A 46,112-nucleotide genomic window follows, 5' to 3' on the forward strand; every position below is an offset into this window, starting at 1 on the left:
GGTCATCCGCCGAGCCGAGACCATCAAGCGGGCGAAGGTTGCCTGACTCGGCACTAGGTTGCCCGGCATGGCCGCCACCGGGTTCCACACCGCCGACGAGCTCAACGACCTGCTGCCAGGCACCTTCCCGGGGTTGCTCGGCATCGTCGTCGACACCCACGAACCGGGCCGGCTGACCTCCCACCTGGACGTCCGGCCCGAGCTGCTGGCGCCCAACGGCTACCTGCACGCGGGCACCGTGGTGACCCTCGCCGACACCAGCTGCGGCCTGCCCACCCGGGCGCTGCTGCCGGAGGGGTCCAGCGGCTTCACCACCATCGAGCTGAAGAGCAACCACCTGAGCACCGCCCGGGAGGGCCGCATCTCCGCGGTCGCCACCAACGTCCACGCCGGCCGGACGACGCAGGTCTGGGACGCCGTGGTCACCGCCGAGGCCACCGGGAAGACGCTGGCGCTGTTCCGCTGCACCCAGTCGGTGCTCTGGCCCCGCTGACCCCGCGGAGCTACCGGCGGGTAGCCCGGGTGTGGCGCGCGACACGCCGAGTGTGAGACTGGCGTCACCGCACCTGAGTCGAGGAGGACCCCGTGGCGTTCGCCAGTCGCTATCCCGATGTCGAGATCCCCGAGCTGTCGGTACCGCAGTTCGTGCTGGCCGGAGTCGCAGAGCGGGCGGACCGCCCGGCGCTGATCGACGGCCTCTCCGGCGAGACGATCACCCACGGTGAGCTCGCCTTCTACGTCGAGCGGGTCGCCGCCGCGCTGCACGCAAAGGGCCTGCGCAAGGGCGACGTCGTCGCCGTCTTCAGCCCGAACACCATCTGGTACCCGGTGGTCTTCCACGGCATCGCCGCGGCCGGCTGCGTGATCAGCCCGGTCAACGCGCTGTACACGCCGGAGGAGATCGCCTTCCAGCTGAAGGACTCCGGCGCCAAGGTGCTCGTCACCGTCTCGCCGTTCCTGGACCGTGCGCTGGCCGCGGTGGAGAAGTCGCCCGTCGACGAGGTCATCGTGATGGACGGCGCCGAGGGCCACACCTCGCTGCGCGACCTGATCACCGCAGACGCCCCCGCCGTCCAGGTCGACATCGACCCGGCGAACGACCTGATCACGCTCCCGTACTCCAGCGGCACCACCGGGCTGCCCAAGGGCGTCATGCTCACCCACCGCAACCTGGTGGCCAACGTCAGCCAGTCCCGCCCGCTGGCCGGCGTCGACGAGGGCAACGAGCGGATCATCGCCGTCCTGCCGTTCTTCCACATCTACGGCCTGACCGTGCTGATGAACCAGGGCCTGCAGTGGGGCGGCGCCGTCGTCACCCTGCCGCGGTTCGACCTGGAGCAGTTCCTCCGCACCATCCAGGACCAGAAGATCACCCGGGCCTTCGTGGCCCCGCCGATCGTGCTCGCGCTGGCCAAGCACCCGATGGTCGACCAGTTCGACCTGTCCTCGCTGCGCAGCGTCACCTCCGGCGCCGCCCCGCTGGACGAGTCGCTGGCCCAGGCCGCCCAGGACCGGCTCCGCAAGGGCGCCGCCGAGGGCACCGCGGTGGGCCAGGGGTACGGCATGACCGAGCTCTCCCCCGTCTCGCACACCACCCCCGAGGCCGGGCTCGAGCCGGCGGGTGCCGGCGAGACCCCCAAGGGCACGGTCGGCTACGCGCTGCCCAACACCGAGTGCCGGCTCATCGACCCGGCCACCGGTTCCGACGCCGCCCCCGGCGAGCGCGGTGAGCTGTGGGTGCGCGGGCCGCAGGTGATGAAGGGCTACCTGAACAACCCGCAGGCCACCGCCGAGACGCTGGACGACGAGGGCTGGCTGCACACCGGTGACGTGGCGATCGTCGACGACGAGGGCCGCTACACCGTGGTCGACCGGGTCAAGGAGCTGATCAAGTACAAGGGCTACCAGGTGGCGCCGGCCGAGCTGGAGGCCGTGCTGCTGAACAACCCGCAGATCGCCGACGCCGCGGTGATCGGGGTGCTGGACAAGGAGAGCGGCGACGAGCTGCCCAAGGCCTTCGTCGTCCGCGCCCCCGGCTCGGAGATCAGCGAGGACGACGTCAAGGCCTACATGGCCGAGCACGTCGCCCCGCACAAGAAGATCCGCTTGGTCGAGTTCATCGAGCAGGTGCCCAAGTCGATGGCCGGCAAGATCCTCCGCAAAGACCTCAAGAACCGCTGAGGCTCGCGCCCCGCGACGATCATGGAGCCAGCGGGGCGACACGCCGCTGGGCGCGGCGTGTCGCCACCGACACCCCATGATCGTCGCGGCGGCGGGTGGTCCTACCGGCCCCCGTGCAGGGGCCCGCTGCGAACTTGCGAGGAGCGGGGAGCACGGGGGTCCTTCTAGGGTCGGGGCATGCGTGCGGTGACGATCTCCTCCCCCGGCGGCCCTGAGGTGCTCGGTTGGGGTGAGGTCCCCGACCCGGTCTGCGGGCCGGGCGAGGTGCTGGTCGACGTGGCCGCCACCGCGGTGAACCGCGCCGACACGCTGCAGCGCCAGGGGCACTACCCGCCGCCACCGGGCGCCAGCGAGGTGCTCGGCCTGGAGTGCAGCGGCGTCATCAGCGAGGTCGGCGCCGACGTCACCGGCTGGTCGGTGGGCGACGAGGTGTGCGCGCTGCTGTCCGGCGGCGGCTACGCCGAGCGGGTCGCCGTCCCGGCCGGGCAGCTGCTCCCCCGGCCGGCCGGCGTCGAGCTGGCCACCGCCGCGGCGCTGCCCGAGGTCGTGTGCACGGTCTGGTCGAACGTCTTCATGCTCGCCGGGCTGCGGGCCGGCGAGGTGTTCCTGGTGCACGGCGGCTCCAGCGGCATCGGCACGATGGCGATCCAGCTGGCCAAGCGCGCCGGCGCCCGGGTGGCGACGACGGCCGGCAGCGCCGAGAAGCTGGCCTTCTGCCGCGAGCTGGGCGCCGAGATCGGCGTGGACCACCGCGAGCAGGACTTCGTCGAGGTGGTGCGGGAGGCCACCGACGGGCACGGGGCGGACGTCGTCCTGGACATCATCGGGGCCAAGTACCTGGCCCGGAACCTCGACGTGCTGGCCATCGGCGGCCGGCTGATGGGCATCGGCATGCAGGGCGGCACCAAGGCCGAGATCGACCTCGGCAAGCTGATGCGCAAGCGCGGGTCGGTGCACGCGACCACGCTGCGCTCGCGGCCGGCGACCGGGCCCGGCGGCAAGGCCGAGATCGTGGCGGCGGTGCGACACGACGTGTGGCCCGACGTCGAGCGGGGCGTCGTCCGGCCGATCGTGGACCGGCGGCTGCCGATGTCCCGGGCCGGCGAGGCGCACGCCCTGCTGGAGTCCAGCACCCACATCGGCAAGGTCCTGCTCGTCCCCGACGCCTGACGGCTACCGCAGGCCGGCGACGGCGTCGACGAGGCGGTCGACCTCCTCGACGGTGTTGTAGTGCATCAGGCCCAGCCGCACGGCGCCGCCGGTCTCGTTGACCCCGATCGCGTCGAACAGCTCGCGGGAGTAGAAGTCGCCGTCCCAGGCGCAGACGCCGCTCCGGGCCAGCTCGGTGGCCGCCTGCCGGGGCCGCAGCCGGTCGACGGTGAAGGACAGCGTCGGCGTGGTCCACGCCGGGTCGCCCAGCACCTGCACGTGCACCATCGACCGCAGCGCCCCGTCCAGCCGGGTGAACAGCTGCTCCTCGTAGCGGCTCACCGCGGCCATCGAGGTGCGCAGCCGCTCCCGCCGGGTGCCGGTGGCCTCGAGGCAGAGGGCCGCCAGGTGGTCCACCGAGGCGGCCACGCCGGCGTAGAGCTCGAACGGCGGCGCGCCCGTCTCGAACCGGTCGGGCACCCGCTCCGACGCGGGCAGCAGCTTGTCCGGCCACAGCTCCTCGAGCAGGCCGGGGTGGGCGACCAGCGCGCCGACGTGCGGACCGCACCACTTGTAGGCCGACAGCAGGAGGAAGTCCGCCCCCAGCTCCTCGACGTCCAGCGGGGCGTGCGGTGCGGCGTGCGCGGCGTCGACGACGACCAGCGCCCCGACCCGGTGCGCGCGCTCGGCGATGGAGGCGACGTCGGGGCGGGTGCCGATGGCGCTGCTGGCCGCGGTGACGGCGACCAGCCGGGTGCGGTCGGTGACCAGCTCGTCGTACTGCCAGTCCGGCAGCTCCCCGGTCTCGATGTCCACCTCGGCCCACCGCACGACCAGGCCGAGCTCGTCGGCGACCTGCAGCCACGGGCGGATGTTGGCGTCGTGGTCCAGCCGGCTGACCACGATCTCATCGCCGCGGCGCCAGTGCTTGGCCAGCGCCCGGGCGACGGCATAGGTGAGCGTGGTCATGTTCGGCCCGAGGACGACCCCGCCGGGCGCGCCGCCCACCAGGTCGGCGACCGCGGACCGCGCGCCGGCGACCAGCTGCTCCGCCCGGGCGGAGGAGGCGAAGACACCACCCCGGCCGGCGATCGGCACCCGCATGGCCTGGGAGACGGCGCGCACGACGCTCTCCGGCACCAGCGCGCCCCCCGGCCCGTCGGCGTGCACCAGGCCGTCGGACAGCCCCGGGAACAGGCCCCGGACACGGGCCACGTCCAGCTGGCCCTCCCCCGACGACATGCGGGGAGCGTAGTCAGTCGGCCGGCCGCGCCGGACCGGTGCGGCCCCTCGACGGGCAGGCCGGCAGCGCCGGGGGAGGATGGGGGCATGACAGCACCAGGCACCGGTGAGCCAGGCCGCCAGCAGGTCCTCGTCGTGGGGCCGGACGGGCAGCCGGTCGGCGGCATGCACCTGCCGGAGGGCGACGAGGGCGGCATGACCGGGGTCGGCGACCTCGTCGAGCAGCCGGCGAAGGTCATGCGGATCGGCACGATGATCAAGCAGCTGCTCGAGGAGGTCCGGGCGGCGCCCCTGGACGACGCCAGCCGCAACCGGCTGCGCGACATCCACGCCTCCTCCATCCGCGAGCTGGAGCAGGGGCTGGCTCCCGAGCTGCGCGAGGAGCTGGAGCGGATCACGCTGCCGTTCACCGAGGGCGAGACCCCCTCGGACGCCGAGCTGCGGATCGCCCAGGCGCAGCTGGTCGGCTGGCTGGAGGGCGTCTTCCACGGCATCCAGACCGCGCTCTTCGCCCAGCAGATGGCCGCCCGGGCCCAGCTGGAGGAGATGCGCCGCAAGGCCCTCCCCCCGGGTGCGCCGGCCCAGGAGCACCGGCCCGGCGGAGGCCAGTACCTCTGACCGCGGTCAGCCCAGCGGCAGGCCCTTGACGATGCGGGCCGCGGTCCGGCCGGTCCGGCGCCAGTCCCGGGGTCCGGCGTCCGGGCCGGTCGTCGTCGCCGGGCGGTGGGCGGGCAGCTTGCCGTGGTGCACCGCGACCGCACCTGCGGCGTCGACGCCGACGCCGACCTCCAGCGGGGAGTCGAGGGCGGCCGCGTGCGCCAGCCCGACGGCGTCCTCCGGCTGATCCGGGACGTCGACGAGCTCGGTGGGCACCCCCTCCTCCTCCGCACCGGCGCAGACCTCGCGCAGCACCGCAGCCGGTGCGCCGGGGGAACGGTGGACCACCACGGCCGGCCGCTGCCGGGCGTCGGTCACCCGGCCGGGCACGGCGAAGACGCAGCGGCGTGCGCCCGGACCAGCCCGGACGCGACCGCGTTGCGCGGGCCCTGGGTGCCCAGCACGTTGCCCGTCCCGCAGACGATGCCGTAGGGCGCGAGCTCGTCGGCGATCAGCTCGGGGATCTCGAAGTCCAGCGCCGAGCCGCCCAGCAGCACCACGAAGTCCAGGGCCCGGAGGTCGCCACCCGGCGCGACCTGCCGCAGCGCCCGGACGGCGTTGACCACGAACACCCGGCTCTTCGCCGCCCGGCGGACCCGGCGGACGTGGTCGAGGCCGTGCCGGGTCTCGACGGGCACCGGGCCGTCCGGGGTGAGCACCACGACCCGGGCGAACACGTGCGGCGGGAACGGCTGGTCGAAGAACTGGACGGTGCCGTCCTCGTGCCGCAGGTGGAAGAAGCTCTCCACCTTGGCCAGCGGGTGCCACTTCACGCCCTCGGCGACCTCCCGGTCACCCAGCGCCAGCTCGGAGTCGATCAGCTTGGTGACCAGCTCCCCGGCGCCGGCCACGTGGACGGCGGTGCACACGCCGTCCACGGTCATCAGCGCGGCGTCGGTCGACCCGCCACCCAGGTCCAGGACGGCGACCGGCCGGTCGACGCCGGGGGTGGTCAGCGCCCCACCCACGGCCATCTCCCCCTCGACGCCGCCGATCTCCGCCCGCGCCCCGAGCTCCGCGGATACCTGGTCGGCGACCAGCTGCATGCGGCTGCGGCTTGTCCGCACCATCGCCGCGAGCGCGACGGCGTTCTCCAGCGCGATCTCACCGGCCAGTCCCCCGCGCACCTCGGCCGGGACGAACGTGTCGACCGCCAGGACGTCGCGGATGGCGATCTCGGACGCCGGCTGCGCCGCCCCGTCCGCGCCGCGCAGCACGTCGGACATGGTGTCGCGGACCTGGGCGAGCATCCCGCCGACGTGGGTGCCGGGTTCCCCGTGCACGTCGTCGAGCGGCTGCAGCCGGGCGACGGTGGCCATGATCGCCTCGGCCCCGGCGTCGACGTCGATGCGAAGCTCCCTCCCCGCCCCGCGCAGCACCAGCTCGCCCACCGGGATCCGCCGGTCGGTGACGTCCCCGGACGGGGTCCGCACCACCACCGCCGAGCGGTTCCCGGTGAGCGCACGTGCGACCGGCGAGACCGCCCGGGTCTGGTCGGGGTCGAGGTCGAACACCGAGGCCAGGCCGTAGGAGTCCGACAGGGTGCGGATGGTCCGGCCCGGTGCGGCCACCTCGACCGCCGCCAGCATGCCCAGGGGCACCTTCTCGACCGCGCGCACCTCGTCGACGACGGGCACCGCCCGGTCCAGCCGGTTGGTGACCAGCACGGCGTCGTCCCCGGCGAGGACGGCGGCCACCACCGCCACCCCACCGGCGACGGCGGCGTTGACCACCCGCGCCACGTCGTCGAAGTCCCAGCCGGCCGGGACCACGCAGACCACCGGCTCGCCCGGCGGCTGTGCGGTGAGGTCGGCGATCGAGACGGTGGTGCCGACGGCGAGCCCCTCGCCGCCCGGGGTCGTCGGGTTGTGCCCGATCATCGTGGACTCGGTGATGATCGTCTCGGTGATGGTCTCCATCGCCAGGCCGCTGATCACCGGGGTCGCCTCGTTGAGCAGCACGGTGTGCACCTCGTCGGGGCGCCGACCGGCCCGGGCCAGCACGTCGCGGACCACCCGGAGCGCGCCGACGGTGTTGTCCGGCGTGCCCTTGACCCCGGTGGTCCGGGTCAGGTCGGCGCCCAGGTACGTCAGCGACCCGTCCGGTGCGAGTTCGGCCAGGCACGCCTCGGTCGTCGAGTTGCCGATGTCGACGCCGACCACCAGCCGGGCCGACGACGGGTCGTGGCCGGGCGCACCCACCTCAGCCCGCGTCGGTCAGCTCGAACACGGCCTCGACCTCCACCGGGCCCTGACCTGCCGCGATGCACTCGAACTCCTTGAGGTGCAGGAGCGCGGCCTTCGCCTGCCAGCGCGGTCGCGCCATCTGGTCGTTGCGCGTGGGCACCGGCTGGGGCGACTCCCCCTTGGCGTACTGCGCGGCGTTCGAGCCGATCATGCGGAAGACCGCCGGGTCCAGCAGCGGCGACTGCGGGAACAGCTCCAGGTTGCTCAGCCGGGCGAGGTCCTTCTGGTGGATCATCGTCGTCCCGCGGGACAGGATGCCGACGGAAATGCCGGAGCCGGAGAGCTTGGCCCCGATGTGCGCGATGGCCGCCAGGTCCGCGGTGTCCCGGACCCGCACCAGCCGGACGCCCACGCCCTGCTCCTCGATGCCGGCCATCAGCTGGCGCAGCACCTCGGCGTGCGGGACGTCGACGATCGTCTTGGTGAAGTGCCCGGCGAAGGCCGGGGACACGGCGATCACCACCTCGTCGGGCCGGGTCCCGCGGGTCGCCGGGGACAGCTCGCGGAGGCTGACGGTGCGGGTGGACGTGGACAGCGTCATGGTCAGCCGACCTCGGTCTCGGGGTCCGTCGCCGACGTGACGTGCCGGAGCTTCTTCAGCTCCGCCCAGCGTTCTCCCTGCAGGCGGTAGCCGGTGCCGGGGCCGGCGTAGTCGTTCGGGTCGTTGATGGCCGACAGCGGGGTGAAGTCGGCGGTGAGGACGGCGGAGGTCTGCAGCAGGTCACCGGACACCCGCTGGCGCAGCACGGTCAGCAGGTTCTCGGCGACGTCGTGGAACCCGCTCGCCTCCAGCCCCTTGACGATGTCGAGGCCGGTGATGCCGCGGTCCATCACCGCCTGGGCGCCCTTGAGGTCGGCCAGCACGTCCCGGAAGGGGTAGTCGGCGGAGGAGTTGGCGTAGGTTCCCGCCTCCACCTCCTCGTCGGTGACGGCCGGCAGGTCGAGGTACGCGAACAGTGCCTGGAGGGCGCGGGCCGCCTTGCTCCGAGCCAGCAGGATCTCGTCCTCGCGCACGTGCCGTAGCCCGCCGTCGACCTGGAAGTCGCGCTGGATGGTGTTCCAGTCGTCGTAGTCCTCGGTGTCGAAGTTCGACCCGGCGAACATGTTGTCCGCGTTCGGCACCGCGGAGAAGCCCGAGCAGACGAAGTCGGTGCCGGGCAGCAGTTGCGGCATCATCCGGGCGGTCCGGCGCATCGCCGAGTGCGAGAAGGACTGGTCGTTCCCGGAGGCGCACTCCAGGTCCATCATGCTGGCGACCAGGTTCTCCGCGGCCACCGCGCGCAGCCCCCCGGCACGGCACCGGGCACCCCGATGCAGCTGATCGAGCCGTTCTGCAGCCCCTGCACCCCCGCGCCCTTGGCCATCAGGATGCAGCGGATCTCCAGGTAGAGCATCGACTTGCCCTCGGCGTTGCCCATCTGCACCTCCGACCCGGTGCCGGAGGTGAAGCGCATCTTGATCCCGCGGGAGGCGTAGGCGGAGGCGAGGAACGCCTTGGACCAGGGGGTGTCGTCCCCGTCGATGAACACCGACTCGGTGCCGTAGATGGAGATCGTCTCGGCGTAGGCGGTGATGCCGCGCATGCCGAGCTCGAGCTCGGTGGCCTCCTCCAGCGCGCACTGGGTCAGCACGCCCCCGCGCCCGACCTGGGCACCGACCTGCAGCGCGATGGCCACCAGCGGTGCGTAGCGCAGCACGCCCAGCGTCGTCTCCAGCTCGGCGAAGCCGCGCAGCGCGCCCTCCGCCGCGTCGGCGGCGACCTGGACGGGGTTGTCCCGGGCGCTGGTGGAGTGCGCCTGGTTGGCCGGCGTGCGCCGGGCCCGCATCTTCTGCATCCCCTGCATGATCTCGACGACGTTCATCAGCTTGAGGACGTCGAGCACCTTCGCCGGGGTCAGGCCCCGGGTGACCGCGAGGACGTCGTCCCGGGAGGCCCGGGGGTCGATCAGCATCCGGGCGATCTCGGCGGAGGGGAGGGCGTTGGACTCCTCGGCCGAGGACACGTCGATGGCGTGGTCGGCGATGAAGGTGTCCATGAAGTCGAAGTCGGCGCGCTGCCTGCCGTCCAGCTCGACGATGAGCCCGTCCTCGACCCGCACGCTGGGCGCCGGGTCGTACGCGCTCTCCATGGCGACGAGGCCCTTCTCGGGCCACTCCTCGACGAACCCGTCGAGGTTGACCGGCCGCGCCTCGAGGACGTCGGTGCGCAGCGAGTGCCGTGGCTCGGGCGAGCGCCGCGGCTGGGTGGTGGTCATGGGCGTGTCCTCTCAGTCCTCGGACCCGGCGGCGGGCCGGGCGAGCAGGTCGCGGCGGGCGTAGACCTCGGCCGCCTCCCGGACGAGGGCTGCGCAGACGGGCGCCGACCAGGTCCCCTCCAGCCGATCGGCCATGGAGGCCAGCTGATCGGCGGTGGAGGCGCGCGGGCGCAGCGCGTTGTACATCCCGAGCACCTCGGCGTCGGGGATCGCGCACATCTCCGCCGCCCGCCGGAAGTTCATCGCCAGCTGCGGGCGGTTGCTCGCGTCGGCCAGCTGGGCCTGCAGCTCCAGCGTCTCCGGGGCGATCCGCAGGTCCTCGGCCGACAGCTCCCCCGACAGCACCGCGTCCATCGTCAGCGCGGTGATCGGCTTGCCGGTCGGGGTCCGGAGCAGCTCCGGTCGGTTGACCGACAGCGGGTAGTCCCCCGCGGCCAGCCTGGTGTCCTGCGAGGTGCTCATCGGGGCATCCCTCCTCGTCCGTCAGTTCACCGGGACTGTGACACAGGACACGTTGCCTGTTCGTTGCCTCCGCCAGCCCGGGGACAGGGGTGTACCGGGGGCCACCCGGACTGCTTGGCTGTGACGATGACCACATCGCTCTCGCACGCCGACGCCCGCCGGGTCCTGGACGCCGGCATCGCCCGGGCCGAGGAGATCGGCCAGCCGATGAACGTCGCCGTCGTCGACGACGGCGGCCACCTGCTCGCGTTCGGGCGGATGGACGGCGCCATCAAGGCGAGCATCGACATCTCCACCCGCAAGGCCGTCACCTCGGTGCTGATGGCCCTGCCCACGGCCGCCCTGACCGACCTGGTGCAGCCGGGCGCCGAGCTCTACGGCCTGGAGCAGACCGCCGGTGGGATGGTCGCCTTCGGCGGCGGGATCCCCCTGGAGCGGGACGGCGTGATCGTGGGTGCCGTCGGGGTGAGCGCGGGATCGGTGGCCCAGGACGTCGACGTCGCCACCGCCGCGGCAGCGGCCCTCGGCTGAGCCGCGGCCCTCGGCTGAGCCGCGGCAGCGGCCTGCGACTCAGCCGCCCGGGACCGCGGGGCGACCTCCCGCGGCTGGTTGCCCGGGGTCCGGGCGTGAGCGATGATCCGCACCGACGCCAGTGCCGGCGTCTGCGCTGCGAGGCCGCTCGGGGGTGCGATGTCGTGCGATGCAGAGCACCTGGCCGACGAGGACGAGCACCTCGCCCCCCGCGAGCGCGCCCGCGCGCTGGCTGAGACGTTCGACGCGGTGCTCGGTCAGGGCACCGTCCGCCGCGCCCCCCGTCCGGTGGTCTCCGCGTCCTGGGAGCGGAGCCTCGCCGCCCACGTCGACCCGGAGCGCCGGACCCCTCCGGTGGTCCACGCACCCGACGAGCTGGACGACCTCCGCGCTGCCCATCCGCTGAACGCGGTCATGCCCCTGCTGCGCAGCGCGCTGGCGGGCGTGGCCGACGAGGTGGCGCACCTGGTCCTGGTGACCGACGGCGCCGGCCACGTCCTGTGGCGCGACGGCGACCGGGAGCTCCTCGGGCGGGCGGACCGGGTCGGCCTCTTCCCCGGCACCGACTGGAGCGAGGGGGCCATCGGGACGAACGCGATGTGCACGGCGCTCGCCGTCGGGGCGCCCGTGCAGATCCACTCGGCGGAGCACCTGGTCCGCACGTACCACTCCTGGACGTGCGTCGCGGCGCCGGTGCACGACCCGGACACCGGGTCGGTCATCGGCGTCCTCGACGTGAGCGGTCCGCTGCAGACGGTGCACCCGGCCCTGGCGCAGCTGGTCGCGGCCACCGCACGGCTCGCCGAGGACCAGCTGCGGGTCCGGGTCGCCATCGCCGACCACAACCTGCGGCTCCGGCTGCCGCTGTCCCGCCGGGACGGCGAGGCAGCGGCCTTCGTGACCCCGAGCGGCCGGGTGCTGGCCGCCGAGCACGACGGGCGGTGGCCGGCGCGGGTCCAGCTGGACGACACCGACCAGGTGACGCTGCCCGACGGGCGGGAGGCGCAGGTCGAGCGGCTCCCGGACGGCTGTCTGCTCCGGACTGCGGTCCGCCGCGCCCGGCCGGCACCCCGCCCGGCTGCCCACGCGCTGTCGTTGCGGTGCACCGGGGAGGGGACGCCCACGGTGGTCGTCGACGGCCGCTGGATCCCGCTGCCCCTGCGCCTGGCGGAGGTCCTCCTCCTCCTCGCCCGACACCCCGACGGCCTCACCGGGGAACAGCTCGCCCGGCTGCTGTACGGCGACCGCGGGAACCAGACGACGGTGCGCGGCGAGATCCGCCGGCTCCGTGCGGTCGTCGGCGCGGACCTGCTGCAGACCCGGCCGTACCGGTTGGTGGCCGAGGTCGCCAGTGACGTCGAGACCGCGGGTCGGGCGCTGGCGGCCCGGCGCGTGGACGCCGCCCTCAGCGCCTGCCGCGGCCCGGTCCTGCCCCGGTCGGAGGCGCCGACGATCCGGCAGTTGAGCGACGAGCTCACCGCGGGCCTGCGCCGCGCCGTGCTCGCCGCCGACGACCCCGAGCTGCTGCACACGTTCAGCACGCACCCCCTGGGCGAGCACGACGGCGCGGTCCACGACCGGCTGGCCGAGCTCCTGCCCCCGGGCGACCCGCGGTCGGCGTCGGTGGCCGTCCGTCGCGCGCGACTGCTGGCTGACTGAACGGCCGCGAGCCGGGCAGGACCGGAGGGTCCTGCCCGGCTCCCGGGATCGGATCGGCCTGAGGCCGGGACGGCACGTGGCCGCGGTGTGGTCCGAGAGACCACAGGTCAGACGGTGAACCGCCGGACGGCGTCCTGCAGCTCGTCGCTCATCCGGGCCAGGTCCGCGGCCGAGCGCTGCGCCTCCGCGACGCCCTCGTTGGTCTGCTGGGTGCCCGCGGCGAGACCGGAGATCGCGGTGGCGATGCTGCGCGAGCTGCCCGCCGCCTCGGCCACGTTGCGGTTCATCTCGTTGGTGGTGGCGGTCTGCTCCTCCACCGCCGCGGCGATGGTGGCCTGGAAGTCGTTGATCTGACCGATGACGGTGCTGATCTCCCCGATCGCGTCGACCGCACCCGCCGTGTCGGCCTGGATCGCCTCCACCCGGCGGGAGATGTCCTCCGTCGCCCGGGCGGTCTCCTGCGCCAGCTCCTTCACCTCACTGGCCACCACCGCGAAGCCCTTGCCCGCCTCACCGGCCCGCGCGGCCTCGATCGTGGCGTTCAGCGCCAGCAGGTTCGTCTGCTCGGCGATCCCGTTGATCAGCTTCACCACCGTGGCGATCTCCTGCGAGGAGTCACCCAGCTTGCCGACCGTGCGAGTGGTGTTCTCCGCGACGTTCACCGCCTGCCCGGCCACCCGCGACGCCTCGCTGGCGTTCCGACTGATCTCCCGGATCGCGGCCTCCATCTGCTGGGATCCGGTGGCGACGGTGTCGACGCTGGCGGCGACCTCCCCGGCGGAGCTGACGACGACGTCGGCCTGGCCGGTCGCCGCCTGCGCGCTCCGGGCCATGCCGGCAGCGCCGGTGTTCAGCGCCTGCGAGGCCACCGCCAGCCGGCCGGCGGAGTCGTTGACCAGCCGCAGCACGCCGCTGAGCGACTCCAGGGTCGAGTCGAGCGAGCGGGCGACCTCACCGATCTCGGCACCACCGGTGGCGCCGGCCCGGACGCTGAGGTCACCGTCGGCCACCTGGTCGAGGACCTCCCGCAGGCGCTGCACGGGACCCATCACCGAGCGGACGACGAGCAGGGCCAGCACCACGGAGACGAACAGCCCGATGACGATGATCGCCACCGTGAGGGTGCGGGCACTGGTGTAGGCGTCCTCCGCCTCCTGCGCCTTGCCCACAGCCGCCTCCTGGGCAGCGCTGGTGGCGGTGACCAGCGCCTCGGAGATGGTGGCCTGGGCGGCGGTCATCGCCTGGATGATCGGGCCCGCCGCCGCGAGGTCCCCCCCGGGGGCCTGCTGGAGCTGGGTGAGCAGGGACAGGTACTCCTCGGTCCCTGCGGAGAAGGTCTCGAAGGCCGCCCGGGTCTGCGGGGTCAGCGGCATCTCCGCGACGGCTGCGGTCTGCGCGGCCAGGGCCTCCAGCCCGTCGGTGAAGCCCTGGGCGGACGCGGCCAGCGTCTGAGGGGGCAGCGTGGGGATGCTCGTCCGAGCGGAGTAGGCCTGCAGCTCCCACCACTGGGCCTGCAGCTGACGCAGCCCGTCCAGCGGCATGCCGCCCTCCTCGTGGACCTCGGCGGCGGTCTCGCTGAGCGCCGACATCCGCTGGATGCCGACCAGGCCGACGGTCAGCGTGGTCAGCGCCACCAGCAGGATCGCCAGCAGCAGGCGGCCACGCAGCCCCACCCGGCCGGCCAGCGACGAGCGCCCGGCCCTCCTCGACTCGGTGTCGGCTGCCGGTCCCTGCGCCATGACGTCCATCTGTCCCTCTTCTGCCCACGGGCGCGCCCGTGCGGCCCACCCCTGATCTCATCGGCAGCGCCGTCGCGTCCTTGACCCCGTGTGTCGCGCGCGACCGTTCCCGGGCAGGACCCCCGCCGGCACCGGGGACGAGGACGGCGCCGGCCACCGCGAGCTGCGGTGACCGGCGCCGCCGGGTCGGGTCCTGCGTCAGACGGTGAACCGGCTGACCGCGTCCTGCAGCTCGTCGCTCATCCGGGCCAGCTCGACCGCGGACCGCTGGGCGTCGTCGACCCGCTGGTTGGTCTCCGCCGTACCAGCAGCCAGCCCGGTGATCGCGGTGGCGATGCTGCGCGAGCTGCCCGCCGCCTCGGCCACGTTGCGGTTCATCTCGTTGGTGGTGGCGGTCTGCTCCTCCACCGCCGCGGCGATGGTGGCCTGGAAGTCGTTGATCTGACCGATGACGGTGCTGATCTCCCCGATCGCGTCGACCGCACCCGCCGTGTCGGCCTGGATCGCCTCCACCCGGCGGGAGATGTCCTCCGTCGCCCGGGCGGTCTCCTGCGCCAGCTCCTTCACCTCACTGGCCACCACCGCGAAGCCCTTGCCCGCCTCACCGGCCCGCGCGGCCTCGATCGTGGCGTTCAGCGCCAGCAGGTTCGTCTGCTCGGCGATCCCGTTGATCAGCTTCACCACCGTGGCGATCTCCTGCGAGGAGTCACCCAGCTTGCCGACCGTGCGAGTGGTGTTCTCCGCGACGTTCACCGCCTGCCCGGCCACCCGCGACGCCTCGCTGGCGTTCTGCGAGATCTCCCGGATCGCGGCCTCCATCTGCTGGGACCCGGTCGACACCGTGTCCACGCTGGCGGCGACCTCACCTGCCGAGGCCACCACGACGTCGGCCTGCCCCGCCGCGTTCCGCGCGTTGCTGGCCATCGCCTCCGCACCCGCGTTCAACTGCAGCGACGCCGTGGCCAGCCGCCCGGCCGAGTCGTTGACCAGGCTGAGCACGCCCCCCAGCGCATCCAGCGTGTCGTCGAGGGACTCCGCGACCTGGCCCAGCTCGGCACCACCGGTCCGGCCGGCGCGCACCCGCAGGTCACCGCCGGCCACCTGCTCCAGGGTCTCCCGGATCCGCTGGACCGGGCGGGTGACGCTGCGGGCCATCAGGACGGCCAGCGCGACGGAGACCGCGAGGCCGATCGCCACACCGAGCAGCGTCAGCGTGCGCCCCGAGGTGTACGCGTCGCGGGCCTCCTGGACGGTGGCCTCGGTGGCGGCGATCTGCGCGTCGGTGCCCGCGTTCAGCGCGGCGACGGCGTCCTCCTCGGCCTGGATCAGCGTCGGCAGGACCGAGTAGATGTCCCCACCGGCCGCGCCGATCTCCGCCATCTGGGCACTGGTCTCGTCGTACAGCTCGATCGCGGTCTGGAAGTCCTGGAACGCGGCCTCCGTGTCGGCCCCGAGGGAGGCCTCCGCCAGGCCGGCCCGGAGCTCGTCCAGCGTCCCGCGGATCTCGACCGACTGCTCCTGCAGGGCCTGCACCAGATCCGGCGTGAGGCCGGGGGTCATGGCCCGGGAGCCGGCCGCCTGCAGCTCCCAGTAGACCGACCGCAGCAGCAGGATGTCGCGGAGCGGGACGGCCCCCTCCTCGTAGACCGCCTCGGCCTGGTGGCTGAGCGCAGCCATCCGCGAGATGCCGAGGCCACCGACGACGAGGGTCATCAGGGCGACGGTGAGGAAGGCGGCGAGCAGCCTGCCGCGCAACCCGAGCCGGGCCAGCGCGCTGCGCCCGGGCTCGTCCGCCGGTCCAGGAGCATGCGTTGCGGGCTCGTGGTCGTTCGTCGCGTCCATGGCGTGCCTCTCGTCGCTCGGGCGCACCAGCGCGCCCCTCGCCCATGGGATCGGCACCACGGAGGAACGACTCCACCTGAGACCCGGTTACGGAACCGATGGGTCCGCGTGGGTGGACCGGTCAGGCGCGCAGGGAGGCCAGCAGCCTCGCGACGCCCTCGGCGTCGTTCGAGTCGGTCACGTCGGTGGCCGCCGCGAGCACGTCCGGGTGCGCGTGCGCCATCGCCACGGCGCGGCCGCCACCCTCGCGCACCCAGTCGAAGGCGGCCAGGTCGTTGGGCATGTCGCCGAAGTAGACGACGTCGGCCGGCGTCAGCCCCCGTTCGGCGGCGAGCCGCGCGAGGCCGGTGGCCTTGGTGACGCCGCGGGCGGAGATCTCGGCCATCGCGTCGGAGGAGGAGGTGGTGACCGTGGCGGCGTCCCCCACGACCTCGGCGACCAGGGCGACGAACTCGTCGCGCCCCAGTCGCTCGTGCCGGGCCAGCAGCTTGGCCACCGGCTGGGCGACCATCTCGGCCAGCGTGGCCACCGCGACGCCGGGGGCGTCCCGGTCCCAGCGCGGCTGGTAGATCGGCTCGTGCCGGAACTGGTCGCCGTACTCCACCGCGAACCAGGTGTCCGGCTGGTGCTCGCGCAACTGCCCGGTGATCTGCTGGAGCACCTCCGGCTGGACCGGGTGCTCCTCCAGCACCTGGAACTCCCCCAGGTCCAGCAGCACCGCGCCGTTGCAGCAGATCGCGGTGCCGCCGCCCAGGCGGTCCCGCACCCCGAGCATCCAGCGGGGCGGACGGCCGGTGGCCAGCACCAGCGGCACCCCCTCGCCGGCCCAGCGCTGCAGCTCGGCCAGGGTCTCGTCGCTGATCGTCTCGTCGCTGCGCAGCAGCGTGCCGTCGAGGTCGCTGACGATGAGCTTCGGGCGCCAGTCAGACATCGGTCTCCCCCAGCGCGAGCACGGCCTCGACGTAGCGGGCGACGCCGTCGGCGTCGTGCCCGCTGGTCCGGTCGCCGGCGGCGGCCCGGACGGCGGGGTGGGCGTTGGCCACGGCGACCGCCCGACCGCCGGCTGCGGTGACCGCCTCGATCATCGGCAGGTCGTTGGGCATGTCGCCGAACACCAGCACGTCGCCGAACCCGACGCCCACCTGGTCCAGGACGACGGCCAGCCCGGTGGCCTTGGTGACCCCCGGCGGCAGCACCTCGATGAACCCCAGGCCGGCGTGCGTCAGCTCGGCGACCGCCGGGTCGACGACCGATCGCGCCAGCGCGACCAGCTCGTCCTCGCCCAGCCGGGCGGAGCGCAGGAACACCTTGAGCACGGCACCGACCGGCAGCACCTGGTGCCGGGGCAGCAGGTGCGCCGGCTCCGGGTAGGGCCAGTCGAAGCCGTGCTGGACACGCAGCGGGCGCAGCGCCTCGGCCTGTTCGGCGGCGTCCTCGACCGCCACGACCAGCTCGCCGGCGACCTCCTCGATGGCGGCGATGACCTCGGTGGCGACGTCGCGGGCCATGCCGACGGTGCGCAGCACCTCGTCGGCGGCGCCGTCGGAGCCGAACCGGACGACGTACCCGCCCTGGGCCAGGACGGCGAACCCCTGGCCGCCCAGCGCGGCGCGGACGCTCTCCAGCAGGCGGGGGCCGCGGCCGGTGGCCCCGACGAACGGGACGCCCGTGCCGCGGCAGGCGTCGATGGCCTCGGCGGTACGGGGGCTGACGGCCCCGGCCGAGCCGAGCAGCGTGCCGTCCAGGTCGCTGACCACCAGCTTCGGCCGCCAGCCGCCGAGCCGGGCGCGCAGGTCACCCAGGTCGACGACCTCGGTGGCGTGCAGGGCGGCGGCCGGGGCGGTCAGGCCGCCCCCGTGCGGCTGGGCGGTCATGCGGGGACCCCCGGAGCGGCGACCGCGGCCAGGGACATCCCCGGGGTGAGGACCTCGTGGCCACCCAGCCAGGGGCGCAGCGCCGCCGGGACGTGCACCGAGCCGTCGGCCCGCTGGTGCACCTCGAGCAGGCAGGCGATGGTGCGGGCGATCGCGCACAGCGTGCCGTTCAGCGTGGCGACCGGCTGCGGCCTGCCGTCGGCGTCCCGGCTGCGGACCTGCAGCCGGCGGGCCTGGAAGGTGGTGCAGTCCGACGTGCTGGTGAGCTCCCGGTAGGCGCCCTGGCTGGGGAACCACGCCTCGATGTCGAACTTGCGGGCGGCGCTGGTGCCCAGGTCACCGGCGGCGATGTCGACCACCCGGTAGGGCAGTTCGAGTGCGGAGAGGAACTCCTCCTCCCACTGCAGCAGCCGGCGGTGCTCGGCGGCGGCGTCCTCGGGCGCGCAGAAGCTGAACATCTCGACCTTGTCGAACCAGTGCACCCGGATGATGCCGCGGGTGTCCTTGCCGTAGGAGCCGGCCTCGCGCCGGAAGCAGGAGGACCAGCCGGCGTACCGCTTGGGGCCGGCGGAGAGGTCGAGCACCTCACGGGCGTGCATGCCGGCCAGCGCGACCTCGGAGGTGCCGACGAGGTACAGGTCGTCCCGCTCGATCCGGTACACCTCCTCGTCGTGCTCGCCGAGGAAGCCGGTGCCCTCCATCGCCTCGGGCTTGACCAGCGCCGGGGCGACGACCGGGGTGAAGCCGGCGGCGACGGCGCGGGTGATCGCCAGCTGGGCCAACGCGAACTCCAGCAGCGCGCCCGGGCCGGTGAGGAAGTAGAAGCGGGCGCCGGAGACCTTGGCGCCGCGCTCCATGTCGATGGCGCCGAGGGCCTCACCGATCTGCAGGTGGTCCTTCACCTCGAAGTCGTAGGTGGGCACCTCCCCCACGGTCCGGATCTCCACCGCGTCGTCCTCGCCGCCCGGCGGCACGTCGGGGTGGACGACGTTGGGGATCCGCAGGTGCAGGGCGTGCAGCGCCGCGTCGGCGGTGCGCTCGGCCTCCTCGGCCTCCTTCACCTGCGCGGCCAGCGCCTTCGCCTTCTCCAGGACGGCGGGACGCTCCTCCGGGCTGGCCTTCTTCACCGCCTGGGACGCCGCCTTCTGCTCCCCGCGCAGGCCGTCGGCGGCCTTCACGGCGGCCCGGCGTCCGGCGTCCGCGGCCAGCAGGGCGTCGACCAGGGACTCATCGGCACCCCGGGCACGCTGGCTGGCGCGGACGAGGTCGGGGTTCTCGCGGACGAGGCGCAGGTCGATCACGCCCTGATCGTAGGTCTCCTTCGGAAGGTGCTCTCTGCACTGACCACCTGGACGCCCAGCGCTCACGGCGCGCTGGCCCGATGACACTCACTCCGATGGAGTAACAGCGGAGCCAGCACGCGAGACTTGGTGTACGTTGTCCATGGCTCGGTAACACGTGAGCCCCCCAAAGCCCCAACTCGTCACTCCTGAGTTGGGGCTTTCGTCGTGGGCTGACACCTGGAGGTTGCGTGGGACTGGCGTATGAGGGCAATCCCCGACACCGGGACCCGTGGCAGCAAGGCGCCCGAGGAAGCCGCTGCCCTAAGGGAGCCAACGGCCCCGACTTGCTTTCACAAAGCGTTCCCGATCCGAAGAACTCCCGTCGACGATTCGCGACAGACGGTGCTGACGCTTTTCAAGCGAAGCCAACCAACACGACCAATGCCGAAGGCGACGAGGTGTGGCACGGCTTCCCAGTCAATTGGAACATGGTCCCCATACCTATCAGGCGGCAGTGGATAACTGAGAACGTCATAACACCTCGAGTCCTCAAGGGAGGTCGGTCATGAGCGCCATCAAGTGGTCTTACCTGTCAGGCGATACATCGTCGTTCGCCATCGAGATGAGCCTGCTTGACGACGGGGTCGACGACTCCATGGTTGACCCTGATGAGCGCGCCTCCTGGGGAGCTCTCCGCATCTGGATGAATGGCCGTAACCTCTGCATGCACGAAGAGCAAGGGGAACTTCTCACCGGAGCCCACTGGTATCTGCTGCCGGTTATCGAGTGGTTCGCGGAGAACTGGGACGCGATCTTTCACGAGGAACGCCTCCCCTTCGGCAACCTTACCGACCGTGCGTCACGGGCATCCCTCGAGGCGGATCGCAGGACCTTCGGGCTTGACGGCCAGCCAGACTGGGATGCCATGGAAAGGGTGTACGAGTGGCGACGCCGCCATTCATTGCGCGCCGCTGCGGAGGGTGGACTACTGCCGGACCTGTGGCTCCGCAGGCGGCAAGACGCTCTCGAAGTGAGTGTTGGGCTGGTCCGAGACCCAGGAACGCCTAGCCACTTCGCCTTCTCGATTGATGGCATTTCGACGACTGACGTCCGAGATGCCAGCCAGTCCCTGTTCGAGATGCTCAATGCCGCGACGACTAGGCTCGCCACGCTACGTCCCGAGTCTGAGCGCATTCGTAGACTGCGCGCGCTCATTGAGTCACTCAAAGACGGGGAGGTTCGCTACGCAGCCCGATTCGCATGGCTTAGCGGTGCAGAACCCCAAGATGATAACTTCCGCGCATTGTGGCGAGAAGTGGAGTCCGCACTCCAGGGGCTTGAGGCATCCGAGGTTGCAGGAACCGTCGGTCGGGCAACACCAGGCCAGCTGGTTCTCACTGGCGCCAAGGTTGCCCTACTGTTTGGTTCGGCGAGTCCTACCATCAGCGCGCAGGATGTCAGGACCCTGACGGCACTCTCAGCACGTCCAAGCGACACTGTTTCCGCACTGCCCGAGGACTGGTTTGAGGACGCGACGGATTCGCCATCCCTGACCCCCGGCGAAGCCGGTTCCGACCTGGGAGAGCGAGCGTATGAAGCCTTCGCGAAGAACAATCACGTCCATGACGGGCATGTTGATATCAAATCCCTGCTCGACTCTTGGTCGATTAGCCACACAACGATAAGACTGTCCGACCGACTTCTTCGCGGGGTCTCCGTGTATGACGCTCTTGGACATGCTGCTGTTGTTGCGAACGAGAACTATGCACGCGGAAACCACATGACCGTGCATCGCTTTACGCTGGCGCACGAACTGGCTCACCTACTGTTGGATCGCCCGCACGGGTCAACGCTCGCTGTATCCAGTGGCCCCTGGGCGCCGAGGTCAGTCGAACAGCGGGCTAATGCGTTTGCTGCAGCACTGCTGATGCCCCGTGAACTACTCTTGGCGGCGGCCGAACGTACTGACGGCGATCTCACAAACTACCGGAGCGTTCAAGCCATCGCTGCGCGGTTGCAAGTGAGCATCGCCAGTCTCGCGGATCGCTTGTACAACTTGGGAGCAGTGTCGCGGGATGACGCAGACGCCTTACGGGCTCAGGCCGAGCTAGCGCTCCGCCGCCGGGCTTGACGATGTTGGCCCAGCCGATTCTTCAGGAGCTATGAGCATGCGATTTCTCGGTGACACCCGCCCGGCCCACGACCTGACCTACGCCGACGTCTTCATGGTGCCGGCGCACTCGACGGTCGGTTCCCGGCTGGAGGTCGACCTGACCACCCCGGACCGGGTGGGGACGACGATCCCGATCGTCGTCGCCAACATGACCGCGATCTCCGGACGGCGGATGGCCGAGACCGTGGCCCGGCGCGGTGGCCTCGCCGTCCTGCCGCAGGACATCCCGGTCGACGTCGTCGGCGAGGTCGTGTCCTGGGTGAAGCACCGGCACCCGGTCTACGACACCCCGATCACGCTCTCCCCCACCTCCACCGTGGGCGAGGCGCTGTCGCTGCTGACCAAGCGGGCGCACGGCATCGTCGTGGTGGTCGAGGCCGGTGCGCCGGTCGGCATCGTCACCGACGGCCAGTGCCAGGGCGTCGACCGGTTCACCCAGCTGGCCGAGGTGATGACCCGCGACCCGCTGACCATCCCCGCGGGCACCGACCTGCCCAAGGTCTTCGACGTCCTGTCCGGGGAGCGGGTGAGCGCAGCCCCGGTGGTCGAGGGCGACCGGCTGGTCGGCATCATCACCCGCAAAGGTGCGCTGCGCTCGGCGATCTACACCCCGGCCACCGGGCCCGACGGTCAGTTGCTCACCTCCGCGGCGGTCGGCATCAACGGCGACGTCGCCGGCAAGGCCAGCGCCCTGCTCGCCGCCGGTGTCGACGTGCTCGTCGTCGACACCGCCCACGGGCACCAGGAGAAGGCCCTCGAGGCGGTGGCCGCGGTGCGCTCGGTGGCCGGCTCGACGCCGGTCGTCGCCGGCAACGTGGTGACCGCGCAGGGCACCCGCGACCTGATCGAGGCCGGGGCGGACGTCGTCAAGGTCGGCGTCGGCCCCGGCGCCATGTGCACCACCCGGATGATGACCGGCGTCGGCCGCCCGCAGTTCTCCGCGGTCGAGGAGTGCGCCGCGGCCGCCCGCGAGCTGGGCCGGCACGTCTGGGCCGACGGCGGCGTGCGGCACCCCCGCGACATCGCCCTCGCGCTGGCCGCCGGCGCGGCGAACGTGATGGTCGGCTCCTGGTTCGCCGGCACCTACGAGAGCGCCGGGGACCTGTACGAGGACGGCACCGGCCGCCGCTACAAGGAGAGCTTCGGGATGGCCTCGGCCCGCGCGGTGAAGGCCCGGACGTCGACGCAGAGCGGCTTCGACCGGGCCCGCGCCGGGCTGTTCGAGGAGGGGATCAGCTCCTCGCGGATGTACCTGGACCCGGCCCGGCCCGGCGTCGAGGACCTCATCGACCAGGTCGTGGCCGGCGTCCGCTCGTCGTGCACCTACGCCGGGGCACGCACGGTCGACGAGCTGCACGAGCGTGCGGTGCTGGGCGTGCAGAGCGCAGCGGGCTACGAGGAGGGCCGCCCGCTGCCGACCAGCTGGTGACCCGGCGCTGATGGACGCGATCCCGCCCCGCCGCTTCGAGGAGCTCGTCGCCGACGCCCTGGACGAGGTGCCCGAGGAGTTGATGGCGCTGCTGGACAACGTCGTCGTGCTGGTCGAGGACCGGAACCCCGAGGAGCCGAGCCTGCTGGGCGTCTACGAGGGGTACGCGCTGACCGAGCGCGGCTGGGACCACTCGGGCGCGCTGCCGGACCGGATCATGATCTACCGCGCGGCGATCTGCGACATCTGCGACGACGAGGAACAGGTGGCCGACGAGGTCACGATCACCGTCGTCCACGAGATCGCCCACCACTTCGGCATCGACGAGGAGAAGCTGCACGCCCTCGGCTGGGGCTGAAGAAGGACCTCGTTGCACCCCATCCCTCGCATGCTCGGGCCGGGCCCTTGCAACGAGGCCGGCAGGTAGCGTTGGCGAGCGTGCCTGAGGACGACGCGAACGCCGGCGGGTTGCCGATCAAGATGCTGCACGACCGGTTGCTGGTCTCCCTCCGCAAGGAGGACGGCGACCGCCGGTCCAGCGGCGGCATCCTCATCCCGGCCACTGCCCAGGTCGCCAAGCGGCTGGTCTGGGGCGAGGCCAAGGGCATCGGCCCGAACGTGCGGCAGATCAAGGTCGGCGACCGGGTGCTGTTCTCACCCGAGGACCAGCACGAGGTCGAGGTGCACGGCGAGGACCTGGTCATCCTGCGCGAGCGCGACGTGCACGCCGTCGCCGCCGAGCGGATCGAGGAGTCGACGGGCCTCTACCTCTAGGCGGGCAAGCCCGGCACGACCCCGCGCAGCCGCGGGTCGGCGAAGATCGGCGCGAGCAGGTCGTCGGGCAGCTCGTCCTCGCAGTCCACCCCGCGGGCGATCAGCTCGCGGAACTGGGCGATCGTGGCCTGCACCACGGCCAGGTCGTCGCGCAGCTCGACCATCCGCTGCTCGATCTGGGCGCACTGCTGCTCCAGCAGCGCCATCCGCTCCGGGTGGTGCGCCAGCTCCCCGCCGCCGAGGGTGACGAAGCGCCGGACGTCGGCCACCGGCATCCCGGTCCGGCGCAGCGCCTGCACCAGCCGGATGAACCTCAGCGCCCCCGGCGGGTAGCGCCGCCGGCCGTCGGCGCTCCGCTCCACGAGCGGCAGCAGCCCCTCCCGCTCGTACCAGCGCAGCGTGTCGATGCTCAGCCTGGTCTCCTCGGAGACCTGCCGGATGCCGAGGGACGTCTCCCGGGTGACCGCGGTCATGACCGCCAGGCTAGGCGGCGGCACGGCGCGCCACCCCGTCCTCGGCCGCCCGACCGGTGATCGCGGCCATCAGCAGCACCGCGCGCCGCCGGGTCAGCAGCCGCACGGCCCGGACCGAGGCCCGGTTGGCCCGGCCGACCGCCATGCTGGGCGGCGGGTTGCGCCGGTCGAGCGCCCGGAACGCGGTGGCCACCACCTCCTGCGGCGACTGCCGGCCCCGGCCGCCGTCGGCGGCGTCGTTGCCCACGACGTCGAAGAACTCGGTGTCGGTGGCGCCCGGCGAGAGGACGAGCACCCGCAGTCCGCTGTCCCGTGACTCGGCCCACAGCGCCTCGGTGAAGCTCAGCACGAATGCCTTGGCCGCGGCGTAGACGGCCATGTCGGGCGCGGGCAGGTAGGCGGCCATGCTCGCCACGTTCACCAGCACGCCGGTGCTGGCCCGCAGCCGGTCGACGAACGCCCGGCTCACGTCGACCAGGGCGGTGACGTCGACGGCGACCATCTCGGCCAGCCGGTCGGCGTCCTCCGAGTGGAAGGGCCCGTGCGTGCCGAAGCCGGCGCAGTTCACCACGCTGGTGACCGCGATGCCCCGTCGGTCGACCTCCGCGGCCAGCGCCCGCCCGGCCGCGGGCCGGCCGAGGTCGAGCGGGACGACGTCCACCCGGACGCCGGACGCCGCGGTCAGCTCGGCGGCCAGCGCGGTCAGCCGGTCGGCGCGCCGGGCGACGAGCACCAGGTCCGAGCCGCGGGCGGCGAGCTGGCGCGCGAACTCGGCGCCGATCCCCGCGCTGGCACCGGTGACCAGCGTCGTCTGCCCGGCCCAGTCGACCCGGGTCACGAGGCCACCGCCAGCACGAACCGGTACCGGACGTCGTTGCGCCGCAGCCGCTCGAACGCCGTGTTGACCTCCGCCAGGGGCAGCACCTCGACGTCGGCGGTGAGCCCGTGCTCGCCGCAGAAGTCGAGCATCTCCTGGGTCTCCGCGGTGCCCCCGGACCCGGAGACGGTGAGCGAGCGGCCGAGCAGGCTCATCGGCGACACCACGTACTGCTCCGGGAGGCCGAGCACGCAGAGCGTCCCGTCCAACCGGAGCGCCGCCAGGTACGGCGCGAGGTCGTGCGCGCCGGAGGCGGTGTCCAGCACGAGGTCCAGCCGGCCGGCGACGGCGGCCATCGCCGCCGGGTCGGTGGAGACGACGACGTCGTGCGCGCCGAGGGCGCGGGCGTCCGCCTCCTTGGCCGGCGAGCTCGTGAACACCGTGACCCGGGCGCCCATCGCGACGGCGAACCGCACCGCGAGATGGCCGAGCCCGCCCAGGCCCACGATGCCGACCTGCTGTCCCGGGCCGACCCCGGCCCGGCGCAGCGGCGACCAGGTCGTGACGCCGGCGCACATCAGCGGCGCGACCGCGGCCGCGTCGAGCCCGGCGGGCAGGGCGTAGACGAAGGCGTCGCGGACCACGTACTCCGTGGAGTACGCACCCTGGGTGGGGCTGCCGTCGTGCAGGTCGCGGCCGCCGTAGGTCGTCGCGGGGAACTCGGCGCAGTAGGGCTCCCGGTGGGCCCGGCAGCTGTCGCACCGCCCGCACGAGTCGACGATGTTGCCCACCGCGACCGCGTCGCCGACCCGGAACCGGGTGACCTCCGCCCCGACCGCGGTCACCTCCCCGGTGAACTCGTGCCCGGGCACCAGCGGCGGGCTGCCGGCGGCCATCGCCTCGACCGCGTGCAGCTCGCTGTGGCAGACGCCGACGTGGGTGACGCGGACGGCGACGTCGTCGGGCCGGAGGTCCCGGCGGGTGAACTCGAAGGGCCGCAGCGGCTCGCGCGGACCGGAGGCGGCGAACCCGGTGACTGCTCTCATGCCGGGGACGCTAGGAGCTGGAGTGCACTCCAGCGCAAGGCCCGCTCCCCGACCGAGTGTGACGGAACGGTCCCGTACCCGGGTGTGCCTCCAGTACTGGGAGGAGCACACTGTGTGATCATGGGCGGTGCAGCAGGACGACGGTCAGACCGCCGTCCCGGCGCGCACCCGGGCCACCCACGCCTCGGCTGCGGCGAAGGCCTGGTCGCCCACCCGTTCCTCCACCGGCTTGCCCGGCTGCTCGTCGGCACGCGCGTAGGAGCCGAGGAAGCGCACCTCCGCACAGCGCCGGTGCAGCGCGGCCAGCGCGTCGCTCACCCGGCGGTCGGACACGTGCCCCTCGACGTCGATGGAGAACGAGTACACGCCGAGCCGCTCGCGGGTGGGCCGGGACTCGATGCGGGCGAGGCTGATGCCCCGCACCGCGAACTCGGCCAGCAGGTCCAGCAGCGCACCGGTGCGGTCGTGCACGACGGCGGTGATCGTCGTCTTGTCCGCCCCGGTCGGGGCCGGCAGACCGCCGGGCGGCTCCACCAGCACGAAGCGGGTCACGGCGCCCGGGTGGTCGGCCAGGTCGGTGACGAGGGCGTCGAGGCCGTAGCGGTCGGCGGCGATCGCCGCGCAGACGGCGGCGTCGAACTCCCCCTCGGCGACCCGGCGGGCGGCGTCGGCCGTGGAGGCGGCCGGGACGACGTCGGCCCCCGGCAGGAGCTCGGCGATCCGGCCGCGGCACTGGGCCAGCGCGTGCGGGTGGCTCGCCACGGTGCGCACGTCGGCGGCGTCGGTCCCCGGCCGGACGGCGAGCACGAAGGCCACCTCGAGGAAGACCTCGCGGGTGATCACCAGCGGGTCGCCGGTGACCAGACCGTCCATGGTGGCCGGCACCGAGCCCTCCACGGAGTTCTCCAGCGGCACCAGGGCGGCGGCGCACTCCCCGTTCCGCACCGCGGTCAGCGCGGCCGCCACGCTGGCCTCCGGTCGGGTGCCGACCGTCCCCGGCGACCCGGTGACGGTGCCGAGCGCGGCCTCGGCGAAGGTACCCTCGGGGCCCAGATAGGCGAACTCCGTCGGGGCTGTGCTGCGTGGTGCAGTCGGCATCCGGCGAGGGTAGTGCGGCCGTACCGGACACCGACTCCCGTCGGGTCCCCGGTGCGGGGGGAGCTGCCTCGTCACCGGCCGGGCACGCGCACGAGGCGTGCCCCGACAGCTGAGTGGAGGGACGCGTGAGCCCTGGGCCGTCCGCCGACGAACGGCTGCAGACCGCCCGCTGGCGGCTGCTGAACGCCAGCGCCGCCGAGGACGCCCGGGTGTTCGCCGACGAGTTCGCCCTGGCCGCGGACGACCTGGCCGCCACCGGCGAGCCCTGCTGGGACGCGTGGTCGGCCGCCTTCACCGCCCGCGCAGCGCTCTTCGACGCCGACCTCGACGGCGCGGCGGACGCCGTGGGCGCGGCCCGGGCCGCGCTCGCGGAGTGCCTCCCGTCCGCCGAGCACGCGCTGACACTGGCCTACCTGGCACACCTGGAGGTGGCCGCCGACCGGTTCGACGCGGCGATGCACCTGGCCGTGGACGCCAGCCTGCTCGCCGACCAGCTGGCCGGGGAACCGCCCAGCCGACCCCTGCACCAGGCCCACCACTGGCTGTCCCTGGCGCTGACCCGGCTGGACCTCGAGGAGCTCGCCGTGGCCCAGTCGCTGCGGGGTGCCCGGGTCGCCGCGGCCCTCCCCGACCTCGGCGACCAGTGGCAGCTGTTCCGGCTGTGCGCCCAGCAGCACGCCGAGCTGGCCCAGACGGTGCACCGGCGCGGCCAGCTCGACCGCTCGCAGCAGCTGGCCCAGGCCGCGCTGGAGTGCGCGACCACCGCCCGTGCACTGCCCTGGGACCCGAGCGATGCCGACGCCGACCTGCTCGACGTCGTCCAGGCCTGGGCCCTGACCCTGGCCGGCCGGCTCGACGACGCCCTCCCGCCGCTGCGCCGGGTGCGCCGGCACCTGACGGCCGGGGAGGGCGGTCTGTGGCTGGTCGGGTACACCGACCTGGTGCTGGGCAGGCTGCTGACCCGGCTGTGCGCCCTGGACCCCGGCGCGCACGGCGAGGAGGCCATCGACCTGCTGGTCACCGCCTCCGGTGCCTTCGCCGCGGTGAACGACCGCCGGCGGTACCGCCAGTGCCTGCTGGAGCTGGGGCAGGCCACCGCGGCGATGGGCTCCACCGCCGAGGCGCTGCACTGGCTGGAGGCCTACCGGGCCGAGACCACCCGGGCGCACCGCCGCGGGCGCGAGCTGTGGGCGGAGATGTTCGTGCGCCGCAGCCGGTTGCGCGAGGCCGAGCGGCAGAACGCCGTACTGCGCCGGCACGCCCTCGAGGACACCCTGACCGGCCTGGGCAACCGGCGCAGCGCCGAGCGGCGGCTGACCGACCTGCGGTTGGACGTCGAGCCGGTGTCGCTGGCCGTCGTGGACGTCGACGGCTTCAAGTCCGTCAACGACCAGAACTCGCACCTGCACGGGGACGCGGTGCTGCGCCGGGTCGCCGAGCTGCTCCGCCAGCACAGCCGCACCGGCGACGAGGTCTTCCGCTGGGCCGGCGACGAGTTCGTGGTCGTGCTGCCGAACACCACCGAGGCGCAGGCCGTGGTCGCGACGGAACGGTTGCGCAGCGCCGTCGCCTGCGCCGAGTGGGCCCACCTGCAGATGCCCGCCCCGGTGACCGTCAGCATCGGCGTCGCCACCACGGGGCCGGCCGGCGCGCCGGGGCCGAGGTCCTGGCGGGAGCTGTTCGACCGGGCCGACCTGAACCTGTTCGGCGCCAAGCGCGGCGGCCGCAACCGGGTCCGGGCGTCCGGCGGGGGGCAGCACGCGCCCGCGCCCGCCGCGCGGCCCGGCGGGCTGCCGGCCGACGCCTCGGTCGACGACCTGGTGGCCGAGGTCCTCGGCACGACCCCCCGGCGACCGGGCTGGGCCTTCGACGACGGCACCGAGGTCGCGTCGTGAGACTGCGGCGCGTCCGTGGTCCAGAGGGGCCGATGGGGCAGGAGGGGCCGGCCGACGCGCCGGTGCGTGACACGCCGTCGACTCCGGGGCACAGTGCCCTGGTGCCACCCGGTCTCCTGCACCAGCAGGTGAGCTCAGCCCTGGCGAACTGGCAGCTCGACACGGCCGAGACGCTGCTGCGCGAGATCGACGGCGAACTGCCCCCCGCCCCGGCCGACGACCGCCCGGCGCCGCCGCTCACCTCGCTGGCCCGCGCCTGGGCCGACACGCTCCGTGCCGAGCTCCTGGTCCGGCGCCTGCGGCGGGCCGGCTACTCCCTGCTGGGCGACCCCCTGGTCGAGGGCGGTCCCGAGCAGGAGGGTCCGCTGGACCTGCACGGCCCGGTCGGCGCCCCGGGCGAGGCCGTGGACCGCGACAGCCGGTCGGAGTCGGCCACGCACGCGGCCCTGGCCATCTCCCTGGTCCGCTCGGCACGCGCGGCCTTCGACGCCCAGGACGACGACCTGCAGCGCGCCGCCGGCCTGGCCCGGCACGCCCGGATCGAGCTGCTGTCCCGCCGGGTCGACGCGGCGATGGACGAGGCGGTCGAGGCAGCCAGCCTGCTGGACCCGGCCCTGCCGCCGAGCCCGCTGCTGGTGCACACGCTGAGCTCCCTGGCCGCCGTGCTGGCCGACCTGGAGCTCATGCCGCTGGCCCTGGACTACCAGCGCCGGGCCGCCGACGTCACCGCCGAGGCGATCGGCGCGGCCGGCACCGACTCCGAGGCGGGCTCCGTCGACGCGCTCGCCGGGGAGGCCGCGACCCGGCTGGCCGCGCTGTGCGCCGAGGTCGGCGAGGGCCTGCTCGACGACGGCGGCGCCGACGCCGCGGCACCGCACTTCGCCGAGGCCCGCGACCTCGCCGTCCGGGCGCTGGGCCAGCTGCCCCCCGGCGTCCCCGGGCTGCTGGACGCGCAGGTGGTGCACGGCTGGGCGTTGGTCGGCCTGGGCGAGCACGCCGCCGCCCGGTCCCTGCTGACCAGCGTCGCCAGGGCGGCGTCGAGCGTGGAGGACCGCGCCCTGCTGGCCTCCGCCGAGCTGGGCCTGGGCCGCGCGCTGCGCCGCTCGGGTGACCCCCGGGCCGCCGACGACCACCTGGCCACCGCACTGGCCACCGCGACCGAGCACGGGCTGCCGCGGTTGCGCCGGGCCGCGCTGCGCGAGCTGTGCACGCTGCACGCCGAGCTGGACGACGCCGCCCGGGCGTTGCCCTACCTGCAGGCCTACCTCGCCGACGAGCTGGACCGGGTCGACGAGCGGCGCACCCGCTGGGTCGAGCTGTTCGGCCGGCGCAAGAGCCTGCTGGAGACCGAGCGGGCCGCCGGTCAGCTGCGCCGCCAGGCCTACGAGGACCCGCTCACCCACTTGCCCAACCGCCGTTACGCGGAGGCCCGGCTCGACGGGCTGCTGTCGGCCGGGGCGGTGCCCGCACTGGCCGTGGTCGACGTCGACCGGTTCAAGGCGATCAACGACGCCGCCGGGCACCCGACCGGCGACGCCGTGCTGCGTGCGGTCGGCCAGCTGCTGGTCGACGGCTGCCGGGACACCGACGAGGTGTGCCGCTGGGCCGGCGACGAGTTCGTCATCCTGCTGCCGGACACGACCTCCGAGCAGGCCGAGCGGGCGATGGAGCGCATCCGCCGGTCGATCGCCGCGCACGACTGGTCGGCCCTCGGCGTGGAGGTGCCGGTGCGGATCAGCGTCGGCATCGCCCAGGCGGCCCGTGGCGACGACCGGCGCACCCTGTTCGCCGCCGCCGACGGGGTGCTCTACGACGCCAAGCGGGCCGGGCGGGACCGGGTCGTCCGGCTGTCCGGGGTGACCCAGACCCGGGCCGCCGACGCAGCCCCGACGACCATCGACGGTCAGGTAGCCGAGGCCCTGCCGGCGATCGACCCGTCTCCTGCGGCGGACGACGCGGGCCCGGTCGAGGCCACCGAGCACGCCCCGGCGCCGCCTCCCGTCCGCGACGTGACCGCCTCCCCGCTGCCCGAGGAGGACGACGAACAGCCGGCGGACGCCACCGGCGGCTTCGCCCCCCTGCTGGTCGAGCCGACCGCGGAGGAGCTCGCCGTGCAGGAGCCCGCCGTCGAGGCGGCCGACGCCGAGCCGCCGGCCCGGACGGGCAGCCCGCTGGACGAGCTCCCCGGGGGTCCGTCGGCCGGGCGACGGCTGGAGTCCGCCGAGCCCGCGGCTCCGGTGGTGAGCCCGTCGCCGTCCCCTGCTCCGATGATCGACGTGCCGGCCCTGACGACGGGCCCGGACGTCATCTGGGGCACCGGACGCAGCACCGAGCAGGTGCTCGCCCTGGTGCGCGAGGCCCGCCGCGAGCACCCCCAGCACCCGGCGGTGGTGGTGCGGGCCAGCGCCGACACCCTGGTCGCGCTGGCCACCGAGCACGACGCGTACACGACGATGGACGCCGCGGCGATGTCCGCCGCCGTCGGCCCGGTGCCCGAGCCGGTCGGCCGGGTGGGCGTGCTCTGCGCCAGCAGCGGCGACACCCCGATCGCCGCCGAGGCGGCCTTCGTGGCGCGGGTCACCGGCACCGAGGTGGTCCGGGTCGACGACGTCGGCGGCAACCGGATCCGCCCGCTGCTCACCGACCGTTCGCTGCTCACCGACGTCGACTGCCTCGTCGTCGTCGCCGGTCTGGACGCCGCGCTGGCCAGCGTGGTCAGCGGGCTGACCGAGGTGCCGGTGGTCGCCGTCCCGACGTCGGCCGGCCAGGGCGCCAGCTCCTTCGGCGGGTTCAGCGCGCTGCTCACCATGCTCAACTCCGCCGCGCCCGGCGTCGTGGTCAGCAACATCGACAACGGCTGGTCCGCCGGCGTCTTCGCCGCCCGCATCGCCCGCCGGACCGCGTCCCTGCCGAGCTGACCATCGGCGGACGGCTGCCCGGCCCGGCGTGTCGGGCGACCACCTGCCGATGACCGACTCGCTCAGGTCATGATCAGCCCGTGACCATCGGGTGGCTGGACCTCTCGGCGGGTGCCTCCGGCGACATGCTGCTCGGCGCGCTGGTCGACGCCGGGGTGCCGTTGGACGTGCTGGCCGACGCCGTCGCCGCGCTGCCGGTCGAGCCGGTCACCCTCACCGCCGAGCCGACCACCCGGCACGGGCTGGGCGCCACCCGGGTGCACGTGCACGCCCCGGCCAGCGACGTCCACCGCACCTGGGCCGACGTCCGGACGGTCCTGGCCGACGCCGCACTCCCCCCGGCCGTCCGGGACGGTGCCCTGGCCGTCTTCGAACGGCTCGCGGTCGCCGAGGGCCGCGTGCACCGGGTGTCCGCCGACGAGGTGCACTTCCACGAGGTCGGGGCCCTGGACGCGCTGGCCGACGTCGTCGGGGTGGTCGCCGGGTTCGCCCACCTGGCGCTGGAGCGGCTCACCGCCTCCCCCGTCGCGCTGGGCAGCGGCTCGGCCCGCGGGGCGCACGGCGTCGTCCCGGTGCCCGGCCCCGCCGTCCTGGAGCTGCTGCGCGGCGTACCGGTGGTCGCCGGCCCGGTGCCGGCGGAGACGTGCACCCCGACCGGTGCGGCGCTGCTCGCCGCGCACGTGCAGGAGTGGACGACGCTGCCGCCGATGCGGGTGGCCCGGGTCGGGTCGGGTGCCGGCGGCCGCGACCCCGAGCAGCTGCCCAACCTCGTGCGCCTGGTGCTCGGCGAGCCGGTGGAGGAGCCGGCCACCGGGCTGCTGCTGGAGACCAACGTCGACGACCTCGACCCCCGGCTGTGGCCCGGTGTGCTCGCCGAGCTGCTGGCGGCCGGGGCCTCGGACGCCTGGCTCACCCCGGTCCTGATGAAGAAGGGCCGCCCGGCGCACACGCTGTCGGTGCTCTGCCGGCCCGCGGTGCGCGCGGCGGTGCAGGACGTCGTCGTGGCCTCGACCTCGACCATCGGGCTGCGCGTCCAGGAGGTGCAGAAGGTCGCCCTGCAGCGGGTCGAGCGCACCGTGCCGGTGCTGGGCGGCTCCGTGGGCGTCAAGGTCGCGGACATCGACGGCCGGGTGGTGAACGTCAGCGTCGAGTTCGAGGACGTGGCGGCCCTGGCCCGCTCGCTCGGGCTGCCGGCGAAGGAGGTGCTGCGGGCGGCGACCGCAGCGGCGCACCGGGCCTACCCGGGGACGTCGGCTACGCTCCTGCACCCAGAAGGGGAGTAGCCCCCCGACCGCTGGTCGACATGCTGGCGCGTCCGCGCGCCCGGTCAGCGGGCCCGCGACGCCGCGGGTGGGCGAGACCTTCCGCCCGCAGTCCACCCATCGGTGCGCTGCCGGACGGAGGCGCCCCGCATGCCCCGGCCGGTCGCGCGAGCAGAGAGAGAACTCGTGGTCCTGTCCGTCGTCCTGGCCGCCTTCGTGCTGATCCTCCCCGTCGAACTGCCCGACAAGACGCTGTTCGCCACCCTGGTGCTGGCCACCCGGTTCCCGCCGCTGCCGGTGTTCGTCGGCGTCGGCCTGGCCTTCGGCCTGCAGGTCGCGATCGCGGTGACCGCCGGCAGCCTGCTCTCGCTGCTGCCCGAGGCGGTGGTCAGCGCCGTGGTCGCGGTGCTGTTCCTGACCGGCGCCGTGCTGCTGTGGCGGGAGTCCCGCAAGGGCGGGGACGAGGACGAGGCCACCGCGCAGGCCCGGGAGCAGACGTCGTTCGTGCGTGCGGCGGCGATCTCCTTCGGTGTCCTGTTCGCCGCCGAGTGGGGCGACCTCTCCCAGCTGGCCACCGCCGGACTGGCCGCCCGCTACGAAGAGCCGCTCTCGGTCTTCGTCGGGGCCTGGGCGGCGCTGCTGGTGATCTCCGGGCTGGCCGCGTTCCTGGGCCGCAAGCTCGCCGACCGCCTCCCGGTGACGCTGCTGCACCGGGTCGCGGCCGGGCTCTTCCTGGTCTTCGCCGTCGTCGCGGTGGTGGAGACCGTCCGCACCCTGACCGGCTGAGCGACCACCCCTCCGGGGCAGTCGCCGCCCGGGGCGCTCAAGCCCCGACGCCCTGCTGCCGACTCCACATCACGGCCGGCATGCGGCCGGACCGGAGCAGGGAGAGGCCATGCAGACGATCAAGCTCGAGGAGTCGCAGGACGTGCTGGTGCAGACGGCGGCGGCCGTCGCCGCCCAGCGCCAGTTCGCGCTGCGGCTGCGGCAGCGGACCGTGGCCGACCCGCTCACCGGGCTGCCGGTGCGCAGCCTGCTCATCGACCGGCTGGAGCTCGCCCTGGCCGCCGCGGGCCCGGCCACCGGCCGGCTCGCCGTCCTCTCCTGCAACCTCGACGGCATCACCGTCCTGGAGGACACCCGCGGCTCCGCCGTCGCTGATGCCGCCCGGGCCGAGGCGGCCGGCCGGCTGGTCGGCGCCGTGCGCCAGGGGGACGTCGTCGCCCGGATCAGCGCCCAGACCTTCGTCCTGCTCTGCCCCGGCATCCAGGTCGCCGAGGATGCGCAGGGCATCGCCCTGCGGATCGCCGCCGCGTTCGACGAGCCGCTGCGGCCGCTGCCGGGCGTGGAGCACCGGGTGCGGCTCAGCGTCGGCGTCGCGCTCTCCGGCCGGGCCTCGACGCCGGAGTCGCTGGTGGCGTCGGCCAACGAGGCGATGACCTCCATCCGGCACGACCGCCAGGGCAGCGGCCGGCACGGCTGACCCGCCGGCCCCTCAGCGCAGCGTCGGGTCCACTCAGCGGAGCGTCGGGATCCACTCCGCCAGCGCGCGGCCGATCTCGTCGGGCGAGTCCTCGGGCACGAAGTGCCCACCCGGCACCGTGACCTCGGTCAGCGCCGGCCACCGCCGGACCTTGTCGCGCTGCCGGCCGACCAGGATCGACCCCGGCTCGACGTTCACGAACAGCTTGGGCACCTCGCTGTGCGCCAGCCACTGGCCGTACCGGTCGACGACGTCGTGCACGCCCGGCGGCACGTGCTCGATCGGGAGCTGCCGCGGCCACTCCAGGGTGGGCCAGCGGTCGGCGCGCTCACCGAACGGCGCCCGGTACCGGTCGTGCGCCTCCGCCGAGAGCCCGCGCCGCACCTCGGCTGGGAGGATCTTCTCGACGAACACGTTCTGGTCGAGCACCTTGCGCTCGCCGTCGGCCCCGCGCATCGCCTGGAAGACCGGCTTGGCCGCGCGCGGCCAGTCCGCCCAGATCATCGGGGTGACGATCGCCTCCATGAAGGCGATGCCGCGCACCGCCTCGGGGTGGGTGGCTGCCCAGTCGAAGCCGAGCCCCGATCCCCAGTCGTGCAGCACCAGGGTGACCCGCTCGGTGACGCCGACCGCGTCCAGGAACCCGGCCAGGAACTCGGCGTGCCGGTCGAAGGAGTAGCTGCCCGGCCCGGGATCCGCCAGCTTGCTCGACTCGCCCATGCCGACGAGGTCGGGGGCGAGGCAGCGGCCGAGGTGCCGGACGTGCGGGATGACGTTGCGCCACAGGTAGGACGACGTCGGGTTGCCGTGCAGGAAGACGATCGGGTCGCCCTCCCCCACGTCGACGAAGGCCATCTCCTGGTCACCGACCTGCACCCGCGAGCGCGGGAACGGGTCGTCGGCGGGCACGGGCGTGCGGACGTCGTCGGCCATGCCCTGGGTCTCCCCGCCACGTCGCCGTCCGAACCGCCCCCGACCACCAGAATGGCCATTTTGGTGGCTTGACCGTGACGCGACGTCAGGCTGTTGCGTGGGCTCCGTCAACGAGGAGAGGAGGGGCGATGAGCTGGACGGTGGGTGAGCTGGCCCGGCTGGCCGGCGTCACGGTGCGCACGCTGCACCACTACGACCGGATCGGGCTGGTGCGGCCCAGCGAGCGCACGTCGGCGGGCTACCGCAGCTACGACGCGCACGACCTGGACCGCTTGCAGCAGGTGCTGCTCTACCGCGAGCTCGGGTTCCCCCTCGACGAGGTCGCGACCCTGCTGGACGACCCCGAGGCCGACCCCGCGGCGCACCTGCGCCGGCAGCACGGGCTGCTGCGGGAACGGCTCGAGCGCACCCAGGCGATGGTCGCGGCCGTGGAGAAGGAGATGGAGGCACGGCAGATGGGGATCTCCCTGACCCCGGAGGAACGGTTCGAGGTGTTCGGCGACTGGCTCCCGGAGGAGTACGCCGCCGAGGCCGAGGAGAGGTGGGGCGACTCGGACGCCTGGGCGCAGTCGCAGCGGCGCACGGCGGCGATGACCAAGGAGGACTGGCTGCGGGTCAAGGCCGAGGGCGACGACGTCGAACGCCGGTTTGCCGCCGCGATGGCCGACGGGGTGCCCGCCGACTCGACCGCGGCCCAGGACCTGGCCGAGGAGCACCGGCAGCAGATCAGCCGGAACTTCTACGACTGCTCGCCGGAGGTGCACGCCGGGCTGGGCCGGATGTACGTCGAGGACGAGCGGTTCACCGCGTACTACGAGCGGATCGCCCCCGGCCTCGCGCAGTACGTGAGCACCTCCGTCCAGGCCAACGCCGCCCGCCAGAGCTGAACCCGCCCGAGGGGCCGAAGTCGCGATCTCGGCCCCTCGGGTGCGGGACGGCCCCTCGGGCGAGCGACGTCACGTCCCCCCAGTGCCGCCGGGCGGGCGGCGGGCCGCATCCTGGTCATGTGGTTTGGGTGATCGGGCGACTACAGCAGCCCTGGGTGCAGCGGATGGTCCGGGCGGCGTTGGCCGCGGGGCTGTCCTGGCAGGTGGCGCTGTTCCTGCCGCCGCAGCTCGCCGAGTACGCCTACTACGCCCCGCTCGGCGCCGTCATCGCCGTGCACCCGACGATCGCCGACTCCGCGTCCGCCGCCTGGCGCAGCATCCTGGCGATCCTGCTCGGGTTCGCACTGGCCGTCGGGGTCTACGAGGTCACCCGGGTGGTGCCCAACGCGCTCACCATCGCGCTGATCGTCGGGCTGGCGATCGTCGTCGAGCAGTGGCGGATGCTGCGCGAGCAGGCCAGCTGGGTCAGCTTCGCCGCCGTCCTCATGCTGACGGTCGGGACGTCGGACCCGGCCGAGTACGCCGTCCGGTACGCCGGGCTCACCCTGCTGGGCGCGGTGATCGGCGTGCTGGTGACGACGGCGCTGTTCCCACCGCTGCAGCTGACCACCGCCGTCAACCGGATCGCGCGCACCCGGGAGACGCTGGCCGCCCACCTGGAGTCGATGGCCGCCGCGCTGCGCAGCGGGCAGCTCCCGGCGCCGCACGAGTGGGAGAACCGGGGTGAGGCGCTGGACGTCGCCCTGGAGCAGATGCGCCGGGCGGAGACCCAGGTCGAGCGGGCCCGGCGGGCCAACCCGCGCGCCCACCGCTGGCAGGGGGCGGCCGGCAGCATCCGGGACCAGTCGCGTGCACTCGACCGCGTCGCCGTGCTGGTCGACGACCTCACCACGCTGGTCGTGGAGTTCCAGCCGCACCGGCGGGGGCTGGACCGGGTGGACGACGGCACCGGCTGGGTCCTCGCCGACGCGCTGGACGGACTGGCCGGCGTGGTGCGGCTGCCCTTCCACGACGCCGCGGACCAGCCCGACGACCGGGACGCCGCGATCGCCGCCGCGGTGGCTGCGTCGAACCGGCTGACGGCGCTGCTGCGCAACTCCGAGATCGCCGACGACGAGGGCTTCTTCGCCCTCGGGGCGGTCACCGTCGGGATGCACCGGTCGCTGCAGACGCTGGAGGCGCACGTCCGCTTCCCCGCCGCTGCCTGACCTCGGCCCGACCGGGGCGGTGCCGGTTGCACGTGGACGTCCGCCGTCAGGGGAATGAGGACGACGCCGTCCCTGAGCGGGGCTAAGGTCTCCTCCTCGTGAGCCGCATCGGTGAGGTCCTGGTCCCGGCGCGGCTCGGCACCGGGTTCCGCTGGCTGCTGGCCTCGTCCTGGACGACGAACCTCGGGGACGGGATCGCGCTGGCCGCCGGGCCGCTGCTGGTCGCCTCGCTCACCCGGGACGCGTTCCTGGTCGCCCTCGCCGCGACGGTGCAGTGGCTGCCGCCACTGCTGTTCGGCCTGGTGGCCGGGGCGCTGACCGACCGGCTGGACCGGCGGCTGATCGTGCTGACCGTCGACCTCGCCCGCGCCGCCGTCCTCGTCGTGCTCACCCTGGCGGTGGCGACCGACCGGGTGTCCATCGTCGCGGTGCTCGGCGCGCTGTTCCTGCTGGCCACCGCGGAGGTGTTCGCCGACAACAGCTCCCAGACGCTGGTGCCGGTGCTGGTCGCCCGCGAGGACCTGGCGGTGGCCAACGGGCGGCTGCAGACCGGGTTCATCACGGTGAACCAGCTCGCCGGGCCGCCGCTGGGTGCGGCGCTGTTCACCGTCGGCGCGGCGTGGGCGCTGGGCGTCCAGGCGGTGCTCGTGGCGCTCGGGGCGGTGCTGATCACCCGGGTGGTGCTGCCCGCCCGGGGGCGCGTCGAGGGGGAGCGGACGGCGATGCGGCACGACATCGCCGAGGGGCTGCGCTGGGTACGGCACCACGCCGCCGTCCGCACGCTCGTGCTGACCATCACGATCTTCAACGTCACCTTCGGCGCCGCCTGGTCGGTGCTGGTGCTCTACGCCACCGAGCGGATCGGGCTGGGCGAGATCGGGTTCGGGCTGGTGACCACCGTCGGCGCCGTCGGCGGCATCGTCGGCGGGCTGACCTACGGCTGGATCACCCGCCGGGTGAGCCTGGGCGACCTGATGCGGATCGGGCTGGTCGTCGAGACGCTGACCCACCTGGCGCTGGCTCTCACCTCCAGCCCGTGGGTGGCGCTGCCGGTCTTCTTCGTCTTCGGGGCGCACGCCTTCATCTGGGGGACGACGTCGGTCGCCGTCCGGCAGCGGGCGGTGCCGGCGGCGCTGCAGGGCCGGGTGGGCAGCGTCAACGTGGTGGGCGTCTACGGCGGGCTGGTGGTCGGCTCGGGCATCGGTGGGGTGCTCGCCCAGCACTGGGGCGTGACCGCCCCGTTCTGGTTCGCCTTCGCCGGGTCGGCCGTCTTCGTGGTGCTCATCTGGCGCTCGCTGCGGCACATCGCCCACGCCGACGAACAACTGGCGCCGTCCCCCGCCTGACCCGGTCGCCGGCGGCGGCCCGGGTCGGGCCGCACTGCCGACCGTCGAGCCGCCGCACGCCGCGGCTCGACGGTCGGCGAGGTGGCTCCACCCGGACTCGCTAGACGCGGATGAGCAGCTCGCCGTGCAGCATGCCCAGCCAGCCGTCGTCGGCCTCGGCCCACGCCAGCCACGCGTCGGCGATCGCCTGCAGCTCCTCCTGGGTGGCCAGACCGTAGGTCCGGGCCTGCTCGGCGAACGCCGACGCGGTCGCCCGCCCGGCCCAGGAGCGCCCCCACCAGGTGCGCTCGTCGGGGGTCGCGAAGCACCAGGCGGACGTCGTGGCCACCGTGTCCCGCAGCCCGGCAGCGTGCGCCCAGGACCGCAGCCGCCGGCCGGCGTCCGGCTCGGCCCCGTTGGCCCGGGCCACCCGCTGGTACAGGTCCAGCCAGCGGTCCAGCCCCGGAGACGCCGGGAACCAGGTGGTCGCGGCGTAGTCGACGTCGCGGACGGCGATCAGCCCGCCGGGCCGGCAGACCCGGGCCATCTCGCGCAGCGCGGCGACCGGGTCGGTCAGGTGCTGCAGCACCTGGTGGGCGTGCACGACGTCGAAGGAGTCGTCGGCGGCGGCCAGCGCGTAGCCGTCGCCCACCCCGAACTCCACCGTCACCCCGGCCTGCTCGGCCAGCGCACGGGCCTCCGCGAGCGGCGCGGGCGACACGTCGAGCCCGACCACCCGACCCGGCGCCACCCGGGCGGCGAGGTCCACGGTGATCGTGCCCGGCCCGCAGCCCACGTCGAGGAGCTCCAGCCCCGGACGCAGGTGCGGCACCAGGTGGGCGGCGGAGTTCTCCGCCGTTCGCCAGCGGTGGGACTCCAGGACCGGTTCGGCGTGCCCGTGCGTGTAGGTGTCCACGGCGACACCCTGCACCGTCAGCTCACCTAGTGAAACAGTGTTCTCGCACAATGGGACGGGTCAGCTCTCGGCGGCCAGCACCGCCGCAGCCAGCGGCGCGGCCCGCTCCCGGTCGGTGGGCACCAGGCCGATCCGGGTGCGCCGGTCCAGCAGGTCGTCGACCGTCCGGGCCCCTTCGGCCCGGACGGCGAACCGCAGCTCCCCCACCGTCTCCGAGCGGCCGTCGACCACCGGCTCCTCCCCCAGCCCGGCGACCACCGTGGCCTCGGTGCCGTACCGGCGCACCAGCCGGGCGGCGGCGTCCACCCGGGCCAGCGCCCGCCCGGGCGCGGCACCGACCAGCGGCAGCCGGGCCGTCGGCGACCGGACGGCGCCGCGGCCGAGCCGGGTCACCACGGCGTCGACCGCCTGGGCGGCCGTCGACCGGTAGGTGGTCAGCTTCCCGCCGACCACGGTGAGCACCGGCCCGTCCCAGGCCAGCAGGGGCCGGCGGGACAGGTCGACCGGGGCGCCTCCCGGCCCGTCGCCCGCGGGAGCCGACTGCGCCAGCGGACGCAGTCCGGCGTAGGCACCCACCACGTCGGAACGGTCCAGCGGCCGGGCCAGCACCCGGTTCACGGTGGCCAGCAGCTGCGCCACCTCGGCGTCGCTGGGCACCGGGTCGTCCTCGGACGCCGGCCCGGCCACCGGCTCGTCGGTGATCCCCAGGTGGACCAGCCCGCCGGGCTGAGGCAGGGCGACGACGAACCGGGTCCGCGACCCCGGCAGCGGCACGGTCAGCGCGGCCGTCGGTGCGCCGAGTCGCGCCGCCGGGACGACGAGGTGCGATCCGCGCGAGAGCACCAACCGGACGCCGGGCGCCAGCCGCTGCGCCCACGCCCCGGTGGCGTTGACCACCACCCCGGCCCGCACCGTCGTCGACCCGCCGTCGACGGTGAGCGCGACCGCCCCGCCGTCCACGCCGGTGACCGTGACCCCGGTGAGCACACCGGCCCCGAAGGCGGCGGCGGTGCGGGCCAGCGAGACGACCAGCCGCGCGTCGTCGACCAGCTGCCCGTCCCAGAAGACGACGCCGCCGCGCCCCGGGCGCACACCGGGCACCAGCCGGGAGACGCCCTCCGGCCCGATCCGGCCGGTGCCGGGCAGGGAGCGGCGCCCGCCGGGCACGGAGAGCCGGACCGCATCGCCCAGCCGCCCGCCGAGCCCGGCCAGCGCGCTGACGTCCCGGCCGGCCACGTCGGGCACCAGGAACGGCAGCCGCCCGACCAGGTGGGGTGCGGTGACGCCCATCAGCACGGCGCGCTCCCTGGCGCTGTGCCGGGCCAGCCCGATCTCCCGCTGCGCCAGGTACCGCAGCCCGCCGTGCACCAGCTTCGACGACCAGCGACTGGTGCCCGCAGCCAGGTCGACGCGCTCGCACAGCGCGACGCTCAGCCCGCGGGCTGCGGCGTCCAGCGCGACCCCGGCGCCGGTGACCCCACCGCCCACGACCAGGACGTCGACCCCCTCGGCGACGAGCCGGTCGAGGTCGCGGGCCCGGCGGCGCGCGTCGAGCGCTGCGGGCCGGGCGACGTCCCTCAGGTCCGGCTCGGGCACCGGCAGACTGTAGCGGTGCCCGACCGGCCGGCACGGTCGATCCACGGCGAGGCGCACTGCGCCCCGGGTGATCGCGTTTCGGCAGCTCCGCTCGGGTACCGGTGCTCTGTGTCCAGCGGCCCCGATCCTGTCGCCGGCGAGGTGGTCCGGGCCGAGGACGGGGCCGGTCCGCTGCTCCGGTTCTCCGGCCGCATCGACCGGGAGGCCGTGCGCCGCTTCCGGGTGCTCGTGACGCCGGCGGACTGGCCGGACCGGGCCGACCTCTCCGCGGTGACCGCGATCGACGCCGCGGGCCTGCAGCTGCTGGTGCACCTCAGCCGCAAGCCGCTGCGCCGCGGGCAACGCCTGCGGCTGCTGGCCGTGCCCGCCGCGCTGCAGCCGGCGCTGGTGCGGGCCGGGCTGTCCCGGTTGCTCACCGGGGACGCTGTCGCGCCGGCCGGAGCCCCAGCGGACCCGGACCGCCCCGCACCCGGCTGACCGGCCCCAGGGCGGCGACTGGCGCACAGCGCTGCGGTCAGGTTAGCCTCGCCTCACTCGACGTGAGGTGGGTGGGATGGGTCTGCGACTGTCGGTCGGCGGTGTCACGGTGCTGCTGGGGCCTGCGGGCGCACGGGCGGACACGATGGCCGCCCTGGACCCGGGCAGCGCCCGGTGCGCCGGAGGGCACGCCTCCCTGTCCGTGGTGCGGCTGACCGCGGCACCCGGCGACGACGTGCAGCAGCGGCTCGCCGCCGTTGCGCAGGCGGGCACCGGGACGGCGTCCGTCGTCCTGGTCGACCGCCTGACCGACGGCCTGGCCGCGCACGACCGACGCACGGTGCTCGCCGCGCTGCGGCCGGTCGCGACCGCGGGCCGCGCCGTCCTCGTCGACGACGGCGACCCGATCGCGGCGCTGTCGGTGGCCGACACCGTGCTGCGCACCCCGGCGCTGGCCCTGGAGCAGGTGGCCGACGCCGACGAGCTGGAGCAGCTGGTCGGCTGAGCCGGCAGCCCCACCGGGCCGCCGACGGGGGTCAGCGGGTGGTGTAGGTGAGGCAGTCCGCCGCGTCGGCGCCCGAGCCGACCTGCACGGCGGACGCGCGGCACTCCAGCGCCTCGTTGTGCACGCAGTCCGAGCGGTGGCAGGCGCCGACGACGCCGGTGCGCTCGAGCCCGGCGCGGAACGAGATCTCCACGAAGGTGCCGCAGTGGGCGTGGTCGCCGCCGACGGTGATGGCGCCGGCGTGGCAGGCATGGTCGGCGTTGTAGGAACAGCTGTCGACCGAGCAGTCCTGCACCTGGGGCATGTCCAGCATCTGGGTCATGACCCGAGGCTGACAGCTCCGCGGGGCGCCCGCCAGCCAGGAGAGGCTGCTCTGGCCGGTGCCGGGGGCGGCGCGAACTCACCCTTTCCGGGCTGGCCGACCCGAGCGAGATCCAGCAGGCTCGGGGGATGCGTGCCCCGAACCCCACGACCCCCGGCGTGACCAGTGAGGTCGGCCGGCTCCGCACCGTCCTCCTGCACCGCCCCGGCGCCGAGCTGCGTCGGCTCACCCCTCGCAACAACGACGAGCTGCTCTTCGACGGCGTCCCCTGGGTCGCCCGCGCGCAGGAGGAGCACGACGCGTTCGCCGCCGCCCTCACCGACCGCGGGGTCGAGGTGCTGCACCTGGACCGGTTGCTGGCCGAGGTGATGGCGGTGCCGGCCGCCCGCGCGGAGGTGATCGCCGCCGCGGTCGACGACCCCCGGCTCGGCGCCACCCTGCAGCACGCCACCACCGCCCACCTCGACGGTCTCGCGCCCGAGGACCTGGCCACCGCCCTGATCGCCGGGGTGGCCAACGACGAGCTGCGCGGCGGACGCGGGCTGGCCTACGAGCTGATGGGGCGCGGGGACTTCGTCGTCCCGCCGCTGCCCAACCTGATGTTCACTCGCGACTCCTCGGTGTGGGTCGGCGGGCAGGTCGCCGTCACCTCGCTGGCCATGCCGGCCCGGGACCGGGAGAGCGCGCTGACCGCGGCGCTGTACACCCACCACCCCCGGTTCGCCGGCGTCGAGCAGCTCTACGGCCCGCACCTGGAGCACCTCGAGGGCGGCGACGTGCTGCTGCTGTCCCCGGGGGTCGTCGCCGTCGGGGTGGGCGAGCGGACCACGCCCGGCGGCGCGGAGCGACTGGCCCGGCGGGTGTTCGCCCGCGGGCTGGCGCACACGGTGCTCGTCGTCCCGATCGCCCAGCAGCGGGCGACCATGCACCTGGACACCGTCGCCACCATGGTGGACGTCGACGCGATGGTCATGTACCCGGCGATCGCCGACCGCCTGCAGGCCTGGACCGTGACGGCCGGGGACGCGTCCCCCGACACGGCCGAGCTGTCGGTGCAGGGCCCGCAGCCCTTCCTGATCGCCGCCGCGCAGGCGATGAGGATCGACCGGCTGCGGGTGATCGACACCGGGCTCGACCCGGTGACCGCCGAGCGGGAGCAGTGGGACGACGGCAACAACACCCTCGCGCTGGCCCCGCGGCTCGCCGTCGCCTACGAGCGGAACACCGTCACCAACGCCGCGCTGGAGGCCGCCGGGATCGAGGTCGTCGCGATCGCCGGCTCGGAGCTCGGCAGCGGCCGGGGTGGCCCGCGCTGCATGAGCTGCCCGGTGCTACGCGACGCCGTCCCCGCGTAGTCGGTCAGGGGGCGGGGTCGAACGCCTCCACGGCCGGGTCGAAGACCTGCTCCCGGTGGACGTCGCTGCGCCCCGGGCTCGAGGTCAGCTGCACCACGGCCAGGCCCGCCGGGGTGTCGGCCAGGGCCAGGTCGACCCGCTGGCCGAGGTCGTCGAGCCGGTACAGGTCCCAGGTGGCCGACCCCGTCTCGCGCTGACCCACCGGCTCGAGGGGCCCGCCGGTGCCCAGCTGCGCGGCGAGCTGCGGGAGCAGCTGGTCGGCCGTCGCACCGGGCACCACCTGCTGCACCAGCGAGACCAGCGGCGACTCCTGGAACGCACCGGGGAGCACCTCCGACCAGCCCTCCGGCCGGACCCCGGCGATGCCCAGCTCCTCGCTCTCCCAGGCCGCCATCTCCACCTGCACCCCCTCCGCGGTGAAGGCGGGGGGCTCGACGTCGTCGACGCAGGAGGCGTCCGGCTCGCGGTCCGGGTCGGCGAGGAAGTCGCGGGTCAGCTGCACCGCGCACTCGTGCGTCGCCACCGAGCCGTGCCCGGTGGCGGGGAACTCGACGAAGACGCTGTCGCCGAGCTGCTCGGCCAGCTGCGCACCCCACCGGGGCGGGGTGATCGGGTCGAGCTCACCGGCCAGCACCAGGGTGGGCAGGTCGCTGGTCAGCGCGTCGTCCTCCCCCGCGCCGGGCTCACCGGCGTCCCAGTCGGCGCAGACGTCGAAGACGCCCGGCCCCATCGTGGGGGTGCTGTCGAAGAAGCCCTCCACCAGCGGGTGCTCGGCGGTCGCGTCCGCCACCGCCTCCGGGTCGCTGAAGCTGATCTCCTCCTCGCACTGCACGGCCAGCTGCTGACCGACGCTGACCAGGTCCAGCTGTTGGGAGAAGGCGCTGAGCAGCAGGCCGATCGAGCCGAAGTCGTCGTTCGCCGCGGCCTCGACGATCTCCGGGAGGTACGGGATCAGCTCGGTCGAGTACATGCTCTGGAAGAGGAACCCGACGAGTCCGGCGCCGTCCAGCGGGCTCTCCACCCGCTCGCCGGTCGTCGGGTCGAGGACCGTGACCGTGGCAGGTGCGGCGTCCAGCTCCGCGACCAGGTCGGTGACCGTCTGCTCCAGGTCGGGGTACCGCTCGGCGCACCCGGCGTCGGCGGCGCAGGTGGCGAACAGCGCTTCCAGCGCCCGGGCGGCGTTGCCCGGCGTCTCCTCGTAGAGGTCGGCGTCGATGGGGTACGCGGCGTCGAGCACGACCGACCGGATGCCCTCGGGGTGGTCGCGCATGGCGGTCTGCGCCAGCCGCGTGCCGTAGGAGATCCCGTAGAGGTTCCACTCCTCGTGGCCCAGCGCCCGGCGCAGGTCCTCGAGGTCGGCCGCCGAGGCCGCGCTGTCGTAGTCGGCGAAGTCGACGCCCTCGTCGACCAGCCGCTGCCGGCACTCCTCCAGCGAGGCCGCGGCCTGGGCCGCCAGCTCCTCGACCGGCTCCTCCGACCCCAGCGACTCCCGCACCCAGGAGCTGTACTCCTCGCACGCCAGGGACGGCTCGGTCAGCCCGGTGCCGCGCTGGTCGAGCAGGACCAGGTCCCGGTCCTGGGCGAGCGGCTCGTACAGCTCCCCGAACGCGAGCGGCACGAACTCCAGCGCACCCTGGCCCGGGCCGCCGGAGAGGTAGACGAGCGGGTCCTCGGCCGGGTCCTCGGCCGCCGCGGCGACGACGCCGAAGGCCAGGCTGACCGTGCCGGCACCCGGGTCGTCGCGGTCGGCCGGCACCTCGAGCGTGCCGCACTCGATGTCGACCCCGGCCGGGACGTCGAAGTCGCAGGCGCCCCACTCGACCTCACGGGCCGCCGAGGTGGACGTCGTCCCCGCCGCGTCCGCGCCGTCCTCGCCGTCACCGGTACAGCCGGCCAGGAGCAAGACGGCGAGCGGCACCAGAGCCAGGCGACGGTCCATCGGGTTCCTCCGTGTTCGTTGCCGGTCACACCGGCTGGTCAGCGCGGGCAGTCAACCAGGGGCATGCGGTCAGGCGGCCGCCCGCTCGCCACCGCCTTCGGCCCGGACCGCGGCACGCGCGGCCGGGCCGGCGGCCCGCCAGCCGGGCGCCGCAGGACGCT

Annotated in this window: 40 protein-coding genes and 1 pseudogene; 21 read left to right on the top strand and 20 right to left on the bottom strand. The window is 74.2% G+C overall.

The annotated features are described in order from the left end of the window. Window positions 1-67 precede the first annotated feature (67 nt). The 3 genes from IN07_RS19760 (at window position 68) to IN07_RS19770 (ending at window position 3,351) form a co-directional block, all read left to right on the top strand. Entirely contained in the window at window positions 68-493 is a 426-nt protein-coding gene (locus IN07_RS19760; protein ID WP_036339350.1) for a PaaI family thioesterase, read from the top strand. A 92-nt stretch (window positions 494-585) separates the two neighbouring features. Beyond that, entirely contained in the window at window positions 586-2,181 is a 1,596-nt protein-coding gene (locus tag IN07_RS19765; RefSeq protein ID WP_036339353.1) for a 4-coumarate--CoA ligase family protein, read from the top strand. Between the two features lie 177 nt (window positions 2,182-2,358). Further along, complete coding sequence (locus tag IN07_RS19770) at window positions 2,359-3,351, top strand: NAD(P)H-quinone oxidoreductase (RefSeq protein ID WP_036339356.1); 993 nt, start codon at window positions 2,359-2,361, stop codon at window positions 3,349-3,351. Window positions 3,352-3,354: 3 nt separating this feature from the next. Here the strand turns inward: IN07_RS19770 and IN07_RS19775 are convergent, their stop codons facing one another. After that, entirely contained in the window at window positions 3,355-4,572 is a 1,218-nt protein-coding gene (locus IN07_RS19775; RefSeq protein ID WP_036339359.1) for a cysteine desulfurase-like protein, read from the bottom strand. Window positions 4,573-4,659: 87 nt separating this feature from the next. Here IN07_RS19775 and IN07_RS19780 point away from each other — a divergent pair, with 87 nt between their 5' ends. Further along, window positions 4,660-5,190 carry a bacterial proteasome activator family protein gene (locus tag IN07_RS19780; protein ID WP_036339362.1) on the top strand — a complete coding sequence of 177 codons (531 nt, stop codon included), beginning with the start codon at window positions 4,660-4,662 and terminating at the stop codon, window positions 5,188-5,190. 6 nt (window positions 5,191-5,196) lie between these two features. Here the strand turns inward: IN07_RS19780 and IN07_RS19785 are convergent, their stop codons facing one another. The 5 genes and pseudogenes from IN07_RS19785 to IN07_RS19805 form a co-directional block, all read right to left on the bottom strand. Further along, on the bottom strand, window positions 5,197-5,559 hold the full coding sequence (locus tag IN07_RS19785) for a glycerol dehydratase reactivase beta/small subunit family protein (RefSeq protein WP_052091538.1): 363 nt from the start codon (window positions 5,557-5,559) through the stop codon (window positions 5,197-5,199). Continuing rightward, window positions 5,544-7,430, bottom strand: coding sequence for a diol dehydratase reactivase subunit alpha (locus IN07_RS19790; RefSeq protein ID WP_156119304.1), 1,887 nt, complete (start codon window positions 7,428-7,430; stop codon window positions 5,544-5,546). The genes IN07_RS19785 and IN07_RS19790 overlap by 16 nt, the downstream gene beginning before the upstream one ends. A gap of 1 nt (window position 7,431) precedes the next feature. Then, entirely contained in the window at window positions 7,432-8,016 is a 585-nt protein-coding gene (locus IN07_RS19795; RefSeq protein WP_036339365.1) for a propanediol/glycerol family dehydratase medium subunit, read from the bottom strand. Window positions 8,017-8,018: 2 nt separating this feature from the next. Next, window positions 8,019-9,730: pseudogene (locus IN07_RS26995) on the bottom strand (propanediol/glycerol family dehydratase large subunit). 12 nt (window positions 9,731-9,742) lie between these two features. Further along, window positions 9,743-10,192, bottom strand: a complete 450-nt coding sequence (locus IN07_RS19805; protein ID WP_036339368.1) for a diol dehydratase small subunit — start codon at window positions 10,190-10,192, stop codon at window positions 9,743-9,745. A gap of 126 nt (window positions 10,193-10,318) precedes the next feature. On the opposite strand from IN07_RS19805, the gene IN07_RS19810 reads away from it, so the two are divergent. Next, on the top strand, window positions 10,319-10,723 hold the full coding sequence (locus IN07_RS19810) for a GlcG/HbpS family heme-binding protein (RefSeq protein ID WP_036339425.1): 405 nt from the start codon (window positions 10,319-10,321) through the stop codon (window positions 10,721-10,723). Between the two features lie 159 nt (window positions 10,724-10,882). Next, entirely contained in the window at window positions 10,883-12,382 is a 1,500-nt protein-coding gene (locus tag IN07_RS19815) for a GAF domain-containing protein (RefSeq protein ID WP_036339427.1), read from the top strand. 107 nt (window positions 12,383-12,489) lie between these two features. On the opposite strand, the gene IN07_RS19820 is transcribed toward IN07_RS19815, so the two are convergent. The 5 genes from IN07_RS19820 to serS all read right to left on the bottom strand — a co-directional run bounded on the left by IN07_RS19820 (window position 12,490) and on the right by serS (window position 19,138). After that, complete coding sequence (locus IN07_RS19820; protein WP_036339430.1) at window positions 12,490-14,121, bottom strand: methyl-accepting chemotaxis protein; 1,632 nt, start codon at window positions 14,119-14,121, stop codon at window positions 12,490-12,492. 198 nt (window positions 14,122-14,319) lie between these two features. Continuing rightward, window positions 14,320-15,963 carry a methyl-accepting chemotaxis protein gene (locus tag IN07_RS19825; RefSeq protein WP_063124226.1) on the bottom strand — a complete coding sequence of 548 codons (1,644 nt, stop codon included), beginning with the start codon at window positions 15,961-15,963 and terminating at the stop codon, window positions 14,320-14,322. A gap of 121 nt (window positions 15,964-16,084) precedes the next feature. Beyond that, window positions 16,085-16,894 carry an HAD family hydrolase gene (locus tag IN07_RS19830; protein ID WP_036339372.1) on the bottom strand — a complete coding sequence of 270 codons (810 nt, stop codon included), beginning with the start codon at window positions 16,892-16,894 and terminating at the stop codon, window positions 16,085-16,087. Then, window positions 16,887-17,837, bottom strand: coding sequence for an HAD family hydrolase (locus IN07_RS19835; RefSeq protein ID WP_052091540.1), 951 nt, complete (start codon window positions 17,835-17,837; stop codon window positions 16,887-16,889). The genes IN07_RS19830 and IN07_RS19835 overlap by 8 nt, the downstream gene beginning before the upstream one ends. Further along, the gene (serS, locus tag IN07_RS19840; protein ID WP_036339375.1) at window positions 17,834-19,138 is read right to left on the bottom strand and encodes a serine--tRNA ligase; all 1,305 of its coding nucleotides are present in this window, start codon (window positions 19,136-19,138) and stop codon (window positions 17,834-17,836) included. Before serS ends, IN07_RS19835 begins: the two co-directional genes overlap by 4 nt. A gap of 547 nt (window positions 19,139-19,685) precedes the next feature. On the opposite strand from serS, the gene IN07_RS24925 reads away from it, so the two are divergent. From IN07_RS24925 to IN07_RS19855, 4 genes are all read left to right on the top strand, one after another. Continuing rightward, entirely contained in the window at window positions 19,686-21,251 is a 1,566-nt protein-coding gene (locus IN07_RS24925; RefSeq protein WP_081975573.1) for an ImmA/IrrE family metallo-endopeptidase, read from the top strand. A gap of 31 nt (window positions 21,252-21,282) precedes the next feature. Continuing rightward, entirely contained in the window at window positions 21,283-22,722 is a 1,440-nt protein-coding gene (locus IN07_RS19845) for a GuaB1 family IMP dehydrogenase-related protein (RefSeq protein ID WP_231558484.1), read from the top strand. A gap of 10 nt (window positions 22,723-22,732) precedes the next feature. Next, window positions 22,733-23,080, top strand: coding sequence for a metallopeptidase family protein (locus tag IN07_RS19850; protein ID WP_036339377.1), 348 nt, complete (start codon window positions 22,733-22,735; stop codon window positions 23,078-23,080). Between the two features lie 80 nt (window positions 23,081-23,160). Beyond that, window positions 23,161-23,496, top strand: a complete 336-nt coding sequence (locus IN07_RS19855) for a GroES family chaperonin (RefSeq protein ID WP_036339379.1) — start codon at window positions 23,161-23,163, stop codon at window positions 23,494-23,496. Here the strand turns inward: IN07_RS19855 and IN07_RS19860 are convergent. The 4 genes from IN07_RS19860 to pheA all read right to left on the bottom strand — a co-directional run bounded on the left by IN07_RS19860 (window position 23,493) and on the right by pheA (window position 26,930). Next, a complete protein-coding gene (locus IN07_RS19860) occupies window positions 23,493-23,969 on the bottom strand; it encodes a MerR family transcriptional regulator (RefSeq protein WP_064972463.1) in 477 nt (158 codons plus the stop codon). The genes IN07_RS19855 and IN07_RS19860 overlap by 4 nt on opposite strands. 10 nt (window positions 23,970-23,979) lie before the next feature. Continuing rightward, window positions 23,980-24,807: an SDR family NAD(P)-dependent oxidoreductase gene (locus tag IN07_RS19865; RefSeq protein WP_036339381.1), complete on the bottom strand. Its 828-nt coding sequence runs from the start codon at window positions 24,805-24,807 to the stop codon at window positions 23,980-23,982. Further along, entirely contained in the window at window positions 24,804-25,832 is a 1,029-nt protein-coding gene (locus IN07_RS19870) for an NAD(P)-dependent alcohol dehydrogenase (protein WP_036339382.1), read from the bottom strand. Before IN07_RS19870 ends, IN07_RS19865 begins: the two co-directional genes overlap by 4 nt. A 144-nt stretch (window positions 25,833-25,976) precedes the next feature. After that, window positions 25,977-26,930 carry a prephenate dehydratase gene (gene pheA, locus IN07_RS19875; RefSeq protein ID WP_036339383.1) on the bottom strand — a complete coding sequence of 318 codons (954 nt, stop codon included), beginning with the start codon at window positions 26,928-26,930 and terminating at the stop codon, window positions 25,977-25,979. A 125-nt stretch (window positions 26,931-27,055) separates the two neighbouring features. Here pheA and IN07_RS19880 point away from each other — a divergent pair, with 125 nt between their 5' ends. The 5 genes from IN07_RS19880 to IN07_RS19900 all read left to right on the top strand — a co-directional run bounded on the left by IN07_RS19880 (window position 27,056) and on the right by IN07_RS19900 (window position 34,488). Then, window positions 27,056-28,825, top strand: coding sequence for a GGDEF domain-containing protein (locus tag IN07_RS19880; protein WP_036339386.1), 1,770 nt, complete (start codon window positions 27,056-27,058; stop codon window positions 28,823-28,825). 101 nt (window positions 28,826-28,926) lie between these two features. Then, window positions 28,927-31,743, top strand: a complete 2,817-nt coding sequence (locus tag IN07_RS19885) for a diguanylate cyclase domain-containing protein (RefSeq protein WP_231558485.1) — start codon at window positions 28,927-28,929, stop codon at window positions 31,741-31,743. 80 nt (window positions 31,744-31,823) lie between these two features. Continuing rightward, window positions 31,824-33,026, top strand: coding sequence for a nickel pincer cofactor biosynthesis protein LarC (gene larC / locus IN07_RS19890; RefSeq protein ID WP_036339389.1), 1,203 nt, complete (start codon window positions 31,824-31,826; stop codon window positions 33,024-33,026). A gap of 165 nt (window positions 33,027-33,191) precedes the next feature. After that, window positions 33,192-33,791 carry a TMEM165/GDT1 family protein gene (locus IN07_RS19895; RefSeq protein WP_036339392.1) on the top strand — a complete coding sequence of 200 codons (600 nt, stop codon included), beginning with the start codon at window positions 33,192-33,194 and terminating at the stop codon, window positions 33,789-33,791. A 109-nt stretch (window positions 33,792-33,900) separates the two neighbouring features. Beyond that, window positions 33,901-34,488: a GGDEF domain-containing protein gene (locus IN07_RS19900; RefSeq protein WP_052091543.1), complete on the top strand. Its 588-nt coding sequence runs from the start codon at window positions 33,901-33,903 to the stop codon at window positions 34,486-34,488. A gap of 33 nt (window positions 34,489-34,521) precedes the next feature. Here the strand turns inward: IN07_RS19900 and IN07_RS19905 are convergent, their stop codons facing one another. Beyond that, complete coding sequence (locus IN07_RS19905) at window positions 34,522-35,421, bottom strand: haloalkane dehalogenase (RefSeq protein ID WP_036339394.1); 900 nt, start codon at window positions 35,419-35,421, stop codon at window positions 34,522-34,524. A 128-nt stretch (window positions 35,422-35,549) separates the two neighbouring features. Here IN07_RS19905 and IN07_RS19910 point away from each other — a divergent pair, with 128 nt between their 5' ends. From IN07_RS19910 to IN07_RS19920, 3 genes are all read left to right on the top strand, one after another. Beyond that, on the top strand, window positions 35,550-36,308 hold the full coding sequence (locus tag IN07_RS19910; RefSeq protein WP_036339397.1) for a MerR family transcriptional regulator: 759 nt from the start codon (window positions 35,550-35,552) through the stop codon (window positions 36,306-36,308). 128 nt (window positions 36,309-36,436) lie between these two features. After that, complete coding sequence (locus tag IN07_RS19915) at window positions 36,437-37,516, top strand: FUSC family protein (protein ID WP_156119305.1); 1,080 nt, start codon at window positions 36,437-36,439, stop codon at window positions 37,514-37,516. Window positions 37,517-37,614: 98 nt separating this feature from the next. Next, window positions 37,615-38,862: an MFS transporter gene (locus tag IN07_RS19920; RefSeq protein WP_036339402.1), complete on the top strand. Its 1,248-nt coding sequence runs from the start codon at window positions 37,615-37,617 to the stop codon at window positions 38,860-38,862. Between the two features lie 100 nt (window positions 38,863-38,962). Here IN07_RS19920 and IN07_RS19925 read toward each other — a convergent pair whose 3' ends face one another. Together IN07_RS19925 and IN07_RS19930 are read right to left on the bottom strand one after the other, a co-directional pair. Further along, a complete protein-coding gene (locus IN07_RS19925; RefSeq protein WP_081975576.1) occupies window positions 38,963-39,757 on the bottom strand; it encodes a methyltransferase domain-containing protein in 795 nt (264 codons plus the stop codon). 60 nt (window positions 39,758-39,817) lie between these two features. After that, window positions 39,818-41,353, bottom strand: coding sequence for a glycerol-3-phosphate dehydrogenase/oxidase (locus IN07_RS19930; RefSeq protein ID WP_231558486.1), 1,536 nt, complete (start codon window positions 41,351-41,353; stop codon window positions 39,818-39,820). 108 nt (window positions 41,354-41,461) lie between these two features. Here IN07_RS19930 and IN07_RS19935 point away from each other — a divergent pair, with 108 nt between their 5' ends. Then, entirely contained in the window at window positions 41,462-41,830 is a 369-nt protein-coding gene (locus IN07_RS19935; RefSeq protein WP_197058576.1) for an STAS domain-containing protein, read from the top strand. Between the two features lie 76 nt (window positions 41,831-41,906). Then, window positions 41,907-42,335 (top strand): hypothetical protein, encoded by a 429-nt coding sequence (locus tag IN07_RS19940; protein ID WP_036339412.1) that lies wholly within the window; start codon window positions 41,907-41,909, stop codon window positions 42,333-42,335. A gap of 31 nt (window positions 42,336-42,366) precedes the next feature. Here the strand turns inward: IN07_RS19940 and IN07_RS19945 are convergent, their stop codons facing one another. Further along, on the bottom strand, window positions 42,367-42,657 hold the full coding sequence (locus tag IN07_RS19945) for a DUF1540 domain-containing protein (RefSeq protein ID WP_036339415.1): 291 nt from the start codon (window positions 42,655-42,657) through the stop codon (window positions 42,367-42,369). 128 nt (window positions 42,658-42,785) lie between these two features. On the opposite strand from IN07_RS19945, the gene IN07_RS19950 reads away from it, so the two are divergent. Continuing rightward, window positions 42,786-44,012 (top strand): arginine deiminase, encoded by a 1,227-nt coding sequence (locus IN07_RS19950; RefSeq protein WP_036339418.1) that lies wholly within the window; start codon window positions 42,786-42,788, stop codon window positions 44,010-44,012. A 4-nt stretch (window positions 44,013-44,016) separates the two neighbouring features. Here IN07_RS19950 and IN07_RS19955 read toward each other — a convergent pair whose 3' ends face one another. Continuing rightward, entirely contained in the window at window positions 44,017-45,951 is a 1,935-nt protein-coding gene (locus IN07_RS19955; RefSeq protein WP_052091544.1) for an alpha/beta hydrolase, read from the bottom strand. Between the last annotated feature and the right edge of the window lie 161 nt (window positions 45,952-46,112).

Source organism: Modestobacter caceresii (genome assembly GCF_000761485.1).
Lineage (GTDB): Bacteria > Actinomycetota > Actinomycetes > Mycobacteriales > Geodermatophilaceae > Modestobacter > Modestobacter caceresii.

Bases quoted from the DNA above. Each gene is read 5' to 3' on its own strand.
- IN07_RS19760 (WP_036339350.1), top strand. From the start codon at position 68: ATGGCCGCCACCGGGTTCCACACCGCCGACGAGCTCAACGACCTGCTG.
- IN07_RS19770 (WP_036339356.1), top strand. From the start codon at position 2,359: ATGCGTGCGGTGACGATCTCCTCCCCCGGCGGCCCTGAGGTGCTCGGT.
- IN07_RS19775 (WP_036339359.1), bottom strand. From the start codon at position 4,572: ATGTCGTCGGGGGAGGGCCAGCTGGACGTGGCCCGTGTCCGGGGCCTG.
- IN07_RS19780 (WP_036339362.1), top strand. From the start codon at position 4,660: ATGACAGCACCAGGCACCGGTGAGCCAGGCCGCCAGCAGGTCCTCGTC.
- IN07_RS19795 (WP_036339365.1), bottom strand. From the start codon at position 8,016: ATGACGCTGTCCACGTCCACCCGCACCGTCAGCCTCCGCGAGCTGTCC.
- IN07_RS19805 (WP_036339368.1), bottom strand. From the start codon at position 10,192: ATGAGCACCTCGCAGGACACCAGGCTGGCCGCGGGGGACTACCCGCTG.
- IN07_RS19810 (WP_036339425.1), top strand. From the start codon at position 10,319: ATGACCACATCGCTCTCGCACGCCGACGCCCGCCGGGTCCTGGACGCC.
- IN07_RS19815 (WP_036339427.1), top strand. From the start codon at position 10,883: ATGTCGTGCGATGCAGAGCACCTGGCCGACGAGGACGAGCACCTCGCC.
- IN07_RS19820 (WP_036339430.1), bottom strand. From the start codon at position 14,121: ATGGCGCAGGGACCGGCAGCCGACACCGAGTCGAGGAGGGCCGGGCGC.
- IN07_RS19825 (WP_063124226.1), bottom strand. From the start codon at position 15,963: ATGGACGCGACGAACGACCACGAGCCCGCAACGCATGCTCCTGGACCG.
- IN07_RS19830 (WP_036339372.1), bottom strand. From the start codon at position 16,894: ATGTCTGACTGGCGCCCGAAGCTCATCGTCAGCGACCTCGACGGCACG.
- IN07_RS19835 (WP_052091540.1), bottom strand. From the start codon at position 17,837: ATGACCGCCCAGCCGCACGGGGGCGGCCTGACCGCCCCGGCCGCCGCC.
- IN07_RS24925 (WP_081975573.1), top strand. From the start codon at position 19,686: ATGAGCGCCATCAAGTGGTCTTACCTGTCAGGCGATACATCGTCGTTC.
- IN07_RS19845 (WP_231558484.1), top strand. From the start codon at position 21,283: ATGAGCATGCGATTTCTCGGTGACACCCGCCCGGCCCACGACCTGACC.
- IN07_RS19850 (WP_036339377.1), top strand. From the start codon at position 22,733: ATGGACGCGATCCCGCCCCGCCGCTTCGAGGAGCTCGTCGCCGACGCC.
- IN07_RS19860 (WP_064972463.1), bottom strand. From the start codon at position 23,969: ATGACCGCGGTCACCCGGGAGACGTCCCTCGGCATCCGGCAGGTCTCC.
- IN07_RS19870 (WP_036339382.1), bottom strand. From the start codon at position 25,832: ATGAGAGCAGTCACCGGGTTCGCCGCCTCCGGTCCGCGCGAGCCGCTG.
- pheA (WP_036339383.1), bottom strand. From the start codon at position 26,930: ATGCCGACTGCACCACGCAGCACAGCCCCGACGGAGTTCGCCTATCTG.
- IN07_RS19900 (WP_052091543.1), top strand. From the start codon at position 33,901: ATGCAGACGATCAAGCTCGAGGAGTCGCAGGACGTGCTGGTGCAGACG.
- IN07_RS19905 (WP_036339394.1), bottom strand. From the start codon at position 35,421: ATGGCCGACGACGTCCGCACGCCCGTGCCCGCCGACGACCCGTTCCCG.
- IN07_RS19910 (WP_036339397.1), top strand. From the start codon at position 35,550: ATGAGCTGGACGGTGGGTGAGCTGGCCCGGCTGGCCGGCGTCACGGTG.
- IN07_RS19940 (WP_036339412.1), top strand. From the start codon at position 41,907: ATGGGTCTGCGACTGTCGGTCGGCGGTGTCACGGTGCTGCTGGGGCCT.
- IN07_RS19945 (WP_036339415.1), bottom strand. From the start codon at position 42,657: ATGACCCAGATGCTGGACATGCCCCAGGTGCAGGACTGCTCGGTCGAC.
- IN07_RS19950 (WP_036339418.1), top strand. From the start codon at position 42,786: ATGCGTGCCCCGAACCCCACGACCCCCGGCGTGACCAGTGAGGTCGGC.
- IN07_RS19955 (WP_052091544.1), bottom strand. From the start codon at position 45,951: ATGGACCGTCGCCTGGCTCTGGTGCCGCTCGCCGTCTTGCTCCTGGCC.